Annotated in this window: 52 protein-coding genes and 1 pseudogene (2 of these 53 cut by a window edge); 29 read left to right on the forward strand and 24 right to left on the reverse strand. The window is 71.4% G+C overall.

Features of this window, described 5'->3' with window-relative positions; genetic code table 11:
* A protein-coding gene (locus tag JOC24_RS22345; RefSeq protein ID WP_205022143.1) for an acetyl-CoA C-acetyltransferase crosses the window boundary here: on the reverse strand, nt 1-1206 show its 5' portion. The gene continues 21 nt to the left of window position 1, outside the view; 1206 of the gene's 1227 nt are visible here — the first part of the coding sequence; it begins with the start codon at nt 1204-1206; its stop codon lies beyond the left edge, outside the window.
* 117 nt (nt 1207-1323) lie between these two features.
* Nucleotides 1324-2214 (reverse strand): LysR family transcriptional regulator, encoded by an 891-nt coding sequence (locus JOC24_RS22350; RefSeq protein WP_205022144.1) that lies wholly within the window; start codon nt 2212-2214, stop codon nt 1324-1326.
* Nucleotides 2215-2368: 154 nt separating this feature from the next.
* On the opposite strand from JOC24_RS22350, the gene JOC24_RS22355 reads away from it, so the two are divergent.
* The 4 genes from JOC24_RS22355 to JOC24_RS22370 all read left to right on the forward strand — a co-directional run bounded on the left by JOC24_RS22355 (nt 2369) and on the right by JOC24_RS22370 (nt 6233).
* A complete protein-coding gene (locus JOC24_RS22355; RefSeq protein WP_205022253.1) occupies nt 2369-3286 on the forward strand; it encodes a CoA transferase subunit A in 918 nt (305 codons plus the stop codon).
* A 26-nt stretch (nt 3287-3312) separates the two neighbouring features.
* Entirely contained in the window at nt 3313-4089 is a 777-nt protein-coding gene (locus tag JOC24_RS22360; protein WP_205022145.1) for a CoA-transferase subunit beta, read from the forward strand.
* A gap of 129 nt (nt 4090-4218) precedes the next feature.
* Nucleotides 4219-5766 carry a 3-hydroxyacyl-CoA dehydrogenase gene (locus JOC24_RS22365; protein ID WP_205022146.1) on the forward strand — a complete coding sequence of 516 codons (1548 nt, stop codon included), beginning with the start codon at nt 4219-4221 and terminating at the stop codon, nt 5764-5766.
* Nucleotides 5767-5837: 71 nt separating this feature from the next.
* Nucleotides 5838-6233: a VOC family protein gene (locus JOC24_RS22370; RefSeq protein WP_239580823.1), complete on the forward strand. Its 396-nt coding sequence runs from the start codon at nt 5838-5840 to the stop codon at nt 6231-6233.
* Here the strand turns inward: JOC24_RS22370 and JOC24_RS22375 are convergent.
* Entirely contained in the window at nt 6170-6931 is a 762-nt protein-coding gene (locus tag JOC24_RS22375) for a DUF6597 domain-containing transcriptional factor (protein ID WP_205022148.1), read from the reverse strand. The genes JOC24_RS22370 and JOC24_RS22375 overlap by 64 nt on opposite strands.
* Nucleotides 6932-6953: 22 nt before the next feature.
* A complete protein-coding gene (locus tag JOC24_RS22380) occupies nt 6954-8087 on the reverse strand; it encodes a YihY/virulence factor BrkB family protein (RefSeq protein ID WP_205022149.1) in 1134 nt (377 codons plus the stop codon).
* A 17-nt stretch (nt 8088-8104) separates the two neighbouring features.
* Between JOC24_RS22380 and JOC24_RS22385 the strand changes: the two genes are divergently transcribed.
* The 15 genes from JOC24_RS22385 to JOC24_RS22450 all read left to right on the forward strand — a co-directional run bounded on the left by JOC24_RS22385 (nt 8105) and on the right by JOC24_RS22450 (nt 22568).
* On the forward strand, nt 8105-9742 hold the full coding sequence (locus tag JOC24_RS22385; protein ID WP_205022150.1) for an acyl-CoA dehydrogenase family protein: 1638 nt from the start codon (nt 8105-8107) through the stop codon (nt 9740-9742).
* A gap of 271 nt (nt 9743-10013) precedes the next feature.
* Nucleotides 10014-11306, forward strand: coding sequence for a GAF domain-containing protein (locus JOC24_RS22390; RefSeq protein ID WP_205022151.1), 1293 nt, complete (start codon nt 10014-10016; stop codon nt 11304-11306).
* A gap of 49 nt (nt 11307-11355) precedes the next feature.
* Nucleotides 11356-11958 carry a GNAT family N-acetyltransferase gene (locus tag JOC24_RS22395; RefSeq protein ID WP_205022152.1) on the forward strand — a complete coding sequence of 201 codons (603 nt, stop codon included), beginning with the start codon at nt 11356-11358 and terminating at the stop codon, nt 11956-11958.
* A 133-nt stretch (nt 11959-12091) separates the two neighbouring features.
* Complete coding sequence (locus JOC24_RS34255) at nt 12092-12175, forward strand: putative leader peptide (protein WP_349817346.1); 84 nt, start codon at nt 12092-12094, stop codon at nt 12173-12175.
* A gap of 113 nt (nt 12176-12288) precedes the next feature.
* On the forward strand, nt 12289-13986 hold the full coding sequence (locus tag JOC24_RS22400) for a nitrite/sulfite reductase (protein WP_205022153.1): 1698 nt from the start codon (nt 12289-12291) through the stop codon (nt 13984-13986).
* Nucleotides 13983-14162: a hypothetical protein gene (locus tag JOC24_RS22405; protein WP_205022154.1), complete on the forward strand. Its 180-nt coding sequence runs from the start codon at nt 13983-13985 to the stop codon at nt 14160-14162. The genes JOC24_RS22400 and JOC24_RS22405 overlap by 4 nt, the downstream gene beginning before the upstream one ends.
* On the forward strand, nt 14159-14875 hold the full coding sequence (locus JOC24_RS22410; protein ID WP_205022155.1) for a phosphoadenylyl-sulfate reductase: 717 nt from the start codon (nt 14159-14161) through the stop codon (nt 14873-14875). The genes JOC24_RS22405 and JOC24_RS22410 overlap by 4 nt, the downstream gene beginning before the upstream one ends.
* The gene (gene cysC, locus JOC24_RS22415; RefSeq protein ID WP_078850656.1) at nt 14875-15444 is read left to right on the forward strand and encodes an adenylyl-sulfate kinase; all 570 of its coding nucleotides are present in this window, start codon (nt 14875-14877) and stop codon (nt 15442-15444) included. The genes JOC24_RS22410 and cysC overlap by 1 nt, the downstream gene beginning before the upstream one ends.
* Nucleotides 15441-16376, forward strand: a complete 936-nt coding sequence (gene cysD, locus JOC24_RS22420) for a sulfate adenylyltransferase subunit CysD (RefSeq protein WP_205022156.1) — start codon at nt 15441-15443, stop codon at nt 16374-16376. Before cysC ends, cysD begins: the two co-directional genes overlap by 4 nt.
* A 2-nt stretch (nt 16377-16378) precedes the next feature.
* Nucleotides 16379-17719 (forward strand): sulfate adenylyltransferase subunit 1, encoded by a 1341-nt coding sequence (locus tag JOC24_RS22425; protein ID WP_205022157.1) that lies wholly within the window; start codon nt 16379-16381, stop codon nt 17717-17719.
* A 272-nt stretch (nt 17720-17991) separates the two neighbouring features.
* Nucleotides 17992-19107 carry an aliphatic sulfonate ABC transporter substrate-binding protein gene (locus JOC24_RS22430; RefSeq protein ID WP_205022158.1) on the forward strand — a complete coding sequence of 372 codons (1116 nt, stop codon included), beginning with the start codon at nt 17992-17994 and terminating at the stop codon, nt 19105-19107.
* Between the two features lie 49 nt (nt 19108-19156).
* Nucleotides 19157-19948: an ABC transporter ATP-binding protein gene (locus JOC24_RS22435; RefSeq protein ID WP_205022159.1), complete on the forward strand. Its 792-nt coding sequence runs from the start codon at nt 19157-19159 to the stop codon at nt 19946-19948.
* On the forward strand, nt 19935-20813 hold the full coding sequence (locus tag JOC24_RS22440; RefSeq protein ID WP_205022160.1) for an ABC transporter permease: 879 nt from the start codon (nt 19935-19937) through the stop codon (nt 20811-20813). Before JOC24_RS22435 ends, JOC24_RS22440 begins: the two co-directional genes overlap by 14 nt.
* A gap of 6 nt (nt 20814-20819) precedes the next feature.
* On the forward strand, nt 20820-21584 hold the full coding sequence (locus tag JOC24_RS22445) for a sirohydrochlorin chelatase (protein ID WP_205022161.1): 765 nt from the start codon (nt 20820-20822) through the stop codon (nt 21582-21584).
* 441 nt (nt 21585-22025) lie between these two features.
* Nucleotides 22026-22568, forward strand: a complete 543-nt coding sequence (locus JOC24_RS22450) for a DapH/DapD/GlmU-related protein (protein ID WP_205022162.1) — start codon at nt 22026-22028, stop codon at nt 22566-22568.
* Between the two features lie 120 nt (nt 22569-22688).
* Here JOC24_RS22450 and JOC24_RS22455 read toward each other — a convergent pair whose 3' ends face one another.
* The 9 genes and pseudogenes from JOC24_RS22455 to JOC24_RS22490 form a co-directional block, all read right to left on the reverse strand.
* The gene (locus JOC24_RS22455; protein WP_205022163.1) at nt 22689-23606 is read right to left on the reverse strand and encodes a S1 family peptidase; all 918 of its coding nucleotides are present in this window, start codon (nt 23604-23606) and stop codon (nt 22689-22691) included.
* A gap of 555 nt (nt 23607-24161) precedes the next feature.
* Nucleotides 24162-24545: a nuclear transport factor 2 family protein gene (locus JOC24_RS22460; protein ID WP_205022164.1), complete on the reverse strand. Its 384-nt coding sequence runs from the start codon at nt 24543-24545 to the stop codon at nt 24162-24164.
* Nucleotides 24538-25086 (reverse strand): DUF1697 domain-containing protein, encoded by a 549-nt coding sequence (locus JOC24_RS22465; protein ID WP_205022165.1) that lies wholly within the window; start codon nt 25084-25086, stop codon nt 24538-24540. Before JOC24_RS22465 ends, JOC24_RS22460 begins: the two co-directional genes overlap by 8 nt.
* A gap of 94 nt (nt 25087-25180) precedes the next feature.
* Nucleotides 25181-26383 carry a S8 family peptidase gene (locus tag JOC24_RS22470; RefSeq protein WP_205022166.1) on the reverse strand — a complete coding sequence of 401 codons (1203 nt, stop codon included), beginning with the start codon at nt 26381-26383 and terminating at the stop codon, nt 25181-25183.
* Between the two features lie 658 nt (nt 26384-27041).
* Nucleotides 27042-27161 (reverse strand): annotated as a pseudogene (locus JOC24_RS33460) (GNAT family N-acetyltransferase); the annotation flags it as partial.
* 172 nt (nt 27162-27333) lie between these two features.
* Nucleotides 27334-28527 (reverse strand): macrolide-inactivating glycosyltransferase, encoded by a 1194-nt coding sequence (gene mgt / locus JOC24_RS22475; RefSeq protein ID WP_205022167.1) that lies wholly within the window; start codon nt 28525-28527, stop codon nt 27334-27336.
* A 65-nt stretch (nt 28528-28592) separates the two neighbouring features.
* Complete coding sequence (locus JOC24_RS22480) at nt 28593-29894, reverse strand: ABC transporter substrate-binding protein (RefSeq protein WP_205022168.1); 1302 nt, start codon at nt 29892-29894, stop codon at nt 28593-28595.
* Nucleotides 29894-30733, reverse strand: coding sequence for a carbohydrate ABC transporter permease (locus tag JOC24_RS22485; protein WP_205022169.1), 840 nt, complete (start codon nt 30731-30733; stop codon nt 29894-29896). The genes JOC24_RS22480 and JOC24_RS22485 overlap by 1 nt, the downstream gene beginning before the upstream one ends.
* On the reverse strand, nt 30730-31668 hold the full coding sequence (locus tag JOC24_RS22490) for a carbohydrate ABC transporter permease (protein WP_205022170.1): 939 nt from the start codon (nt 31666-31668) through the stop codon (nt 30730-30732). Before JOC24_RS22490 ends, JOC24_RS22485 begins: the two co-directional genes overlap by 4 nt.
* A gap of 126 nt (nt 31669-31794) precedes the next feature.
* Here JOC24_RS22490 and JOC24_RS22495 point away from each other — a divergent pair, with 126 nt between their 5' ends.
* The 3 genes from JOC24_RS22495 (at nt 31795) to JOC24_RS22505 (ending at nt 33811) form a co-directional block, all read left to right on the forward strand.
* Nucleotides 31795-32661 carry a phosphotransferase gene (locus JOC24_RS22495; RefSeq protein WP_205022171.1) on the forward strand — a complete coding sequence of 289 codons (867 nt, stop codon included), beginning with the start codon at nt 31795-31797 and terminating at the stop codon, nt 32659-32661.
* Between the two features lie 90 nt (nt 32662-32751).
* Nucleotides 32752-33261 carry a hypothetical protein gene (locus JOC24_RS22500; RefSeq protein WP_205022172.1) on the forward strand — a complete coding sequence of 170 codons (510 nt, stop codon included), beginning with the start codon at nt 32752-32754 and terminating at the stop codon, nt 33259-33261.
* Nucleotides 33262-33457: 196 nt separating this feature from the next.
* Entirely contained in the window at nt 33458-33811 is a 354-nt protein-coding gene (locus JOC24_RS22505) for a DUF4333 domain-containing protein (protein ID WP_205022173.1), read from the forward strand.
* Between the two features lie 24 nt (nt 33812-33835).
* Here the strand turns inward: JOC24_RS22505 and JOC24_RS22510 are convergent, their stop codons facing one another.
* Nucleotides 33836-34564, reverse strand: a complete 729-nt coding sequence (locus tag JOC24_RS22510; RefSeq protein WP_205022174.1) for a 3'-5' exonuclease — start codon at nt 34562-34564, stop codon at nt 33836-33838.
* A 79-nt stretch (nt 34565-34643) separates the two neighbouring features.
* Nucleotides 34644-35876: an SAV2148 family HEPN domain-containing protein gene (locus tag JOC24_RS22515; protein WP_205022175.1), complete on the reverse strand. Its 1233-nt coding sequence runs from the start codon at nt 35874-35876 to the stop codon at nt 34644-34646.
* Nucleotides 35877-36257: 381 nt separating this feature from the next.
* On the opposite strand from JOC24_RS22515, the gene glgX reads away from it, so the two are divergent.
* Nucleotides 36258-38414 (forward strand): glycogen debranching protein GlgX, encoded by a 2157-nt coding sequence (glgX, locus tag JOC24_RS22520; protein WP_205022176.1) that lies wholly within the window; start codon nt 36258-36260, stop codon nt 38412-38414.
* A 97-nt stretch (nt 38415-38511) separates the two neighbouring features.
* Nucleotides 38512-40905 (forward strand): malto-oligosyltrehalose synthase, encoded by a 2394-nt coding sequence (treY, locus tag JOC24_RS22525; protein WP_205022177.1) that lies wholly within the window; start codon nt 38512-38514, stop codon nt 40903-40905.
* Between the two features lie 39 nt (nt 40906-40944).
* Here treY and JOC24_RS22530 read toward each other — a convergent pair whose 3' ends face one another.
* On the reverse strand, nt 40945-41511 hold the full coding sequence (locus JOC24_RS22530) for a DUF1707 and FHA domain-containing protein (RefSeq protein ID WP_205022178.1): 567 nt from the start codon (nt 41509-41511) through the stop codon (nt 40945-40947).
* 395 nt (nt 41512-41906) lie between these two features.
* On the opposite strand from JOC24_RS22530, the gene JOC24_RS22535 reads away from it, so the two are divergent.
* Nucleotides 41907-42818 carry a GNAT family N-acetyltransferase gene (locus JOC24_RS22535; protein ID WP_205022179.1) on the forward strand — a complete coding sequence of 304 codons (912 nt, stop codon included), beginning with the start codon at nt 41907-41909 and terminating at the stop codon, nt 42816-42818.
* On the opposite strand, the gene JOC24_RS22540 is transcribed toward JOC24_RS22535, so the two are convergent.
* Complete coding sequence (locus JOC24_RS22540; protein WP_205022180.1) at nt 42790-44184, reverse strand: GH1 family beta-glucosidase; 1395 nt, start codon at nt 44182-44184, stop codon at nt 42790-42792. The genes JOC24_RS22535 and JOC24_RS22540 overlap by 29 nt on opposite strands.
* A 203-nt stretch (nt 44185-44387) precedes the next feature.
* On the opposite strand from JOC24_RS22540, the gene treZ reads away from it, so the two are divergent.
* Together treZ and JOC24_RS22550 are read left to right on the forward strand one after the other, a co-directional pair.
* Nucleotides 44388-46148: a malto-oligosyltrehalose trehalohydrolase gene (gene treZ / locus JOC24_RS22545; protein WP_205022254.1), complete on the forward strand. Its 1761-nt coding sequence runs from the start codon at nt 44388-44390 to the stop codon at nt 46146-46148.
* Nucleotides 46149-46217: 69 nt separating this feature from the next.
* On the forward strand, nt 46218-47234 hold the full coding sequence (locus JOC24_RS22550) for an aldo/keto reductase (protein ID WP_205022181.1): 1017 nt from the start codon (nt 46218-46220) through the stop codon (nt 47232-47234).
* A gap of 9 nt (nt 47235-47243) precedes the next feature.
* Here the strand turns inward: JOC24_RS22550 and JOC24_RS22555 are convergent, their stop codons facing one another.
* Together JOC24_RS22555 and JOC24_RS22560 are read right to left on the reverse strand one after the other, a co-directional pair.
* Nucleotides 47244-48374, reverse strand: a complete 1131-nt coding sequence (locus JOC24_RS22555; RefSeq protein ID WP_205022182.1) for an aminopeptidase P family protein — start codon at nt 48372-48374, stop codon at nt 47244-47246.
* A gap of 72 nt (nt 48375-48446) precedes the next feature.
* Nucleotides 48447-49094: a nucleoside/nucleotide kinase family protein gene (locus JOC24_RS22560; RefSeq protein WP_205022183.1), complete on the reverse strand. Its 648-nt coding sequence runs from the start codon at nt 49092-49094 to the stop codon at nt 48447-48449.
* A 120-nt stretch (nt 49095-49214) separates the two neighbouring features.
* Between JOC24_RS22560 and JOC24_RS22565 the strand changes: the two genes are divergently transcribed.
* The gene (locus tag JOC24_RS22565) at nt 49215-49601 is read left to right on the forward strand and encodes a VOC family protein (RefSeq protein ID WP_205022184.1); all 387 of its coding nucleotides are present in this window, start codon (nt 49215-49217) and stop codon (nt 49599-49601) included.
* 15 nt (nt 49602-49616) lie between these two features.
* On the opposite strand, the gene JOC24_RS22570 is transcribed toward JOC24_RS22565, so the two are convergent.
* The 5 genes from JOC24_RS22570 to JOC24_RS22590 form a co-directional block, all read right to left on the reverse strand.
* Nucleotides 49617-50522 (reverse strand): LysR family transcriptional regulator, encoded by a 906-nt coding sequence (locus tag JOC24_RS22570; protein WP_205022185.1) that lies wholly within the window; start codon nt 50520-50522, stop codon nt 49617-49619.
* Between the two features lie 30 nt (nt 50523-50552).
* Entirely contained in the window at nt 50553-51746 is a 1194-nt protein-coding gene (locus JOC24_RS22575; protein WP_205022186.1) for a glycine C-acetyltransferase, read from the reverse strand.
* A gap of 42 nt (nt 51747-51788) precedes the next feature.
* The gene (tdh, locus tag JOC24_RS22580) at nt 51789-52817 is read right to left on the reverse strand and encodes an L-threonine 3-dehydrogenase (RefSeq protein ID WP_205022187.1); all 1029 of its coding nucleotides are present in this window, start codon (nt 52815-52817) and stop codon (nt 51789-51791) included.
* A 239-nt stretch (nt 52818-53056) separates the two neighbouring features.
* Complete coding sequence (locus JOC24_RS22585; RefSeq protein ID WP_205022188.1) at nt 53057-53524, reverse strand: MarR family winged helix-turn-helix transcriptional regulator; 468 nt, start codon at nt 53522-53524, stop codon at nt 53057-53059.
* Between the two features lie 263 nt (nt 53525-53787).
* Entirely contained in the window at nt 53788-54624 is an 837-nt protein-coding gene (locus tag JOC24_RS22590; protein ID WP_205022189.1) for an alpha/beta fold hydrolase, read from the reverse strand.
* 196 nt (nt 54625-54820) lie between these two features.
* On the opposite strand from JOC24_RS22590, the gene JOC24_RS22595 reads away from it, so the two are divergent.
* On the forward strand, nt 54821-56117 hold the 5' portion of the coding sequence (locus JOC24_RS22595) for a GTPase-associated protein 1-related protein (protein ID WP_205022190.1). It continues 1118 nt past the right edge of the window; 1297 of the gene's 2415 nt are visible here — the first part of the coding sequence; its start codon is at nt 54821-54823; its stop codon lies off the right edge, out of view.

The following is a 56117-nucleotide window of genomic DNA, read 5'->3' on the forward strand; positions in this document are numbered from 1 at the left end:
GACCGCGGCGAGGCCCTGGCCCCCGCCGATGCACATGGTCTCCAGCCCGTAGCGCGCCCGGCTGCGGTGCATCTCCCGGCTGAGCGTGGCGAGGATGCGTGCGCCGGTGGCACCCACGGGGTGGCCCAGCGAGACACCGGACCCGTTGACGTTGATGCGCTGCTCGTGGTCCTTCTCGCCGAGTCCCAGCTCACGGGTGCAGGCCAGGACCTGGGCGGCGAACGCCTCGTTGATCTCGATCAGGTCGAGGTCGGCGAGGGTGAGTCCGGCGCGGCCGAGGGCCGCGTGGGTGGCCGGGACGGGACCGATGCCCATCGTCGCGGCGGGGACACCCGCGCGGGCGAAGGAGACCAGACGGACGAGCGGGGTGAGCCCGAGCCGTTCGGCGGTGGCGGCGCTGGTCACCAGGCAGGCCGCGGCCGCGTCGTTCTGGCCGCTGGCGTTGCCGGCGGTGACGGTGGCCTCCGGGTCGGACTTGGCCAGGATGGGGCGCAGCGCGGCGAGTTGTTCGGCGGTGGTGTCGGGGCGGGGGTGCTCGTCGGCGGTGACGACCGTTTCACCCTTGCGGTGCTTCACGGTGACGGGGACGGTCTCCGCGTCGTAACGCCCTTCCCGCACCGCGCGGGCGGCACGGGCCTGCGAGCGCAGGGCGAGGGCGTCCTGGTCGGCGCGGCTGACGGAGTAGGCGCGGCGCAGGTTCTCCGCGGTCTCGATCATGCCGCCGGGTACGGGATGGTGGACGCCGCCCGCGGTGACCCGGCCGCGGGCCAGCGAGTCGTGGAGCTGGAGGCCGGGGCCCTTGATGCCCCAGCGTCCGTCGTGCGTGTAGTAGGGGGCGGCGCTCATGACGTCGACGCCGCCCGCGATGACGACGTCGCTGAAGCCTGCCCGGACCTGCATGGCCGCGTCGAGGACGGCCTGCAGGCCGGATCCGCAGCGCCGGTCGGTCTGGACACCGGTGACGGTGTCGGGGAGTCCGGCGTCCAGGGCGGCGACCCGGCCGATGGCGGGGGCCTCGGACGAGGGGTAGGCGTGTCCGAGGATCACCTCGTCCACCCGGTCGGGGTCGACCCCCGTACGGGCGACGACCTGTGCGATGACGTGAGCGGCGAGTGCGGCCGGGGTCTGCTGGGCGAACGCGCCTCCGAAACGCCCGATGGGTGTACGCAGCGGCTCGCAGATGACGACATCGGTCTGGTCGGGCACGGCGGAACACCTCTCGGCGGATTCGGATGTGTGGGGCGACCTTCGCACTGGACCACTGAGTCGGTCCAATATCGAGTTACCTCACATTCAAGACGCCACGCGTCTCAATCGGACGGTCTAAGGCGTCGGCAGCGCCTCCTCGGCGACCGCGAGCACCGCGCGGAGCGCCGCCGAGGGGTTGTCCGTGCGCCAGGCCAGTGCCGCCTGCCGCCGGATGGGCGGGCCGGCGAGGGACCGGTAGACCAGGCCGTTCTGCTGGATGTGGCGGACGGAGGAGACCGTGAGCGTGACGCCGACACCTGCGGCGACGAGGGCCAGGATCGTGTACGAGTCGGGGGCCTCCTGCACCACACGCGGGTTGAAGCCGTTGGCCTCGCAGGCCTGGACCATCACGTCGCGCACCGTGGAGCCGGCGTTCGCGGGGAAGGAGACGAAGGGTTCGTCGGCGAGGACCCCGATGGGAATGCTCTCCAGCCGGGCGAGCGGGTGGTCGGAGGGCAGAGCGCACAGCAACTCCTCCTCGTCGATCACCCGGTGGGCCACCCCGGGCTGGGTGACGGGAAGCCGGACGAACCCGAGGTCGAGGGAGCCGTCGGCGACCCGGGACAGCGCGACGTTGGCGTACGTCTGGCCCTTCATGACCAGCTCGATCCCGGGGTGGGCGGCCCGCACGGCCCGGGTCAGCCGCGGCAGCGTCTCGTGGCTGGAGGCTCCCGCGAAGCCGATGGTGACCCGGCCGTACTCCCCGCGCCCCGCGGCCTTCGCGGCCCGTACCGCGATGTCGAGGTCGTCGAGCACGGTCCGCACGGGTTCGAGGAAGGACTCCCCCGCGCTGGTGAGCCGCACCGAGCGGGTGTTGCGCTCGAAGAGCTGGACGCCGAGCTCCTTCTCCAGCTGGCGGATCTGCTGGCTGAGCGGCGGCTGGGCCATCTGCAGCCGCTTCGCGGCGCGGCCGAAGTGCAGCTCCTCGGCGACGGCGGTGAACGCGGTCAGATGACGCAATTCCATCGGAGCTTCCATTCATTAACCAAGGGTCTTGATCCGACCTTAATTTGGTATTGGACAGCAATCAATGGCCGCTGACACGGTGAGGGCGACCAGCACGCACTCGCCGAGGAGCACCGTGGAGCGGACGGATACGGCCGACGGGCCCAGCAAAGTCATGTCGATGAAGGAGGCCGTCGCCGCTTTCGTGCACGACGGAGCCACCGTCAGCATCGAAGGGTTCACCCATCTCGTCCCCACCGCCGCCGGACACGAGATCATCCGCCAGGGCCGCAAGGACCTCACCGTCGTACGGATGACGGCGGACATCGTCGTGGACCAGATGATCGCCGCGGGCTGTGTCTCCCGGCTGGTCTCCTCCTTCGTGGGGAACTCCTCCGCAGGCTCGCTCGGTGAGCTGCGGCGCAGGATCGAGCGCGCCGACCCGGCTCCGCTGGCCTTCGAGGAGTACAGCCACTACGGGATGGTCTGCCGCTACCTCGCGGGGTCCCAACGGCTGCCGTTCTACCCGCTGCGCAGCTACGGCGGCAGTGACCTGCCGGGCGTCAACAGCGATCTGCGCAAGGTGACGTCGCCCTACCCGGGTCCCGACGGGGAGCCGGAGCAGATCTACGTCGTGCCGCCCGTGAACCCGGACGTGACGATCATCCACGCCCAGCGGGCCGACCGCCGGGGCAACATCCAGATCTGGGGGCTGACCGGCATCCAGGCCGAGGCGGTGTACGCGGCCGACAAGGCCGTCGTCGTCGTCGAGGAGATCGTCGAGGACGAGGTGGTCCGCTCGGACCCCAACCGCACGCTCGTCCCGTCGCACGCCGTGGACGCCGTCGTCGTCTGCCCGCGCGGGGCGCACCCGTCCTTCGCGCAGGGCTACTACGACCGCGACAACGACTTCTACCGGGCCTGGTCGCACATCAGCAAGGACCCGGAGCGACTGCGTGCGTGGCTGGCGGAGTGGGTGTACGGGACGGCCGACCACGCCGAGTACGTCGACAAGCTGGGCGAGGACTTCTGGGCGGGACTCGCCGTGGGCGAGGCGCTCAGCGAACCGGTGAACTACGGGCGGCGGCTGTGAACGCGCCGAGGACGAAGGAACAGGACATGACCATCACCGCACCGGGGACCGTCACCTCCTCCGAGTTGCTTTCCGTCGTCGCCTCCCGTGAACTGGCGTCCCGCCGCACGGTGTTCGCGGGGATCGGGCTGCCGACGCTCGCCACCGAGCTCGCCCGTCTGACGGTCGCGCCGCGGATCGAGGTCGTGTACGAGTCAGGGGTCTGCGGGGCGCATCCCTCGCATCTGCCGGAGACCATCGCCGACGCCGTGATCGTCTCCGGCGCGGAGGCCGTGCTGTCGATGCCGGCGCTGTTCGGCTGCGTGCTGCAGGGCGGCCACATCGACGTGGGTTTCCTCGGTGCCGCGCAGATCGACCGGTGGGGCAACCTCAACACCTCCGTCATCGGGGACTGGGAGAACCCCACGGTGCGGCTCCCCGGTTCCGGCGGTGCGATCGAGGTGATGGCCAACTCCCGTGAGGTCTTCGTGGTGATGCGCCGTCACAATCCGCGCTCCTTCACCGGGACCCTCGACTTCTGCACCACACCGGGCCCGGACCGCGCGCTCGCCGAGGGCATCCGGCCGCTGGGCGCGGGAGTCACCCGGGTCATCACCGAACTGGGCATCCTGGCACGCGTCGGCGTCGGGGAGGAGCTGCGGCTCGTCGCCGTACACCCGGGCGTGACGGCGCATCAGGTGCGGGAGGCCACCGGCTGGGACCTCCGGGTCGCCGACACCGTCGAGACCGTGCCGCCGCCGTCCGAGGCGGAGCTGCGGCTGCTGCGCGAGGACGTCGACCCCGACCGCGTCTACCTGCGCTGACGCGGCCGCGTCCGCCTCTCCCGCACGACCCCGTCCGACTTCGCCGGCGCGGCCCCGTCTACCTTCGCCGGCACGACCGCGTCTACCTTCACTGGCACGGACCGCATCTGCCGAGAGGACATCACCGTCATGCGCATCAGGATCGTCGGCGCCGGAGCCATGGGTCGCGGCATCGCCCAGTGGGCCGCGGTGGCCGGGCACACCGTCGAGCTCTGCGACGTCCGGCCCGAGGCGGTGACAGCGGCCGTGGACTTCGTGCGGTCGATGCTGGACCGCGCGGTCCACAAGGGCCGGATGTCCGCCGGGGACTCCGCCGCCGCTCTGGAACGGATCGTCCCGCTGGACGACCCCTGGGCGCCGGGACCGGAGGTCGAGCTGGTCGTCGAGGCCGTGCGGGAGGACCTGGACACCAAGGCCGAGGTCTTCGGGAAGCTGGAGCAGGCCCTGCCGGACTCGGCTGTCTTCGCGACCAACACCTCGTCCCTCCCGGTGACCAGGATCGCCGCCTCGCTCCGGGACCCGGGGCGGCTCGCCGGGCTGCACTTCTTCAACCCCGTACCTCTGATGAAGATCGTCGAGATCGTGCCGGGCGCCGCCACCCGTCCCGGGATCCCGCGGACTCTCACCGCACTGGTCGAGAGCTGCGGCCACCGCGCGGTCACCGTCGCCGACACTCCCGGATTCCTCGTCAACCACGCCGGCCGGGGGCTGGTGACCGAGGCACTGGCGCTGCTCGAGGAGTCGGTCTCGGACCCGGCCGGGATCGACCGGATCGCGCGGGACGTCCTGGGGCTGCGGATGGGTCCGTTCGAGCTGATGGACCTCACGGGGCTCGACGTCACGGCGGCGGTGATCGACTCGATCTGGCAGGGCTTCCGCCACGAGGACCGGCTCCGCCCCTCCTTCCTCACCCCGAACCGGGTGACCGCGGGCCTGCACGGCCGCAAGACCGGGCAGGGCTGGTTCGCGTACGGCCCGGACGCGCCGGCCCCGGCCCCGGAAGCACCGGTCACGGGTGATGCCGCCCGGCCGGTGTTCGTGGCCGGTGGCGCGTCCCCGGAGTACGCGGAAGACGCGGCAGCGCTGCGGGCCGCGCTGACCGCGGCCGGGGCGTCGGTCGAGAGCGGCGCCGGGCCGTCCGACACCGCCCTGGTCCTCGTCCCGGTGTGGGGCACGACGGTGGCGGCCTCCGTCGCCGCACTGGGGCTGCCCCCGGCGCGCACCTTCGGCGTCGACCCGCTGCCCCCGGCCGGCCGCCGCCGGGTGCTGGCGGTGACGCCGGCGGCCGACCCGGCCGCCGCACGGGACGCGCGCGCGGTGCTGGCCCGCGCGGCGGGCGGCGGGGAGCCGTGGGCCGTGTCGGTGGCGCGGGACACCGCGGGTTCGGTGGCCCAGCGGCTGCTCGCCTCGGTGGTGTCGGTCGCCACGTCGATCGCCGAGCGCGCGCTGGCCACCCCGGCGGACATCGACCTCGCCGTGACGACGGGTCTCGGCTACCCGGTGGGGCCGCTGGCCTGGGGCGACCGGATCGGAGCGGCGCGGATGCTGGAGCTCCAGCGGTCCCTGCACGCCACGACGGGCGACCCGCGCAACCGGCCGACCCGCTGGCTCACCGAACGCGCCCAGCTGGGGCTGCCGCTGACGGACCCGGGTACCTCGCCGGCCGACTGCGCGTAACGGAGACCGCGCCGGGGGCCGTGACCGTTTCGTACAAGACCCGGTCGCGGCCCCCGGCATACGGTCGTTGCATGACTCCACGAATCGACGCGATCTCCGTCACCACCGCCGACCTGGCCGCATCACTCGCCTTCTACCGCAGGCTCGGCCTCGACATCCCCGCCGGAGCCGAATCGGCACCCCATGTCGAGGCGGCTCTTCCGGGCGGGCTGCGCCTGCTGTGGGACACCGAGGACGTGGTCCGTTCCTTCGACCCCTCCTGGGCCGGTTCGAAGGGCGGCGAGCGCCTCGGGCTCGCCTTCCTCTGCGACAGCCCGGCGGAGGTCGACTCCGTGTACGCGGATCTGACCGGCGCGGGATACGAGGGACACCTCGAGCCCTGGGACGCGGTCTGGGGCCAGCGTTACGCGGTCGTCCTGGATCCCGACGGCTGCGCGGTCTCGCTGTTCGCCGCCGGCCCGGCGTGACCCGTCGCGGCCAGGTGGCCGCCGAGTGTCGTACCGGCCAGGTCCCTCATCTCACGGGCCAGGTGCGCCTGGTCCGTACAGCCCGCGGTGTGCGCGGCCTCGGCGTAGGGCGTGCCCGCGCGTACGAGGGCCAGGGCGCGCTGCAGTCTCAGGACCCTGGCCAGTGTCTTCGGGCCGTAGCCGAACGCGGCCAGCGAACGGCGGTGCAGCTGCCGGGGTCCGAGACCGACGGCGTGGGCGGTGGCGGCGACGGAACGGCCCCGCGCCAGTTGTGCGGCGACAGCCGCCGTGAGCGGGTCCGGGGGTTCGGTGCCGGCCGCCCTGCGCAGGGCGATGTCCTCCAGCGCGGCGGCCGGGTCGTCGGCCGTGCCCATCCGCCCGGTGAGTCCTCGGACCTCGGGCCCTGGCCAGAGGGCGTCGAGCGGGACCCGGCGGTCACGTAGTTCGTCCGCCGGTACGCCCAGGAGCGCGGGTGCCGTGCCGGGAGCGAAGCGGATGCCCGCGCAGCTGCCGGAGAACGCCTCGGTGGGGGCGAACGCGTGGCTGTCGGGGCCCGCCACCAGCAGCCGCCCGCCGATCCACAGCAGGTCCATGCAGCCGTCGGGCAGTACCGGCCGGGCGGGTTCCCGGGGCCCGCTCCAGGTCCATAGAACCGCGCCGCCGAAGCGCGACACCCGCTCCTCGTACCGTGCGCCCATGGGCACCAGGCTAAGGGCTGCCTCAGGGTGCGTCCTTGTCCCGGTTGCCGTGCAGTCGGGACTTCACGTCGTCCGGGGGCAGGAAGCGCGACCAGCGTTCGGGGAACTCGGAGGGCATGGACACGTCGTCGTCCTCCTCGTCGTCGGCGTACGCGTCCCAGTTCGCGGCCTCGGCGCGTGCCACGAGTTCCGCGGCCTGGGCGGCCTTCAGCCGGTCGCTGGCGGCACGGGCCGCGGCGGTGGCGAGGGAGGGCCAGACACGGTCGATCGCCGCGTTCACCGCGGCGCCGACGAGTACGGCGAAGGCGGAGATCCCTATCCACAGCAGGACGGCGATGGGTGCGGCCAACGAGCCGTAGATGGTGGGACCTTCGACCGTGCTCGTGAGGTAGATCCGCAGCAGGAAGCTCCCCAGCACCCACATCCCGAGCGCCACGAGGGCACCGGGGACGTCCTCTATCCAGGGCGAACGGACGGGGACGGACACGTGGTAGAGCGTCGTCAGGAACGCGATGGACAGCAGTATCACCAGAGGCCAGTACATGACCGCGAGCACCTCGGTGCCCCACGGGACGAACTCCACCACCCGGTCGGGACCGACCACCAGGAGTGGCAGCACCACCGCGCCCAGCAGCAGCGCGACCACGTACAGCAGGAAGGCGAGCAGCCGGGTCTTGACGATGCCGCGGTGGCCGTCCAGCCCGTACATCACGGTGATGGTGTCGATGAAGACGTTCACGGCCCGTGAGCCCGACCAGAGGGCGATCGCGAAACCGAGGGAGATGACGTCGGGGCGCGCACCCGTGGTGACGTCGGCTATGAGGGGTTTGGCGATGTCGTTGACACCCCGCTCGGACAGCACCGTCTGGACCGCCCCGAGGATGTTCCGCTCGATGGAGGCGACGGTGGTGGTGGCCGTCCAGTCGTCGACGTATCCGAGCAGCCCGATCAGACCGAGCAGCAGCGGCGGCAGGGACAGCAGGGTGAAGAACGCCGCCTCGGCCGCGAGCCCGAGGATGCGGTACTCGATGCACGAGTTGACCGTGTCCTTGAGCAACTGCCACGCCATCTGCCGCTTCGAGACGTTGCGGTAGAGGACTCGCGCCCGGTGGAGCCGGCCCGGTGGCCGTTCGGGTGTTTCATTTGCTGCCTGCACCTCCTTACCGTATCGGCATGGCAGCAAGCACCCACACAGTGACCAACCAGGTTCCGCCGCTGGTCGGCTATGACGTCTTCGCCGGCGACCGGGCGCTGACGGAGGCCGTCGAACGGCACCTGGCGCCCGCGATCATCGACGAGGCACGGGAGGAACTCGGCACGCTGGGCCGGTCCGCCGGCTCTCTCCAGGCCCAGGAGTGGGGTGCGCAGGCCAACGAGAACCCGCCGAAGCTGCGTACGCACGACCGCTACGGGCACCGCATCGACGAGGTGGAGTTCCACCCGGCCTGGCACCGGCTGCTGGGGCACGCGGTCACCGCCGGACTGACGGACGCCTGGGGCCGGCAGGGCGGCCACGTCCGGCGCGCGGCCGGTTTCCTCGTCTGGACGCAGGCGGAAGCGGGCCACGGATGCCCGCTGTCGATGACGCACGCGGCGGTCCCGGCGCTGCGGACCGACCCCGTGCTGGCCGCGGAGTGGGAGCCGCTGCTGACCTCCCACGTGTACGAGGAGGGGCTGCGGACCCCGTCGCGCAAGGCCGGTGTGCTCTTCGGGATGGGCATGACGGAGAAGCAGGGCGGCACCGATGTGCGGTCCAACACCACCCGGGCCGAGCCGTTGGCCGGCGACGGGGAGTACCTGCTCACCGGCCACAAGTGGTTCTGTTCGGCGCCCATGTCCGACGGCTTCCTGGTGCTGGCACAGGCACCCGGCGGGCTGAGCTGCTTCCTCGTCCCGCGGGTCCTCCCGGACGGAGCGCGCAACGCGTTCGCGATCCAGCGCCTCAAGGACAAACTGGGCAACAGGTCCAACGCCTCCGGCGAGGTCGAGTTCGACGGGACGTGGGCCCGCCGGGTCGGCGAGGAGGGGCGCGGGGTGCGCACCATCATCGAGATGGTGGCGGCGACCCGGCTGGACTGTGTGGTCGGTTCGGCGGCGCTGATGCGGCAGGCGGTCGCGCAGGCGATCCATCACAGCGCGTACCGCAGCGCGTTCGGCGGACTGCTGATCGACAAGCCGCTGATGCGCAACGTCCTGGCCGACCTGGCCCTGGAGTCGGAGGCGGCGACGACGCTCGCACTGCGGCTGGCCGCCGCGTACGACACGGACACGGAGGAGGAGCGGGCCTTCCTCCGCATCGCGGTGCCGACCGCCAAGTACTGGGTGACGAAGCGGTGCTCCCCGGTGGTGGGCGAGGCCCTGGAGTGCCTTGGCGGCAACGGTTACGTCGAGGAGTCCGGAATGCCGCGGCTGCTGCGCGAGGCGCCGCTCAACTCGATCTGGGAGGGCTCGGGCAACGTGCAGGCGCTCGATGTGCTGCGGGCGCTGCAGCGTGAACCGCAGGCGCTCAACGCGTTCCTCCAGGAGGTCGGGAAGGCGCGCGGCGCGGACCACCGGCTCGACGCCGCGATCAAGGACCTGCTGACGGAGCTGGCGGATCTGGACTCCGTGGAGGCGCGTGCCAGGCGGCTGGTGGAGCGGATGGCGCTGGTGCTGCAGGGTTCACTGCTGCTGCGCTGGGCGCCGCCGGAGGTCGCGGACGCGTTCTGCGCCTCACGGCTGGGCGGGGACTGGGGCTCGGCCTTCGGCACGCTGCCGCACAGCCTGGATCTGGCCGCGGTCGTGGAGCGGGCCCGGGCGCAGGAAGGCTGAAGCCCTCGGCGACGGGGCGGCGAACGACGGAGGGTGGTGCTGCGCCGACACGGCACCACCCTCCACGCCCGTGCACCACCGCACGGCGGGTCGAGGACTCCCCGCACGGTGTTCCTCCACTGTTGTGCGGTCCGCACCCCCTCACCAGAGTTGCAAAGGGTTGCAACCGTTGCGTGGAGTACGAGCCAACGGGCCCCCTGCACGGCAAAATGTGTCCTCCGGGCCTCGTTCCCCTCTCCGGACCGGGCCCACGCTTGATGGGGGGACCGTCATGGAGTCACGCACTGCCGCGTCTGCGCGGCCGGGGAACGAGCCGCGTCCCGCGGTGACCGAACGCCAGGTCCACCGTGCGCGGGAGGCCCGGTTGGCGGGCGAGCCCAGCGCACTGGCCCCGCGCGCGGAGATCGACGCCTCGTGGGACCGCGCGGTGCGCAGCGGGATCGATCCCGAGCAGTCGACGGTAAGCAGGCTGCTGGAGACGGACGAGATCGAACACCGGCGCCGGAGCACGGCGCTCGGTGAGGTCATGCCCCTGCTGCGGGAGGGGCTGGCATCGATCGCGGACGCGGCACAGCAGATCATGGTCGTCACCGACACCGAGGGCCGGGTCCTGTGGCGCCAGGGTCATGCCGCCGTCATGCGCCGGGCCAAGGGCATCTGCCTGGAGGAGGGTGCCGCCTGGGCGGAGTCCACGACGGGTACGAACGCCATCGGCACCGCGCTCGCCGCGCGCACCCCCGTGCAGGTGCACTCCGCCGAGCACTTCGTCCGCGCCCTGCACGGCTGGACCTGCGCGGCGGCGCCGGTGCGCGACCCGCGGGACGGCAAGCTGATGGGCATCGTCGACATCAGCGGGCCCGCCTCCACCTTCCACCCCGCGACACTGGCGCTGGTCGGTTCGGTGGCGGCGCTGGCGGAGGGAGACCTGCGCGGTCGGCATCTGGTGGCGATCGAGCGGCTGCGTTCGGTGTCCGCCCCGATCCTGTGCCGGCTCGGTGGCCGAGCGCTGGTGGTGGACGCCCATGGATGGCTGGCCGCCGTCAGCGGGATGCCGCCCGTGGACCGGCTTCCGCTGCCGAAGTCGCTGGAGCCGGGGACGGTGTGGCTGGCCTCGCTGGGGATGTGCCGGGTGGAGCCGCTGCCCGGCGGCTGGCTGGTGCAGGTCGCGGAGGGCGCGCACGACCGCGCACCGCGCCGGGTGGTGCTCGACCTGAGCCGGGAGAGGGGACTCGCCGTCCATGTGGCGGGTCCTGTGGGCAGCTGGACGCGCCGGCTCTCGCCCCGCCACGCGGAGCTGCTCTACGCGCTGGCCCTGCACCGGGAGGGTCGCACCGCGGCGGAGCTGGCCGAGGACGTCTTCGGTGACGCGACCAGGACGGTGACGGTGCGGGCCGAGGTGTCGCGGATGCGCCGCAGTCTCGCGGAGGTGCTGGCCCACCGGCCGTACCGCTTCCGCGAGGCGGTCGAGGTGGAGGTGGTCCACCCGGAGGTGCCGGCCGATCTGCTGCCCCGCTCGACGGCTCCGGTGGTACTCAGAGCACGGATGCCGGCCGGGACCGGCTGAGCGGCCCCGGGTTTGGGCGCGGTGCGCGGGCCGTGGTTCTCTGACCGCCATGAACGACTCCACGCATTCCACGCACTCCGCACCCGCCGTCTCCGACGTGACCGTCTGGTCCCTGGAACAGACGTCGCCCGCCGACCTGAGCCCCGCCGCCGCACCCGCGGCCGGAGTGACGGTCGTGCGTTCGGAGAGGCCGCTGCCGGAGTTCAGCCGGTTCCTCTACACGGCGGTGGGCGGGGACGTCCGGTGGACCGACCGGCTGGGCCTCACCTACGCGCAGTGGCGCGAGATCCTGGAGCGCCCGGGGGCCGAGACCTGGGTGGCGTACGAGAACGGGACCCCGGCGGGGTTCATCGAGCTCGACGCCCAGGACGACGGGGCGGTGGAGATCGCGTACTTCGGCCTGATCCCGGCCTTCCGGGGCCGCCGGATCGGCGGCCACCTGCTGTCGTACGGTGTGGCGCGCGCCTGGGACCTCGCGGAGCGGCACCCGCGGCGGACCCCGACCGAGCGGGTATGGGTGCACACCTGCTCCAACGACGGCCCGCACGCGATGGACAACTACCTGCGGCGTGGCTTCCGGCTGTTCGACACGAAGACCGAGCAGGAGCCCGATGTCGCGAACCCGGGTCCGTGGCCCGGCGCGCACGCCTGACCGCCGACCCGTCGTATCGCCTTGTCGACAGGCCGACGTGACGGATCCCATAGTGTCCCACATTTCGGGACCATCTCGTCCACATTATGGATAGTGGTGGACTGGCCCGAGATGCGCGTGACACGCTTCCCCCATGTCCGGAACTGGAATTGCCTTGGTGAGTCGGCGGCACGTCGACCTCGGCCGCATGTCCAGCGCCATCTGTCCGGTCCGCTGAGAGTTTCCAGCACCGCGATTTCCTGAAGCCCGCTCCACCCCTGCGCACCGCCGCGCCTCACGCGAGTGTGCAGTTCAGAGCCGCCCTCCTGCAGTCCCGAAGGACGTATAGCCATGGCCGCCATCCCCGAGAAGCCTGCTACCGCCACGCCCCGCCGCAAGGCCGGACGTCACCGTGGTGAAGGTCAGTGGGCCATGGGTCACTTCACCCCGCTGAACGGGAACGAGCAGTTCAAGAAGGATGACGACAGTCTCAATGTGCGGACGCGCATCGAGACGATCTACTCGAAGCGCGGATTCGACTCGATCGACCCCAACGACCTGCGCGGACGCATGCGCTGGTGGGGTCTGTACACCCAGCGCCGGCCGGGCATCGACGGCGGCAAGACCGCCGTGCTGGAGCCGGAGGAACTGGACGACCGCTACTTCATGCTCCGCGTGCGCATCGACGGCGGGCGGCTGACCACCGCGCAGCTGCGCGTCATCGGTGAGATCTCCGAGGAGTACGCGCGCGGCACCGCCGACATCACCGACCGGCAGAACGTCCAGCTGCACTGGATCCGCATCGAGGACGTCCCGGCGATCTGGGAGAAGCTCGAGGCCGTCGGGCTCTCGACCACCGAGGCATGCGGCGACTGCCCCCGTGTGATCATCGGTTCGCCGGTGGCCGGCATCGCCGCCGACGAGATCATCGACGGGACGCCCGCGGTCGACGAGATCCACGAGCGCTACATCGGCAGCAAGGAGTTCTCCAACCTGCCCCGCAAGTTCAAGACCGCGATCTCGGGTTCGCCGGTCCAGGACGTGGTGCACGAGATCAACGACATCGCGTTCGTCGGCGTCGACCACCCCGAGCACGGTCCGGGCTTCGACCTGTGGGTCGGCGGCGGGCTCTCCACCAACCCGCGGTTCGCGGAGCGCCTGGGCGCCTGGGTGCCGCTGGACGAGGTCCCCGACGTCTGGGCCGGTGTCGTGGGGATCTTCCGCGACTACGGCTACCGCCGGCTGCGTACGCGTGCCCGCCTGAAGTTCCTCATGGCCGACTGGGGACCGGAGAAGTTCCGCCGGATCCTCGAGGACGAGTACCTCAAGCGCCCGATGCTGGACGGTCCGCCGCCCGCGCAGCCCTCCTCCCGCTGGCGCGACCACATCGGTGTGCACGCACAGCAGGACGGCCGCTTCTACGTGGGCTTCGCCCCGCGGGTCGGCCGGGTGGACGGCTCCACGCTCGCCAAGATCGCCGATCTCGCCGAGGCGCACGGCTCGGGGCGGGTGCGCACCACCGTCGAGCAGAAGATGCTGATCCTGGACGTCGAGCAGGACCAGGTCGAGTCCCTGTCCGCGGGGCTGGAGGCCCTGGACTTCCAGGTGAAGGCCTCCCCCTTCCGGCGCGGCACGATGGCCTGCACCGGCATCGAGTTCTGCAAGCTGGCCATCGTCGAGACGAAGGCGCGCGGCGCCGCCCTCATCGACGAACTCGAGCACCGGATGCCGGACTTCGACGAACCGCTCTCCATCAACATCAACGGCTGCCCCAACGCCTGCGCCCGCATCCAGACCGCGGACATCGGCCTCAAGGGCCAGCTCATGCTCGACGGCGAGGGCAACCAGGTCGAGGGCTACCAGGTGCACCTCGGCGGCGCACTCGGCCTGGAGGCCGGCTTCGGCCGCAAGGTCCGCGGCCTGAAGGTCACTTCGGCCGAACTCCCGGACTACGTCGAGCGCGTGCTCGGCAACTTCCAGGAGCAGCGCGAGGACGGCGAGCGTTTCGCGACGTGGGCGGCGCGCGCCGACGCGGAGTCGCTGTCATGAGCGAGCGAGCCGCGCCGTTCTACTGCCCGTACTGCGGCGACGAGGACCTGCGACCGCACGAGGCCGGTCACGGCGCCTGGGAATGCGCTTCCTGCAACCGTGCGTTCCAGCTGAAGTTCCTGGGTCTGCTGGCCCAGGGGCTCCAGCGCGACGACGTGGAAGGGGACGGGGCATGACGGACACTCTGCAAGCGGCCGGGCTCACGGACGAGGCCCTGAAGGATCTGGCGGTGCGGGCCGGGCGCGAGCTGGAGGACGCCTCCGCGAGCGACATCCTGCGGTGGGCGGCCGACACCTTCGGCAAGCGCTTCTGCGTCACCTCCTCCATGGAGGACGCGGTCGTCGCACACCTGGCCTCCCGGGTCCTCCCCGGTGTGGACGTCGTCTTCCTCGACACCGGCTACCACTTCGAGGAGACCATCGGCACCCGGGACGCGGTGGACGCCGTGATGGACGTCAACCTCATCACGCTGACGCCGCGTCAGTCGGTGGCCGAGCAGGACGCCGAGTACGGGCCGAAGCTGCACGACCGCGACCCCGACCTGTGCTGTGCTCTGCGCAAGGTGAAGCCCCTGGAAGAGGGACTGACGGCGTACGCGGCCTGGGCGACCGGACTGCGCCGCGACGAGTCCCCCACCCGGGCGAACACCCCGGTCGTGGGCTGGGACGAGAAGCGCCGCAAGGTGAAGGTCTCGCCCATCGCCCGCTGGACCCAGGACGACGTGGACGCCTACGTCGCCGAACACGGCGTACTGACCAACCCGCTGCTGACGGACGGCTATGCCTCCGTCGGCTGCGCGCCCTGCACCCGGCGGGTGCTGGAGGGCGAGGACGCACGGGCCGGCCGCTGGGCCGGACGCGGGAAGACCGAATGCGGGCTGCACGGCTGATGACGACTGATCAGGAGATATCGATGAGCGTGACGGAGACGGGAGCCACCGTCTGGCTCACCGGTCTGCCGAGCGCCGGCAAGACCACCATCGCCTACGAACTGGCGGGCCGGCTGCGCGGCGACGGGCACCGGGTCGAGGTGCTCGACGGTGACGAGATCCGGGAGTTCCTCTCCGCGGGCCTCGGCTTCTCCCGCGAGGACCGGCACACCAACGTGGGCCGCATCGGCTTCGTCGCCGAACTGCTGGCCGCCAACGGCGTGAAGGTCCTCGTCCCGGTCATCGCGCCGTACGCCGACAGCCGTGACGCGGTGCGCAAGCGTCATCAGCAGGAGGGCACCGCGTATCTGGAGGTGCACGTCGCCACCCCGGTCGAGGTGTGCTCGGAGCGCGACGTCAAGGGGTTGTACGCCAAGCAGGCGGCGGGCGAGATCAGCGGTCTCACCGGGGTCGACGACCCCTACGAGGCGCCCGAGTCGCCGGACCTGCGGATCGAGTCGCACCAGCAGACCGTGCAGGAGTCCGCAGCGGCGCTCCGTGCGCTGCTCACCGAGAGGGGCCTGGCGTGAGCACTGTCGCCACCGTGCCGGAAGGCACCGTCAATCCGTACGCGCTGAGCCATCTGGACTCCCTGGAGTCCGAGGCGGTGCACATCTTCCGTGAGGTGGCAGGTGAGTTCGAGCGGCCGGTGATCCTCTTCTCCGGCGGCAAGGACTCGATCCTGATGCTGCACCTCGCGTTGAAGGCGTTCGCACCGGCGCCCATCCCCTTCACGCTGCTGCACGTGGACACCGGGCACAACTTCCCCGAGGTCCTCGAGTACCGCGACCGCACCGTCGAGAAGCACGGACTGCGCCTGCACGTCGCCTCCGTCCAGGAGTACATCGACGCGGGCAAGCTCCGCGAGCGCCCCGACGGCACCCGCAACCCGCTGCAGACGGTCCCGCTCACCGAGGCCATCCAGCGGCACCGCTTCGACGCCGTGTTCGGCGGCGGACGGCGCGACGAGGAGAAGGCCCGCGCCAAGGAGCGCGTCTTCTCACTCCGCGACGAGTTCTCCCAGTGGGACCCGCGCCGCCAGCGCCCCGAGCTCTGGCAGCTCTACAACGGCCGCCACGCCCCCGGCGAGCACGTCCGGGTCTTCCCGATCTCCAACTGGACCGAGCTCGACGTCTGGCAGTACATCGAGCGCGAGGGCATCGAGCTCCCGGAGATCTACTTCGCCCACGAGCGTGAGGTGTTCAGCCGCTCCGGTATGTGGCTCACGGCCGGCGAATGGGGCGGCCCCAAGGACCACGAGAGGACCGAGACCCGCCAGGTGCGCTACCGCACCGTGGGCGACATGTCCTGCACCGGTGCCGTCGACTCCGACGCCACCACCCTGGACGCCGTGATCACCGAGATCGCCGCCTCCCGGCTCACCGAGCGGGGCGCGACCCGCGCCGACGACAAGATGTCCGAGGCCGCGATGGAAGACCGCAAGCGCGAGGGGTACTTCTAGACATGAGCATCACAACGACCGAGCAGCTCTCGGCCACCACCCTGCTGCGGTTCGCCACCGCGGGGTCCGTGGACGACGGCAAGTCGACCCTCGTGGGACGCCTCCTGCACGACTCCAAGTCGGTCCTCACCGACCAGCTGGAGGCCGTCGCGCTGGCCTCGACCAACCGCGGTCAGGAGGCGCCCGACCTGGCGCTGCTGACCGACGGCCTGCGCGCGGAGCGCGAGCAGGGCATCACCATCGACGTCGCGTACCGCTACTTCGCCACGCCCCGGCGCCGGTTCATCCTCGCCGACACCCCCGGCCACGTGCAGTACACCCGCAACATGGTCACGGGCGCCTCCACCGCCGAACTCGCCGTCGTCCTCGTCGACGCCCGCAACGGCGTCGTCGAGCAGACCCGGCGGCACGCCGCCGTAGCCGCCCTTCTGCGGGTCCCCCACGTCGTCCTCGCCGTCAACAAGATGGACCTGGTGGAGTACGCGGAGCCGGTGTTCGCCGCGATAGCGAAGGAGTTCACCGCGTACGCCGCCTCGCTGGGTGTCCCGGAGATCACCGCCATCCCGATCTCCGCGCTGGCCGGCGACAACGTCGTTGAGCCGTCCGCCCACATGGACTGGTACGGCGGCCCGACGGTCCTGGAGCACCTCGAGACGGTCCCGGTCAGCCACGACCTGACGGAGTGCCACGCGCGTTTCCCCGTGCAGTACGTGATCCGCCCGCAGAGCGCGGAACACCCGGACTACCGGGGGTACGCGGGGCAGATCGCCGCCGGGGTCTTCCGGGTCGGCGAGAGCGTCTCCGTGCTCCCGTCCGGACGCACCACGACGATCGAGGGGATCGACGCGCTCGGCGAGAGTGTCGACATCGCCTGGGCACCCCAGTCGGTGACGATCCGGCTCGCCGACGACATCGACGTCTCGCGCGGCGACCTGATCGCCCCCGCGGACGATGCCCCCGCCGTCACCCAGGACGTCGAGGCGACCGTCTGCCACGTGGCCGACCAGCCGCTCACCGTGGGCCAGCGGGTGCTGCTCAAGCACACCACCCGCACGGTCAAGGCGATCGTCAAGGACATCCCGTCGCGCCTCACGCTGGACGACCTCTCCCAGCACCCGGCTCCCGGCAAGCTGGTGGCCAACGACATCGGCCGGGTCGTGGTCCGTACCGCCGAGCCGCTCGCGCTCGACGCCTACGCGGACTCGCGGCGCACCGGATCGTTCCTGCTGATCGACCCCGCCGACGGCACGACGCTGACGGCCGGGATGGCCGGCGCCTCGTTCGCCGCCGAGGCCGACGCCGACGTGGACACCTCCGCCGAGGACGCGGAGTGGGACTTCTGATGATCACCGACTTCTTCTCCACCTTCGCGAAGGAGGGCGGCCGGGTCGGCAGCGGCGCCCTCGGGTGGGGGTGCCCCCTGGTCGAGCGAAGCCGAGAGCTCGGGGGAGGACTGGGCGGGGTCGGGCGATGTGCGTGATGACGTACGCGCACTGCCTGCGCGCCCGCTCGTACCACCCGCACCGCCAGTTCAGACGAAGACCCGCCGACCGCCCGGCCGCGCCACCCCGCTCCAGGGGGACGTGAGCACGGGCCGACGAGAGGAACGCCTCCCGTGCGTGCCACCCGTACCACTCTCCGCCGCGGCCTCGCCGCTGCCGCCGCTCTGCCGCTGCTCGCCGTGGCGGCCACCGCCTGCGGCTACGGTTCCGAGTCGAAGGACGACGACGCCGCGAAGTCGGACGTCTCCGCCGGCGGGAAGAAGCTCTCCGCGGACTCCGTGAAGATCGGTTACTTCCCGAACCTCACGCACGCCACCGCCCTGGTCGGCATCCAGGAAGGCCTCATCGCCAAGGAGCTGGGCGGCACCACGGTCAAGCCCTCGACGTTCAACGCCGGGCCCTCCGAGATCGAGGCGCTCAACGCCGGTTCGATCGACATCGGCTTCATCGGCCCCTCCCCCTCGATCAACGGCTACGCCAAGTCCCAGGGGCAGAGCCTGCGGATCCTCGGCGGCTCGGCCTCCGGCGGGGTGAAGCTCGTCGTGGACCCGAAGAAGATCAAGACCCTTGACGACCTCAAGGGCAAGAAGATCGCCACCCCGCAGCTCGGCAACACCCAGGACGTGGCGTTCCTGAACTGGATCTCCGAGAAGGGCTGGAAGGTCGACGCCCAGAGCGGCAAGGGCGACGTCTCCGTGGTCCGCTCGGACAACAAGGTGACCCCGGACGCCTTCAAGTCCGGTTCCCTGGACGGTGCCTGGGTCCCGGAACCGACCGCCTCCAAGCTGGTCGCCGAGGGCGGCAAGGTCCTGCTCGACGAGTCGACGCTGTGGCCGGACGACAAGTTCGTCATCACGAACATCATCGTGTCGCAGAAGTTCCTCTCCGAGCACCCCGACGTCGTGGACGCGGTGCTGCGGGGCACGGTGAAGACCAACAAGTGGATCAACGCCAACCCGGACGAGGCGAAGGCCTCGGCCAACTCGGCGCTGGAGAAGCTCAGCGGCAAGGCGTTGCCCGCCGAGGTCCTCGACCCGGCGTGGGAGTCCATCCAGATCACCGACGACCCACTGGCCGCCACGCTCCAGGAGCAGGCCGACCACGCGGTCGAGGCGGGCCTGCTGGAGAAGCCCGATCTCAAGGGCATCTACGACCTGAAGCCCCTGAACAAGATCCTCGAGGCCGAGGGACAGCCCAAGGTCGCCGACGCCGGTCTCGGCGCCAAGTAGCCCACCCGACCGCACCAGGATCCCTGAAGATTCCCAGGAGGTGACGACCATGGCGACCACCACCCTCACCAAGGCCGAGGACCGTGCGACGGTCGAGCACGCCGCTCGTCTCGCGAACGTCTCGAAGTCCTTCACCGGACCCACGGGGCAGCAGCTCGTCCTGGACGACATCACGCTCGATGTCGCTCCGGGCGAGTTCGTCACCCTCCTGGGAGCCTCCGGGTGCGGCAAGTCGACCCTGCTCAACCTGGTGGCCGGACTCGACCGTCCGACCGCGGGTTCCATCGAGACCCCCGGCGGGCGTCCGGCCCTGATGTTCCAGGAGCACGCCCTCTTCCCGTGGCTGACCGCGGGCAAGAACATCGAACTGGCCCTGCGGCTGCGCGGGGTGCCCAGGCCGGAGCGCCGGCCCGAGGCGGAACGGCTGCTCGAGCTCGTGCGCCTCGGTGGGGCCTACGGGAAGCGGGTGCACGAACTCTCGGGCGGGATGCGCCAGCGGGTGGCGATGGCCCGGGCACTCGCCCAGGACAGCCAACTGCTGCTGATGGACGAGCCGTTCGCCGCACTCGACGCCATCACCCGCGACGTGCTGCACGACGAACTGACCCGGATCTGGCGCGAGACGAACGCCTCCGTCCTCTTCGTCACCCACAACGTGCGCGAGGCGGTGCGGCTCGCCCAGCGCGTCATCCTGCTGTCGTCGCGTCCCGGCAGGATCGCCCGGGAGTGGACCGTGGACATCGAGCAGCCTCGCCGCATCGAGGACACCGCCGTGGCGGAACTGTCCGTCGAGATCACCGAACAACTGCGTGGGGAGATCCGCCGACATGGCCAGCACTGATACGAAGGCCGACGACCTGGCGGGTCTCGAAGCGGGCCTGGACGCGCTCGACGCGGTACAGGTACGCAGGACACCGGCCCGCGAGGTCCTGCTCAACAAGGTCCTGCCGCCGGCCGTGGCGGTCGTCCTGGTGGTCCTGGTCTGGCAGTTGCTGGTCTGGGCGAAGGTCACCGACGACTACAAGCTGCCGCCACCGGCCGCGGTCTGGAACAGCCTGACCGACATGTGGCTGCAGGGCACGCTGCTGGAGGTCATCTGGACCAGTGTGTCGCGCGGTCTGCTCGGCTTCGTCATGGCCGTCGCGATCGGTACGCCGCTGGGTCTGCTGGTGGCACGGGTGAAGGTGGTCCGTGCGGCGATCGGCCCGATCCTGTCCGGGCTGCAGTCCCTGCCGTCGGTGGCGTGGGTGGCACCGGCCGTGATCTGGCTCGGGCTCAACGACTCGATGATGTACGCGGTGATCCTGCTGGGCGCCGTCCCGTCCGTCGCCAACGGGCTGGTCTCCGGTGTCGACCAGGTGCCGCCGCTGTTCCTCCGGGCGGGCCGCACCATCGGTGCCACCGGACTGCGCGGGACGATCCACATCGTCCTGCCGGCCGCGCTGCCCGGCTATCTGGCGGGGCTCAAGCAGGGCTGGGCGTTCTCCTGGCGCTCCCTGATGGCCGCCGAGATCATCGCGTCCTCGCCCGACCTGGGCCTGGGGCTCGGCCAGTTGCTGGAGAACGGCCGCAACAACTTCGACATGCCGGGGATCTTCCTCGCGATCCTGCTCATCCTGTTCGTCGGTATCGCGATCGACCTGCTTATCTTCAGTCCGCTGGAGCGGCGGGTGCTGCGCGGCCGCGGCCTCCTCGTGAAGAGCTGAGTCCCCGTGTCCGCTCCGGTCCTCCTCGTCATCGCCCACGGCAGCCGCGATCCACGGCACGCGGCGACCGTCCACGCGCTCACCGCGCGGGTGCGGTCGCTGCGGCCGGGGCTGCGCGTGGAGACGGCGTTCCTGGACTTCAACGCCCCTTCCGTGCCCAGGGTGCTGGAACGCCTGGCCGCGGAGGGGGCGGACGAGGTCGTCGCGCTTCCCCTGCTGCTGACGCGTGCCTTCCACGCCAAGTCGGACATCCCCTCGGTGCTGCGCGAGGCCCGCACGCGGCTGCCGCGGCTGCGGATCAGCCAGGCCGGCGTACTCGGCCCGTCCCCGCTGCTGAACGCCGCGCTGGAACAGCGGCTGTACGAGGCCGGGCTGGGACCCGGCGACAGGAGTTCGACGGGGCTGGTGCTGGCCTCGGCGGGCTCGACGGACCCGGAGGCGGGCGCGGTGATCGCTGAAATCGCGCGGGAGCTGCGGCACACCGGTTGGTGCGCCGTGCGGCCTGCGTTCGCCTCCGCTGTCGGTGCCGGGAGCTTCTCCCGCACCGCGGACGTGGTACGGGGCCTGCGGGCGGACGGCGTACAGCGGGTCGCGGTGGCCCCGTACGTCATCGCCCCGGGCCGGCTCCCCGACCGTATCGCCACGGGCGCCGAGGAGGCCGGGGCCGATGTGCTGGCCGGCGTCCTGGGCCCGTCCCCGGCGCTCGCCCGGCTGCTGCTGACCCGGTACGACGAGGCGCGCGTCCCCGCGACCGGGGCGATGAGCGCCTGAGGCTCGTGCCGTAGCCCGCCGGGCGGGCGCGGACGGCGCCGCGCCGGCGCCTGGTCGGCTCCCTCTCGTCGATCGTGCTCGTCGTCGCCCTGCCGCCCCTCGCCTCACAGCTCATCGGACCGGTCCCCCGGTGGAGCCCGTGGCCCAGGCGCATCGGGACTCCCGCCCCCGCCCGTCGAGGTGCCGGGGTGGCCCGGCATCACGATCGGAGTCGGTGCCGCCCCGGCCGGTTCGGGGCGGGCGCTGCGCATGCGCTACAACTCGTTGCTCGACGGCGGGGCCGTCCGGGTGGACGGGCATCGGCCTTGTCCTTGCCCCGGCGGAGCCCCGCCCAGGACTTCGTGGAATCATCGCCGACCGGTGACCCGACCGACTGCCGCTCTGCCTCCACCCGCGCCCGGCGGGTCACATCCTCACCGGTACGACAGGAAGGATCGCGGCATGTCCAGCGACCACCTCATGCGCATCCGTAGCCCCGAGTTCCAGGCCATGGCCGAGAGGGTCCTGCGGGCGACCGAACTCACCTCGCGCCTGAACGTCCTGCCCTTCGAGGACGAGGTGGGCAAGGCGGAACTGTTCGAAAAGATCCTCGGCAGGCCGCTGCCGACGGGCGTCACGGTCTACCCGCCCTTCTACACGGACCACGGTCTTCACCTGGACCTGGCGGAGCGGGTGTTCATCAACCAGAACTGCACCTTCCTGGACTACGCCGGCATCAGGCTCGGCGAGCGCGTGATGGTCGGCCCGAAGGTCACGTTCATCACCATCGGCCATCCGGTCGATCCCGAGGAGCGACGTGGGTGGCTCAGCGGCGGGCCCATCGACGTGGCGGAGAACGTGTGGATCGGCGCCGGCGCCACGATCCTGCCCGGCGTCAGCATCGGCCGTGACGCCGTGGTCGCCGCGGGCGCGGTCGTGGCCGAAGACGTCCCGGCCGCAAGCCTGGTGACCGGCGGCAAGGCGACCGTGCACCGGCGATGGTGACCGGTCCGCGGCGGTGACCGACCGGGGCGGGGGCCGGGACCGTCCGGGTCCCGGCCGCACGTACGGCTGCGGGCCGCGCTCGGGGAGAGCGCGGCCCGCAGGACGTACGAGAGGTGGGTCCTAGAAGACGCTGACGCCGTAGGCGCTCAGGGCCTCGGTGACCGGCTGGAAGAACGTGGTGCCACCCGAGCTGCAGTTACCGCTGCCGCCCGAGGTGAGGCCCAGCGCGGTGGAGCCGGAGAAGAGCGAGCCGCCGCTGTCGCCGGGCTCGGCGCAGACGTTGGTCTGGATCATGCCGTAGACGACGTCGCCGCCACCGTAGTTCACCGTCGCGTTGAGGCCGGTGACGGTGCCGCTGTGGACGCCGGTGGTGGAGCCGCTGCGCTTGACGGACTGGCCGACGCTGGGGTTCGCGGCGGAGGTGATGTCCTGGTAGCTGCCGTTGTAGAGGTAGACCCGGCCGTCCGCGTTGGCGGAGTTGGAGTGCCGGATCAGGCCGTAGTCGTTGGTCGGGAAGCTGCTGCCGGCCCGCGAGCCGAGGACCGCGGTCTGGCCGGAGTTGGTGTACCAGGTGCTGCCTATCTCGGTGCAGTGCCCGGCGGTCAGCGCGTAGTAGGTGCTGCCGCTGCGGACGTTGAAGCCGAGGGAGCAGCGTCCGCCGCCGGCGTAGATGGCCTGTCCGCCCGCGATGAGCTTGTTGAACTTGCCCTCGGTACGGTTGATGTCGGCCTTGGCGCCCGAGTCGGTGACCGACTTCTTGATCGTGGCGATCTCGGCGGCGGAGACCGTGCTGTCGACGGTCACGACGACCTTGCCGGTCTTCGCTTCCGTGTACCACGCGGTACCCGCGATGTCGGCGCCGCGCACGGCCGAACTCGCGTCGGCCAGCTCGGCCTTCGTCACGGTGGTGTCCGGTGCCGCCTGAGCGACCGCGGTCGGTGCCGCAAGCGCCACGGCGGTGACCAGACCTGAGGTCGCGGCGATGAGGCGAGCACGTCTGGAGATCGAGCCGAGGGGAGCGAAGCGCTTGAAGGTCACAGGATCCTCCGTCTTTGGGGGTGTCCGGCCCGCTGGGTGGGCGGGCCGAGGACGTACGGCTGTCCGCGACCAGATGGATTCTGGTCGTGGACCTGCCAACCGCACGACTCGAATCCTTGACTCCGCTTGGGCCCGTGGCAAGGTCCCCTTCCGGACCGTGGCGGAGAACGGACCGTGAACTCCGGTATGCGTGCGGGTGCCCTCCGAACGCCGACGTCCGCTCACCGAACGGATGGTGCCTGCGAATTGCAGCAAAGTGCGAAGCGGGCGGAGGACGTCGGAACCTGTCTACGCGCATCGCGTTCACACACGCCCCAGCCGCCCGGGAACGGGGCGCACAGGAGTGCCGGCGACCCGGACCGGGCTCCTCGGGACCCCGCCCGTTCAGCCGCTTTACCAGTGTTTTGCCTGGGCGCTCCAGTTGGCTGGAATTGACCCTTCAGGCGGGAACCGGCCGCACTTCGGGCACAGATCAGACCGGGGCGGCACTCTTGTGGCGCCGCCCCGGAGTGTGCTGAGGAAGGGGTGTGTCGGGAAGCCGGCGGAATCCGGGGCTCAGACCTCGGCGAAGGGGTCGTCGATGAAGGGGGTGGCCTGGTGGAAATAGAGCAGCCAACCGCTCCCGGTCAGCCGCCAGAGGGAACTGCGGTGGGAACGCAGCCCTCTGGACTCCGTGTCGAAGGTGAGGTGCACCAGGTCCGGCGCGAGCTGGTCACCCTGCATCCGTGACGCGGTGAGCGGCCCTGGATGCGGCGCGTCCGGGTCCGTGAGCATGGCGATGATGGTGTCCCGCTCCCAGAGACGGCCGCTGGTGCCGATCTCCCGGAAGTCGGGGTGCAGCAGCGTCGTCAGCACATCCGCGGAGGCCCGTACCCCGGGATCGAGGAGTCGGAGCTCGCCCTCGACGGCTTCGGCAACGGCAGGCGTGGACTCAGTCACGCGTCATCTCCACAAGCTTGACCACGGTGTTCCAGTTACGGCTGGTGGCGATGAGGCCACGGGTGAAGACGGGCCGCCCGAGCGCCACCGCGAGCTTGGAGCGGCCGAGCCCTTCGGGCGCGTACAGGTAGAGGGCGCGGTCCCCGAGCCGGAACTCTTCGGGGCGGAAGGCCTCGGCGTCGAGCGCGGCGAAGCGTGCGGCGTCGACGGGCTCGTCGAAATAGGTGACGTGCAGTTGCCTGGCCTCGAGTTCGGCGGCCGGGAAGGGGCAGGCGGCGGCCACGTCGGCGAGATAGGCGCCCGTTCGGACCAGGCAGTCGACGGGAAAGCCGAACCGCTCCTCGATAGCCCGCTCCAGCCCGGCGGCCAGGGCGTCCTCGTCGCCGGACGCGCTGCGGAACACGGCGTTGCCGCTCTGCAGGTACGTGGCGATGTCCTCGTGCCCCAGTTCCCCGAGCAGCGTGCGGAGTTCCGCCATCGGGATCCGACGGTGGCCACTCACGTTGATCCCGCGCAGCAGTGCCGCGTACATCGTGCTCATGACCTCACCCTAGAGCTTCCGACGGCGTGAGGCCGCCGCGCCCCGTGGGGGAGGGCGCGGCGGCCTCGTGCCTGTTCTATCCGGCCTGGTTGTCCTACTCCACTACCTTGAGGAGCTTGTTCGCCGTGCCCTCGGTGGCGTTGGAGATGGCGTCCGGGGTGGCTCCGTCCGTGAGCGCCGTGGCGACCTCCTCCGGGGTGGCGTCCGGGTGCCCACCGAGGTAGACGGCCGCAGCACCGACCACGTGCGGGGTCGCCATGGACGTGCCCGAGATCGTGTTCGTGGCGTCGTCGCTGTCGTTCCAGGCCGACGTGATGTCCGAGCCGGGAGCGTAGATGTCCACGACCGAGCCGAAGTTGGAGAACGACGACTGCTCGTCGTCCACCGTGGACGAGGCAACCGTGATGGCCTCGGGGACGCGGGAGGGGGAGCCCTCGCCGGCGTCGCTCGACTCGTTGCCCGCCGCGACGGCGAAGGTGACGCCGGAGGCGATGGCCTTCTGCACCGCGGCGTCGAGGGCCGGGTCCGCGGATCCGCCGAGGCTCATGTTGGCGACGGACGGGCCCTCGTGGTTCGTGGTGACCCAGTCGATGCCCGCGACGACCTGCTCGGTGGTGCCCGAGCCGGCGTCGTCCAGGACGCGGACGGCCACGATCTTCGCCTTCTTGGCCACCCCGTGGGCCGCGCCCGCTATGGTCCCGGCCACGTGGGTGCCGTGCCCGTTGCCGTCGTCGGCGTCGTCGTCGTTGTCCACGGCGTCGAAGCCCGAAGTGGCGCGGCCCTCGAAGTCCTTGTGGGTGACGCGGACACCGGTGTCGATGACATAAGCCGTGACGTCCCCACCCGCGGCATCCGGGTAGTTGTACGCGCCGTCACCGGTGGTCTCGGCCTGGTCGATCCGGTCCAGCCCCCATGACGGCGGGTTGTCCTGGGTGGCGTCGATGTGGAACTTCTTGTTCTGGACGACCTTGGAGACGGCCGGGTCGGCGGCGAGCCGCTTGGCCTCGGTCTCCGAAAGTCCGCTGGCGGAGAAGCCGTTGATGGCCGACTTGTAGTTCCGCTGGAGCTTGCCGCCGTACTCCTTCGCCAGCCCGGCCTTGTCGGCCTTCTGGTCCAGCATCACGATGTAACTGCCGGAGACGGCGGTCGCCGCGTCCGCGCCGTAGACCGTACCCATCGCAGGCGCCGGGGCGGCTCCGGCGAACGAGGTGGAGAGCAGGGTGACACCGGCGGCCGCAGCGACTGCGGTGATCGCGGCGGTGAGCTTGACCGAACGAGCGCGCTTGTGAATTGCCATGAAGAGGGGTCTCCTCGTCATTCTTTGTGGGGGGATTGGCCCTCGGCCGGAAATTCTCCGGGGGCTGGTTCGAAACACTGCTCGATTGACGCGCGCAGATCAAGACCTTCATGCAGCCGTCACGGACTCGGCAAGCTTTCGACACAGATAAAATGCGCGCTTCTCTGCGCATCAGGACAAACCGCAGCGCGGTTGCACAGCCTGAGAGCGCATCAGAATTCACGGACGAGTGAACTTGGACAGATCAGGCACGAATACCCTCGCCTCACCAGCAGGAACACCGGAACGCGAGAGTGGAATGGCATGTTTCGGTTGTGTGTATCGATGGCAGCACCCGCATTCCTCGGACAGGGACGCATGGCCCGCCGCTTGAACGACACACGGGGATGCCGAGATGTCAGCCGGTCAGGTCCCGTACGCGGCCGCCGCCCTGCCGGAGCCCCGATCGGCCTGCGGCCTCGTCTCGCGGTCCCCGCACGTACACCACGCGGCGGGTCTCCGCCGCCGGACCGAGGGCAGGCGGACACTCGGAGCCGAGGAGGGCGCGGCGGACCGGAGGCTCAGTACCGGCCGAAGCGCCCGGTCCGCGACCGGCTGGGTGGAAGCCGACGGCAACGACGAGGACTGCCGGTCGGCACGCCGCACCTTTAGCGCCGGCTCAAGCGGATGACGTGACCGGGGGCCGCAGGCCGAGCCACTGCTCGGCGTCCCAGGCCCGGAAACGCGCCACCTCGGTGGATCCCGGGTCTGCCGCGAGGCGCATCGAGCCGACGTCGGCGATCCGGCTGACAGTTCGGGACCGTGAAAAAATGGCGCACCGGCTGGAGGAGTGTTGCCGTTCCCCTCGATCGCGGTCGTGGCGGTGGTGACGTGGACAACGAAACGGTGCGGATCGACCCCGCAGTACGGTGCTCGACCGCCCTGACCGCGACGTGCCCGCCGGTCTTCGCTCAGGCGGGCAGTTCGGCCTCGATGAGGTCCGCTGCCCGTCCGGTCCCGCCCTCTTCGGCCATCCGCTCCCGGATCAGGGCCAGCCGCGCGGCCACGTCCGGGTCGTCGACCAGGGCGAGGACGGCGGCGCGCAGGGACGCGGCGTCCGCCTCCTCCTTCGGCAGGTGCCGGGCGACCCCGAGGGACTGGAGCATGTCCGCGTTGCCGAACTGGTCGACGGCCTGCGGTACCGCCACCATCGGGGTACCGGTCGCGAGCCCCTCCTGGCTGCCGCCGGCTCCCGCATGGGTGATGAAGGCGTCCGCCTGCTTGAGCACGGACAGCTGGGGGACCCATGGGTGCACCTCGATGTTCGGCGGTACGTGACCCAGGTCCGCCGGATCGACGTGGGCGCCGATCTGCAGCACCACGTGCCAGCCCTGAAGCCCGCCGAAGGCCTCCACGCATTCCCGGTAGAACGCGGGCTCGCCGGTGAACGACGACCCGAGGGAGACCAGCAGGACCTTCTCGGCGTCGGCCGGACGCTTCCATTCGCCCTGGTCCGCGCGTTCGCCCTGACAGGCGCCGACGAAGGTGAACCGCGTGTGGTCCACCCGGTCGGCGCTCGGCTGGAGCGCCTCCGGGATCAGCACCAGGCCACGGCGGGGCCGGGCCACGAAGTCGTCGGACGAGAGGTCACCCAGGCCGTTCCCGGCAAGCCAGTCCGCGAAGCGCGCGCGATAGGAACGGCCCCGCTCGGTCTGCTCGAGTCCGGCGGCCGCGGGCTCCCCCACCTCCTCCGCGTACCCCTCCCAGGGGACCAGGTTGGGCCAGAGCTGGACGGCGGGCACGCCCCACCGGTGGGCGAGTACACGGGCGGGGTACGCGGTGATGTCGTGCAGGACGAGGTCCGGCTCGTCGCCGTCGAACGCCCCGGCCAGTTGCGGGAGCGCCTGCACGGCGTCCTCCAGGAACGGCTCGAGGTGGTCGATGAGTTCGGTGCCCCAGTCCTCGGGCGCGGTGGGCAGCACCGAGGTGTAGATCACCGGCTCGGCGCCGGTGGCCGCGACCTTCTCGGCGAAGGATGCCGGGACGGCGTAACTGACGCGGTGTCCACGGACGACGAGCTCCCGGATCACTTCGAGGCTCGGGTTCACGTGCCCGTGGGCGGCGATGGAGAACATGGCGATGTGGGCGCGCGGGGGCGTTGTCATGCCGCCAAGGTAAGCGAGACGAGACGTCTCGTCCAGTTGTATTCGGGACCCCTGCTCCGGCCCGGTCAGCGCTGGTAGCGGGCCAGTACCCGGTTACCGTCGTCGACCAGGCGTTTCTTCAGCTCCTCGGTGTCGATGGCCCCGCTGTAGTACTCCTGGAGCGCGGGCGTGGCGACCTTGTCCTTCCACTCGGGATAGCCGCGCACGGACTGCGCGGGCGCGGGACGCAGCGCCCGGGCGAGAGCGGTACCCGCCGCCCAGCCGTTCTCCTCGGTGTGCAGCGCGGGGTCGGCCAGCGCCTCGGTTCCGGTCGGCAGCATCCAGTCCCCCTTGGCGAGCCGCACCATGTTGGCGGGACGCAGCAGGAAGTCGATGAACTGCACGGCCTCCTCCTTGTGCGGGCTGTCCTCGGCGACCGAGAGGGTCTGCGGGCTGACCCCCTGGGCGGTCCCTCCGCTGCCCGCCGGGGTCGGCAGCACCGTCCACTCGAAGCCCTCGGGGGCCTGTTCGACGACCTGCTGGCGGTAGGAGAACCCCAGCGGGACCATGGCGTACTTGCCGCCGAAGAAGCCGGGCAGGGTGTCCGAACCGCCCATTCCGAGCGCTGAACGTGCGGCGCTGCGATCGGAGTTGACCTGCTCCTGGACCGTGCCGGGCATGACCCGGTCGCCTTCGTCGAAGCGGATGTCCACCTTGCCGTCCGCGCCCCGGTGGAAGAGCTGCCCACCGGAGGAGAGACCCAGGTTGAGGGTGACGGACACCGGCTCCTTGAGCGGCCAGGCGACGCCGTACGTCCCCTTCCCCGTCAGCTCCTCGGTGACCTGACGGAACTCCGCCCAGCTCCAGGGCCTCTCCGGGGTCGGGATCCGGACGCCCGAGGACTCGAGGATCTTCTTGTTGGCGATCAGGACCTTGGGCTCCTGGAGGAACGGCACTCCGTAGACACCGTCGCCGAAGGTGGTGGTCGCCCAGGACTGCTGCGGGATGTCCCCGGTCAGCCGGTCCGGCAGCAGGGTCCGCAGGTCGGCGAGGTAGCCGCCGTACGCGAAGTCCGCGAGGTCGTCGGAGGCGTCGTGGATGATGTCGGGCGCCTCACCACCCTCGAAGGAGGTCAGCAGCTGGTCGTGGACGTTGTCCCAGCTGCCCTGGACGTAGTCCACCTGGATGTCCGGGTGGGCCGCGTTCCATTCACGTACGAGCTGCTTGTTGGCGTCGACGGATTCCTTCTGCCAGGCCAGCGACTGGAAGCTGAGCCGGATCGGACCGTCGGGGTCCGTGCCGCGGCCGCCGTCTCCCGAACAGCCGGTCAGCAGGAGGGCGAGCGCGGTGGTCACCGCGGCGCCGATCAAGGGCAGTCGACGGCCCATCAGTGCTTCACCGCCCCGGCCGTCAGACCGCCGGTGATGCGCTTCTGGATGATCGCGAAGAGCACGAGCGAAGGGAGGGTGGCGAGGAACGCGGCGGCGGCGAGCGGCCCGAGGTCGGCCACGCCCTCCGCGCCCAGGAAGTGGGTGAGTACGACCGGCAAGGTCTGCTTCTCCGGTGTCTTGAGCAGGACGAGCGCGAAGAAGAACTCGTTCCATGCGGTGATGAACGCGAAGAGTGCGGTAGCCACGATCCCCGGGGCCAGCAGCGGCGCGGTGACCGAGACGAGGATCCGCACCTTCCCGGCCCCGTCGACGGCGGCGGCCTCCTCCAGTTCGGGCGGCACGGCCCGTACGTAGCCGGCCAGCATCCAGAGGGCGAAGGGCAGTGACCAGACGACGTACACCAGGATCAGCCCCCACAGCGAGTTGATCAGGTGCAGGTACTTGAGGACCAGGAACAGCGGAATGATCACCAGGACGAAGGGGAACGCCTGGCTGACCACGACCCATCCGGTGGCGGCGGTGGCCAGCCGCCCCCGGTGGCGGGCCATCACGTAGGCCATGGGCGTGGCGATGACGACCGCGATCAGGGCCGCACACAGCGCGGCGGTGAGCGAGTTGGCCGCGGCCCGGAGCAGCGGCTGTTCGTCGAAGGCCTGCCGGAAATTGTCCAGTGTCGGATCCTGTGGAATCCACGTGGGGTGCAGCGAGCCGAGTTCACGGGCCGGCTTGAAGGCGGTCGATATCAGCCAGAAGAACGGGAAGGCCAGGAAGGCGAGGTAGCACAGGAGCGCGGCGTACTGTCCGGCGCGCGCGGTTCTGCCCGTACGGAGGCTCATGCGTCCTCGCCTCCCCTGAGCCGGCCGACGAGGTAGACGGCGAGGATCACCGAGATGACGGCGACCATCACGCATCCCATCGCGGCTGCGTAGCCGAACTGTCCGTAGCGGAAGGCCTCTTCGTAGGCGAAGAGCATGGGCAGCCGGGTGCGGCCGCCCGGTCCGCCGCTGGTCAGGACGTAGACCAGGGCGAAGGAGTTGAAGTTCCAGATGAAGTTGAGCGCACTGATGGCCAGGGCCACCGGCCTGATGGCGGGCCAGGTGACCGTGCGGAAGCGGCGCCAGGCCCCGGCTCCGTCGAGCGCGGCCGCCTCGTGCAGTTCGTGCGGAGTGTTCTGCAGACCGGCCAGCAGTGCCACGGTGGTCTGCGGCATTCCGGCCCAGATGCCGACGATTATCACGGCGGGCAGCGCGGTCGCGAGACCGGTCAGCCAGTCCCTGCCGTCACCGAGGCCGAGATCGCGGACGGTCTCGTTGAGGATGCCGGCGTCGGGGTTGTAGACCAGGCGCCACATGATGCCGACGACGACCTCGGGCATGGCCCAGGGGATGATCGCCAGCGCTCTGGCGAGCCAGCGCATCCGAAGGTTCGCGTTGAGCAGCAGGGCGAGGCCGAGCGCCAGCACGAACTGCGGCACCGTGACCCCGACCGCCCACAGCAGGCCGATCCGGAAGGAGTCCCAGAACAGCGTGTCGTGCAGCAGGTCCTGGAAGTTGAGGAGACCGACCCACTGCGTGGAGCGGGTGCGGCCCGACTGCGCGTCGGTGAAGGCCAGCGCGATGCCGTAGAGCAGGGGGCCGACGCTCAGGATCAGGATCGGGATCAGAGCGGGCAGCACCAGGAACCAGGTGCCACCGTCCCGTCGGCGGCCGTCACTCCGTCCGCCCTGGGGGGTCTTACGCCCGGACCGCGTCATTGCGGTCGCCAGTGTCATGAATTCGACCCCTTCATTACCCTTGGATCGGTTTCATCCCCGTATTGCCGCCCGGGCGGCCCCCGTCATCGTGCTGACGGGCCGCCCGTTCGTCAAGGTGGCCTGCGAGGATGAGAAAATCCGGCCATGGACGAGATGCGCGCACGCGAGGTACTGACCGCCGCCGGACTGCCCGGCGGCGCGGAACTCCTCGCGCTGGGCGAGAACGCGGTGTTCGCCGTCGGCGGCCTGGTGGCCAAGATCGGCCGGGACGCCACGCACCACCCCGAGCTGCGGGAGCGCGCCGAGCGTGAGGTGGCCGTCGCGCGGTGGCTCGCCGCCTCGGGCGTACCCGCCGTACGCGCCGCTGAGTCCAGGGCCCGCCTGATGGAGGGCCACCCGGTCACCCTGTGGCACCGGCTGCCCGATGCCGTGCGCCCGTCCGAACCGCGTGATCTTGCCCCGCTGCTCACCCAGGTGCACGCACTGACCGCCCCGGAGGACTTCACGCTGCCCCGCCGTGAGCTGCTCGGCGGCGTCGAACGCTGGCTGCGGCTCGCGGGCGACGCGATCGACCCGGCCGACGCCGACTATCTGCGCGGCCGGCGCGACGGCTTCGCGAAGGCCGCGGCGGCCCTCGCCCCGCACCTGGCCCCCGGCCCCGTCCACGGCGACGCGCTCCCCCGCAACGTGCACGTCACCCCGGACGGACCGGTGCTGGTGGACCTGGAGACCTTCTCCGCCGATCTGCGCGAGCACGACCTGGTGGTCCTCGCGCTCTCCCGCGACCGCTACGGTCTCCCGGCCCCCGCCTACGACGCGTTCACGGAGGCGTACGGCTGGGACGTACGCACCTGGGAAGGGTGCGCGGTGCTGCGCGGCGCCCGCGAGACGGCGAGCTGCGCCTGGGTCTCGCAGCACGCCCCGGCGAACCCCAGGGCGCTGGAGGAGTTCCGGCGCAGGGTGGCGTCGCTGCGGGAGGACGACCCCGAGGTGCGCTGGTACCCCTTCTGAAACGCCCGCCGCCACGCACGGGCCGGGTACCGTGCGGCGGGCCGGCTCCCCATCCAGCACCGGCGATCCGACCCCTCCTGGGTTGACTTCATGCGACTTCTCGACAGGATCACCGGAACGAGGCACCCCGATTCCGGAGTGGGGCCACGCGCGGCAGGGGAGTTGCGGACAGCCCTGCTCAGCCTCAACGGGCCGGACGTCCCCTACGTCATCCGCGACGGCGCGGCGCATGACGCCGATCTCGTGGCGGAGTGGCGGATCGCCGAACCGGCCTGGCAGACCTTCTTCATCGGGTCCCAGCTGACGCACGCCATCCGGATCCGGATGCGTCTGGCCGAGCCGCACGAGGTGCGTGCCGTCGAGGAGCGGTGGGAGGTCGAGCGCGTCGGGAATCCGCCGCGGCTCCGGGCTTCGGCGGAGTACTTGCGCGGCTCGGGCCGGACCGTCTCCCGCCGCTGGTCGCTTCGGCGCGGAGAGAACGGCCGCCTCGAAGCGACGGAGACCTTCGGCTTCGACAGTGCGCAGCTGACCGGCCCCCTGCGGAACACCGTCCTCACATCGGGCTGGACGTGGCGCGGGGTGATCTTCGGAAAGCTGTGAGCCATTCAGGGGCCGACTCACCTCGTCCGCCCGGCGCTTCCCGGTCGCTCTCGGCGACCGCCCGCACAAGACCGGCCCGGCGTGTTCCCCGCCCGGTGCGAGGACCGGCCCGTCGACGCCCTCCGGAAGGATCCCGCGGACACCGCCGCCCCGTATGCTTCCCACGACTGACTTGATCATCCGGAATGGAGTCCCCATGACCACGGCCCGCCTGTCCGCAGCCATACGGAGCCTCTCGGTCATAGCCGCCGGCACGCTGCTCGTCGGCTGCTCGGCATCGGTCGATGTGGGGAGCTCCGGACCGAAACTGTCCGCGGACAAGCTGGCCACCACGGTCTCCGAGAAGCTCGCCCGCACGACGGGACGGCCGAAGCCGGACATCGTCTGCCCCGAGGACCTCGTCGGGAAGGCAGGAACCACCACCCGCTGCGAACTCACGGCGGACGACGGCAGCACCCTGGGCGTGTCGGTCGACGTCACCTCGGTCGACGGAGAACAGATCAACTTCGACATCAAGGCCGACGAGACGGCTACACCCGCACCGAACTGACGGCCCCCCGTGGTCTGATCCTCCTCAGCCGCCCGCGGGCTCCCGCCTCCGGGGGATGAGCGGCCAGGCCGGTTCGACGACCGCCGCCGGATCCGCGGTGCGCCGCAGATACGCCTGCAGGGAGAGCGACTGCTCGGCCGCCGCGTGCACCTGAAGGCCGTGCAGGTCCGGCAACGGCATCACTCCGACGGGCCGGTGCATCTCCCCCATGCGTCGCACCACCCGGGCAGCGGCCACGGCGTCCGCCCTCGCGTCGTGCGCGTCGTCGAGCGGCACCCCGTAGTGGGCGCACAGCGCGTGCAGGGCCCGCTTCCCCTTCCGGTACTTGTCCACGTGCTTGTCGATCACCAGCGGATCGATCACGGGCGAAGGCGCGCCACCCAGTCGCTCGCTGACCGATTCGACCGCGTACCGGCGGCACTCACGGTCGAGCAGGGACAGGTCGTAGCGTGCGTTCATCACCACCAGCGGCGTCCCCGAGCGCAGCCCGTCGGCGACGGCCCGCGCGATCTCATCGACCGCCGAGACGGCCGGAGCCCCGTGCGCACGGGCGCGTTCCGTCGAGATGCCGTGGATCGCCGACGCCTGCTCGGGTATGGCCACACCGGGGTCCAGCAGCCACGTCCGCTCCCCGGACACCGATCCGTCGGCCTCCAGCCGGATGACCGCCGCCGTCACGATGCGGTCGGTCTCGACGTCCGTCCCCGTGGTCTCCAGGTCGAACGCCAGCAACGGCCCGCTCATCCAGCTCATCCCGTGTCTTCCCTCCGTGGTGCGTTCCCCCAAGTGACGACCACCTTCGCACGCACCACTGACAACGCCGGAAGGGACGTCAGGAGACGGGCCTCGAGTCCGTCCAGACCGACTCGAACTCCTCGCGGTACGTCTCGAAGAGTCCGTGCTCGCTGTCCTGCCCCGCCCTGACCACCGCCCGCCCGCCGCCCCGCAGCACCAGTACGGGCGCCTCCATGCCGCGTGCGCGGCGCAGATACGGCTGGACGACCCCGACCGCGTCGGGCCCGTCACCGTCCACCAGGTAGGCCGTGAAGCGCGGCGTCTCGTCGAAGACGTGGATCTGGAAGGCGCCCGGGTCACGGAGCTTGGAGCGGACCCGCCGCATGTGGAGGATGTTCATCTCCACCGAGCGGCTCAGCTCGCCCTTCTTGAGCCCCAGTTCGCGCTCCCGGCGTTTCACGGCGCTGCTCGCCGGGTTGATGAACAGCAGCCGGACCCGGCATCCCGACTCGGCGAGCCGCACCAGTCGGCGCCCGGAGAAGTTCTGGGTGAGGAGATTGAGCCCTATACCGATCGCGTCCAACCGGCGCGCGCCGCCGAACAGGTCCTCCGCGGGCAGCTGGCGCTGCAGCCGCACCCGGTCCGGGTGGACGGAGACCACGTCGGCGTAGCGGTCGCCGACCAGCTCCTCCACCGCGTCCACCGGCAGCCGGTCGGCCGACGGGACGGAGGCCCCGCTGCCGAGAATCTCCAGGAGCCGCGCGGAGGCCCTCTCCGCCTGTGCGAGGACCGCTTCGTTCAGCGCGCGGTTGCGGGAGACGACGTTGCGCGCCACCTCCAGCTCGTCCAGCGCGAGCTCCACCTCGCGGCGGTCGTCGAAGTACGGTTCGAAGCAGGGCCAGTGCTGGACCATCAGCTCGCGCAGCTGCGGCAGCGTGAGGAAGCTCAGGACGTTGTCGTCGGCCGGGTCGAGCAGATAGCCCTTGCGGCGCGAGACCTCCCGGACCGCGACGGCGCGCTGCACCCACTCCTGCCCCGCGGGTCCCGCGGCGGCCACCACCCAGTCCTCGCCGTGCACCGGCTCGTAGATCGGCCGGATCACGGAGGAGACCACGGCGCGCAGCCGCTGTTCCACCAGATTCAGCCAGATGTACGCACGCCCCGCCCGCTGGGCCCGTGTGCGCACCTCGTTCCAGGAGTCCGCTCCCCAGTCCAGCTCAGCACCGATCTCCACGGGCTGTGCGAGGGAGACCGCCCCCGGTGGGGCATCGATCGATTCCCCCTCGTGACCTGCGTCACCTGGGGGCAGCTCGAATCCTCCCGAGCTCACCCGTGTACCGCCTTCCACTCCCCCACCAACGATCAAGGAAGGGTACTCCGGTAGCGGGAGCCGTTGCAGCAGGATGCACAGGGTCCTTACTCAACTCCCCTGATCGGCAGATCCGTTCCTTGCGGTGAGATCGGGTGGAGTGAGATGGTTCATAGCGATTGCGCACCCCTTCGCATGCCGCGAACCGGACGGAGGAACCGCCCGGCGGCCCGGGCCCCCTGTCCGGGCGACACCCAGGTGTCCCAGGTTGACCGAGCCGACGAGATCGTGTCGACGGGACCCGGCCGCACCGGCCGACGTACTAGGTACAGGACCGTCTTTCGGGGAGTATCGGGGCGAAAACCCCCCAGCACCCGGATCCGAAGTGGAAGAGTCCTATCTATGCAGGTCTGGCCGGGACACGCGTATCCGCTCGGCGCCACCTACGACGGCGCCGGAACCAACTTCGCGGTCTTCTCGGAGGCTGCCGACCGAATCGAGTTGTGCCTGCTGCACGACGACGGTGCAGAAACGGCGGTGGAGCTCCGCGAGACCGACGCCTTCGTCCGCCACGCGTATCTGCCCGGGGTGATGCCCGGTCAGCGTTACGGCTTCCGCGTGCACGGGCCCTACGAGCCGCAGCACGGGCAGCGCTGCAATTCGGCGAAGCTGCTCCTCGATCCGTACGCCCGTGCGATCTCGGGGCAGATCCGGTGGGGCGAGGCGGTGTACGGCTATCCGTTCGGCAAGCCGGACGAGCGCAACGACCTCGACTCGGCACCGCACATGATGAGCTCGGTCGTGGTCAATCCCTACTTCGACTGGGGCGACGACCGCCGCCCGCGTACGGACTACCACCGCACGGTCATCTACGAGGCCCATGTGAAGGGCCTGACGATGCTCCACCCCGGTCTGCCCGAGGAACTGCGCGGCACCTACGCGGGGCTCGCCCATCCGGAGATCATCGCCCATCTGACGGAGCTCGGTGTCACCGCGATCGAGCTGATGCCGGTGCACCAGTTCGTCCAGGACCACCGCCTCGCGGACGCCGGCCTGGCCAACTACTGGGGCTACAACACCATCGGCTTCTTCGCCCCGCACAACGCCTACGCGTCCTGGGGCGACCGGGGCGAGCAGGTCCTGGAGTTCAAGCAGGCGGTGAAGGCGCTGCACCAGGCGGGCATCGAGGTGATCCTCGACGTGGTCTACAACCACACGGCGGAGGGCAACCACCTCGGTCCGACGCTCTCCTTCCGGGGTCTGGACAACGCCTCTTACTACCGCCTGGCGGACGACCCGAAGTACTACATGGACACCACGGGCACCGGGAACTCGCTGCTCATGCGGTCGCCGCACGTCCTGCAGCTGATCATGGACTCGCTGCGGTACTGGGTGACCGAGATGCACGTGGACGGCTTCCGCTTCGATCTCGCCGCGACCCTGGCACGCCAGTTCCACGAGGTGGACCGGCTGTCCTCCTTCTTCGACCTCGTGCAGCAGGACCCGGTGGTCAGCCAGGTGAAGCTGATCGCGGAGCCCTGGGACGTGGGCGAAGGCGGCTACCAGGTCGGGAACTTCCCACCTCTGTGGACCGAGTGGAACGGAAAGTACCGGGACACGGTGCGGGACCTGTGGCGGGGCGAGCCCCGGACCCTCGCGGAGTTCGCCGGCCGCCTCACGGGCTCCTCCGACCTCTACCAGGACGACGGCAGACGCCCGCTGGCCTCGATCAACTTCACCACCTGCCACGACGGTTTCACGCTGCACGACCTGGTCTCGTACAACGACAAGCGCAACGACGCCAACGGTGAGGGCAACCGGGACGGCGAGAGCCACAACCGCTCGTGGAACTGCGGCGCGGAGGGCGAGACCGAGGACAAGGAGGTCCTGGAGCTGCGCAGCCGTCAGATGCGTAACTTCATCGCCACCCTGATGCTCTCCCAGGGTGTGCCCATGCTGAGTCACGGCGACGAGTTCGCGCGGACGCAGCGGGGGAACAACAACGGCTACTGCCAGGACAACGAGCTCTCCTGGGTCCACTGGCCCGACCCGTCCGCCGCCTCGCGCGCCGAGGACGGCGACGAGGACGCTGGTGGCACGGACACCAGCCTGCTGGAGTTCACCCGCTCCATGGTCTGGCTGCGCCGGGACCACCCGGTCTTCCGGCGCAGGCGCTTCTTCCACGGCCGTCCGGTCGAGGGCACGCACGACGAGCTGTCCGACATCGCGTGGTTCACCCCCCGGGGCGAGGAGATGACCCAGCGGGACTGGCAGGCGGCGCACGCCAAGGCCATGACGGTCTTCCTCAACGGCCACGCGATCTCCGAGCCGGGTCCGCGCGGTGAGCGGATCGCCGACGACTCGTTCCTACTCATGTTCAACGCGGGGGCCGAGACCCTGGAGTTCGCCGTGCCCATGAACCACGGCAAGCAGTGGCAGGTCGTCGTGGACACCGCCGTCCCGGACGGGGTGCCGCCGGGCGCGGGGCCCAAGGTGTCGGCGGGCGAGCGGGTGACGCTCGTCGGGCGGAGCCTGACCGTGCTCAAGCGTCCGGCATAGGCCGAAGGGGTGACGGGCACCTGGCGGGTACCGCCCTGCCGGTGCCCGGTGGCCCGGAAGGTGGGAGAGCGGCGCCGGGCTGGGTACGTACGAGTCCATGACGCCCACCGCCACGTACCGGCTCCAGCTCCAACCGGACTTCCCGTTCGCCGCCGCCGCCGACGCCGTGCCGTATCTCGCCGACCTCGGCGTCTCCCATCTGCACCTGTCCCCCGTCCTGGAGGCCGTGCCGGGTTCGGGTCACGGCTACGACGTCGTCGACCACACCGCGGTGCGGGCCGAGTTCGGGGGCGAGGAGGGTCTGCGGGAGCTGGCCGGCACGGCCCGCGCCCACGGCCTCGGCATCGTCCTGGACATCGTGCCGAACCACATGGCCGCCGCCCCTCGGCACAACCTGCCGCTGTGGGAGGTGCTGCGTGAGGGCCCGGAGTCCCCTTACGCCCGCTGGTTCGACATCGACTGGGCGGCGGGCGGCGGTAAGGTGCTGCTGCCCGTGCTGGCGGGGCGCGTCGGTGAGGAGAGCGACAGCTTCGAGCCGGCTACCCGCGGCGACGGCGCCGCCGTGCTCCGCTACGGCGATCTGGAGTTCCCGGTCCGCGAGGGCACGGCGCACCTGCCGCTGCCGGAACTCCTGGCCGCCCAGCACTACCGGCTCGCGTGGTGGCGGCTGGCCAGAACGGAGCTGAACTACCGGCGCTTCTTCACCATCTCCGATCTGATCGGGGTCCGGGTGGAGCATCCGGAGGTCTTCGCCGCCACGCACGGCAAGATCCTGGAACTGGTCCGCGACGGAGTCGTCGACGGGCTGCGCATCGACCATCCGGACGGCCTCGCCGACCCGGCCGCCTATCTCGGACAGCTCGGCGACGAGAGTGGCGGGCGGTGGACGGTGGTGGAGAAGATCCTCACCGGCTCCGAGGCCCTTCCCGCCGGCTGGGCCGTGGCGGGGACGACCGGGTACGACGCGCTGCACCGGATCGACGGTCTGTTCACCGACCCGATGGGCGCGGCCGACCTGCTCGGCCGGTACCGGGACTTCGCGGGCCCTCCCGGGGACCGGGGCGGCTACTGGACCGCGACGGTGCGCCGAGCGGCGTACCGCGTGGTCACCCACGAGCTGGCCGCCGAGACGGAGTGGCTGACCCGCCTCGCCGTCGAGGTGTGTGCCGGGGACCCCGCACTGCACGACCACGCACCGTGGGCGCTCCGCACCGCGGTGCGCGAGCTGCTGGTGCGGGTGCCCGTCTACCGGCCGTACGTGACGGCGGGCGGCCCGCTCACCGAGATCGCCGAGTCGACGCTGCCGGCCGAGGCGGTGCGGGACGCCGAGGCGGTGTTCTCGGTCGCCCAGGAGTCGGAGGCCGTCGAGGTGGTGCGGGATCTGGCGCTGGGCCGCCTCGGCGACGGGCCGGCACACGCGGCGTTCTGCGCCCGGTTCGCGCAGACGGCGTCCGCGCTGCACGCCAAGTCGGTGGAGGACATGGCGTTCTACCGCTACGTTCCGCTGATCTCGGCGACGGAGGTGGGTGGCGATCCCGGCCGGCCGGCGGTGAGCCCCGAGGAGTTCCACGCGTTCTGTGCCCGTATCGCGCGGGACTGGCCGGCGACCGGCACGGTGCTGACCACCCACGACACCAAGCGCAGCGGGGACGTTCGGGCCCGGATCGCGGTCCTCTCGGAGTGCCCCGAGCGGTGGTCCTCGCTGGTGGCGCAGCTGTCCAGGTCCGCTTCGGTACCGGCCCCGGATCCCCAGCTGGCCTGGCAGGCCTGGCAGTCGGCGTACGGCTGCGCGGGCCTGCCCGCCGGTGAGATGGCGGGCAGGCTGGAGCCCGCCCTGCTGAAGTCCGTGCGAGAGGCGGGCCTGTTCACCAGCTGGACCGAGCGGGATCCGGTCTACGAACGGGCGGTCACCGACTTCGTGGCGGCCGGCCCGGGAAGTGACGCGGGTGAGGCACGGTCGATGATGACGAGGTTCGCGGACGCCCTCGCCCCCTTCGCACGGGCCAATGTGCTGGGTGCCGCGCTGGTGCATCTGACGATGCCCGGCGTGCCCGATCTGTACCAGGGCACGGAGCGGGAGTACATCGCGCTGGTCGACCCCGACAACCGGCGTCCGTTCACCAGGCCCGCCGGGGAGGACGACGAGAAGGCGGCCCTGACCACGACCGCGCTGCGTCTGCGCCGGGAGCGGCCGGAGATCTTCGGCGAGGCGGGGATCTACACACCGCTGACGGCGCAGGGCCCCGCAGCGGCGCACTGCCTGGCCTTCTGCCGGTCCGGTGAGGTGGTGACGGCGGTGACCCGGCTGTCGCTGCGGCTCGAGGAGGGGGGCGGCTGGCGCGACACGGAGCTGATGCTGCCGGACGAGGGTCCGTGGATCGATCTCCTGTCGACCGGCGGGGAGTTCACGGGGCCTGCGGTCACCGTGGCACGGCTCTTCACGGACCGGCCGGTGGCGCTTCTCGTCAGGGCTGCGCCGGGACGGCGCTGAGGAATCCCGGGCGTCGCCGCGGGGCGTCCTGACTGTGGGTCAGGACGGGGGCACGGCGAGGGACGCGCTGAGCCGGAACGTCATCCGGCCGAAGCTGACCTGGTCGCCGTCGCTCACCACGACCGATCCGACGACCCGCTGTCCGTTGACGCACGTGCCGTTCGTCGAACCCAGGTCGCGCAGGATCCACCGGCTGCCGTGCGCGGTCAGTTCGGCGTGCGTCCGGGACACCGTCTCGTGGCTGAGCCGGAGTCCGTTGCCCGGGTCGCGGCCGATGCGCAACGGGTGCGGGCCGGGCACCGGCAGCAGGAGTTTCGGCAGCCGCTCGGACTGCCACGCCCTGCGCACCCTGGCCGGAAAGGCGGAGACCCCGCCGACGGCGCGGAACAGGCCGCGCGACCAGCGCCCGCCGGAATCAAGATCGGAGGTGAGCGCCGCCAGCTCTTCGGGACGCCGTGCCGTCAGGGCCAGTTCCATGCGTCGCAGGAAGGTGTCGTGGGAGAGCTTTCCCTGCGCGGCGCCGTCTCTGAGCACGCCGAGAACACGGTCGCGCTGGGCGTCGGACAGCCGAGCGGGATACGTGTAGGGCTCGAAGGAGGACGTCACGGTACCGATTGTCGGGCCGACAGGACCGAGGTGTCCAGACGATGCCCGTTTCCGGCCTCCCTGACCTGCGTGGCAGCCGGAGCGACGACACCCGCCGATCGCCCTGCGTCCGGCCGAACGCGTCGGAGCGGCGATCAGCCGAGGCGACGTCCCGACGGCGGCGTCCTGCGCGCGTCCGGGCGGGCCGTAAAGCGGTGGACCCGGCGTGCCGGGGCCCGTATCGTCCGCATCCGGCACCCGGCCGACCCCGGCCCGGACGACTGACGAGGAAGGAGGCGAGACACGTGCGTCACCTCAGCACCACCCCTGACACCACGTTCACGCGCTCCCGTTCCGTCCGCAGGACGGTGTCGGACCCGGTCTGACCGGGGGCGCCGAGTCCCGGAGGACACCACATGACCGTTCCGGTCATCCGCTCGCTCACCCGGAGCGACGCACATCTCTTTGATTCCCTGCAGGGCGGCTCCCTCGTCGGCCGTGCCGCGTTCGGCCACCGCTACGCCATCGTGCACGAGGGTGGTGAGTACCGCCCCGAATGGACCTGGGTCGCTCTGCGCGACGGCGTGGTCGTCGCCAGGGCGGCGTGGTGGGGCGGGCCAGAGGACACCGAGCCCGTGCTGCTCAACCACTTCGACTTCGCCGAGGGCGAGGACGCCGCGGGCACCGAACTGCTGCGCCGCGCCCCGTGGTCCGTCGAGTACGAGCTGATCGTGCCGCCGAACTGGCGGGACACCCCCGAGGTGCGGGCGGCCGCTTCGGCGCGGATCGCGGCGGCCGAGGCTGCGGGGATGAAACCGCTGGTCGAGCGTTACCGCTACGAGTGGACGCCCGCGGACGGCCTGCCCGAGCGGCCCGGCAGGCTGGAGTTCCGCCAGGAACCCGACGACGCGGTCATCCTGGACGTGCTGCGGCGGGTCCAGTCACAGACGCTGGATGCCCACGCCCGGCGCGCCGTCGAGGGGCCGGGCGGTCTCGAGCAGGCCGCGCAGGAGGAGCTGGACTTCTTCAACTGGTGTCCCTCGCCCCGCTCCTGGTGGCAGCTCGCCCACACACCGGACGGCGGGCTCGTGGGCATCCATGTGCCCGCCCGCAATCCGGGTGGCCCGTGCATCGGCTTCATCGGGGTCGTTCCCGAGGCGCGCGGGCACGGCTACGGCTACGACCTGCTCGTCGAAAGCACCCACTTCCTCGCCGGTGAGGGTGCCACCGCCGTCGCGGGCGCGACGGACCGGGGCAACGTGCCGATGGCCGCCGCGTTCGCCCGGGCCGGCCACCGCGTCACCCAGGAGCGCATTCACCTGGTGTGAGCGCCGAGCCGTGCGTGCCGCCCGTGCGCTGCGCGCGGATCACGTCGCGGTACCAGGCGTAGGACTCCTTGGGGGTCCTACGCAGGGTCTCGTAGTCGATGTGGACCAGGCCGAACCGCTTGCTGGCGCCCTCGGTCCATTCGACGTTGTCGGTCAGTGACCAGGTGAAGTAGCCGCGCACGTCGACGCCCGCGTCGATGGCCGTACGCAACGCCTCCAGGTGTCCCTCCAGGAAGGCGATGCGGCGGCCGTCGGCGACGGGCTCGTCGACCGCGCAGCCGTTCTCCGTGATGTACACGGGGGGCAGCCGGTCACCGAAGCGGTCACGCAGCTGCCCGAGTGTCTCGGCCAGCCCCTGCGGGACGACGGGCCAGCCGAAGTCGGTGGTGTCGTATCCCTCGATCTCCCTGATGCCGAAGGGGAGCCCGGCCGGCATCGGGTAGCCCGAGAAGGAGTCGAGGGCTTCGGGTTTGGGCGCGCCGACGAGAGTGGGGTTGTAGTAGTTGACGCCGTACCAGTCGAGTGGTGCGGAGATGACTTTGAGGTCGTCCTCGACGGGCCCGGGCATCAGTGCGGCGAAGCCCTCGTCGGGGTAGCGGCCGGTGAGGACCGGGTCGGCGAACAGCCAGTTGGTCAGGGTGTCGTAGAGCTCCGCTCCCGTGCGGTCCTCTTCGGAGTCGCCCGCCGTCCAGACGGGGGTGTGCGAGAGCGCGATGCCGATGTTGCCGGCCCCTGCGGCGCGCAGCGCCCGTACGGCCAGCCCGTGCGCGAGCAGCTGGTGGTGGGCGGCCGGCAGGGCGTCGAAGAGGAGCGTGCGGCCGGGGGCGTGCTCGCCGAGGGCGTAGCCGAGCAGCGTCACCTCGGCCGGTTCGTTGATGGTGATCCACATGGGGACCCGGTCGGCGAGACGCTCGGCGACGATTCCCGCGTACTCGGCGAAGCGGTAGGCGGTGTCGCGGTTGAGCCAGCCGCCCGCCTCGTCCAGGGGCAGCGGCGTGTCCCAGTGGTAGAGGGTGGGGGCCGGGGTGATGCCGTGGGCGCAGAGCTCGTCGACGAGCCGGTCGTAGAAGTCGAGTCCGGCGGGGTTGAGCGAGCCGCTGCCGCCGGGCACGACCCGGGGCCAGCTGATGGAGAAGCGGAAGGCGTCCGCGCCGAGTCCGGCGAGCAGGGCGACGTCCTCGCGGTAGTGCTCGTGGAAGCCGGTGCCGCGGGTGGTGTCGGTGCCGTCCTTGATCCGGCCGGGCTGTGCGGCGAAGGCGTCCCAGCCGGAGGGCCCCTTGCCGTCGGTGTCGAAGGCCCCCTCCGTCTGGAAAGCGGAAGCGGAGGCGCCCCACAGGAAGCCGGGTGGGAAGCTCGGCACGGTCATCTCGGCCTCCAGCAGCCGTAGGGGGGACCTCGTATTACTGCCCGGGCTCACCGCGAATGAGCAGAACCCGGTAGGGCAATGATCAGGACCAGACCCTAACGGCCGGTTGCGGGCTCGCTCCAGTCTCCAGGGGCCGTGCGTGCGAATTCCGTCGATCATGGGGCCTCCTGCGAGGCGCCGGATGCATGGACGAGGAGTGGTGGATGCGGTTCGAGGTGTGGGCCCCCGAGGCCGGGTCGGCAGAGCTGTGCACGGCGGGCGGCCGCCGGCCGATGGAGCACGACCCGCTGCGCGCGGGCTGGTGGACGGCGGAGGCCGAGGCGGCGGACGGTGACCGTTACGGCTTCTCGCTGGACGCGGGCCCCGTGCTGCCCGATCCGCGCTCCCGCCGACAGCCGGACGGGCCCGACGGGGAGAGCGCGGTCGTCGACCAGGACGCGTACGCCTGGGGCACGGTCTGGGCCGGGCGCGGGCTGCCGGGCGCGGTCCTGTACGAGCTGCACGTCGGTACGTTCACCCGGGCGGGCACCTTCGACGCCGCGGCCGAGCGGCTCGGCCATCTCGTGGACCTCGGCATCACCCATGTGGAGCTGATGCCCGTCTGTCCTTTCCCGGGCACCAACGGGTGGGGGTACGAGGGGGTGTCGCTCTGGGCGGTGCACGAGCCCTACGGCGGCCCGGAAGGGCTGAAGCGCTTTGTCGACACGGCGCACGGCCTGGGTCTCGCGGTCGTCCTGGACGTGGTCCACAACCACCTGGGCCCCTCGGGCAACCACCTGCCGGCCTTCGGGCCTTACTTCACCGACACCCACCACACCCCCTGGGGCTCGGCCGTCAACCTCGACGCCCCGGGGTCGGACGAGGTGCGCGCCTACCTCCTGGGCAGCGCGTTGGCCTGGCTGCGGGACTACCGCCTGGACGGCCTGCGCCTGGACGCCGTCCACGCGCTGGCCGACGGCCGGGCGCTCACCTTCCTGGAGGAGCTCTCCACCGCCGTCGACGCGCTCGCCTCGGAGCTCGGACGGCCGCTCGGGCTGATCGCGGAGTCCGACCTCTGCGACCCCCGTACGACCACTCCGCGCACGGAGGGCGGCATCGGGCTGCACGCCCAGTGGAACGACGACTTCCACCATGCTCTGCACACCGCGCTCACCGGCGAGTCCCAGGGCTACTACGCCGACTTCGCGGCCGCCCCGCTGGCCGCACTCGCGAAGACCGTGACCAAGGCCTTCTTCCACGACGGGACGTACTCCAGCTTCCGGGGCCGCGTGCACGGCCGCCCCCTCGACGTCACCCGGTCGCCCGCCCACCGATACGTCGGCTACGCCCAGACGCACGACCAGATCGGCAACCGCGCCCTCGGCGACCGGCTCGCCGCCGGGCTCTCCCCGGGGCTCCAGGCGTGCGCGGCCGCCCTCGTGCTCACCGGCCCCTTCACCCCGATGCTCTTCATGGGCGAGGAATGGGGCGCCCGCACCCCGTGGCAGTTCTTCACCGACCACACCGACCCGGAGCTCGCCCGCGCGGTGCGCGACGGCAGGCGGCGCGAGTTCGCGGCCCACGGCTGGGCCGAGGAGGACGTCCCGGATCCGCAGGACCCCGCCACCCGGGCCCGCTCGTGCCTCGACTGGAGCGAACCCGAGCGCGAGCCGCACACCCGGCTGTACGCCTGGTACCGCGAGCTGATCGCGCTGCGTCACGCCTTGCCGGACCTCTCCGATCCGGATCTGGCGGCGGTGCGGACGGCGTACGACGAGGAGGCCCGCTGGATCGCCTACCGCAGGGGCGATCTGCGGATCGCGGTCAACCTCTCGGGGAAGCCCGCGGCCATCCCGCTGGGAGCCGGCCGCCACCGGGCCGGCGGGGGCAGGGTGCTGGCCGCCTGGGGGCCGGCCGTCGCTCCGGGCGCGGACGGACTGCTGCACCTTCCCCCGGAGTCGTGTGTGGTGCTGGCCGATGACTGAACAACTCCCTTGCCTTCGGGTGCACTTCAACTCGTAGGGTCCGGACCGGGAATCCAACGGAAGGACACCATGAAGCAGCGATTTCTGGGCCGTTCGGGACTTCGCGTGAGCGAACTCTGCCTCGGCACCATGACGTTCGGCCAGGACACCGACGAGAGCGCCGCGCACCGCGTCCTCGACACCTTCACCGAGGCGGGCGGGACGTTCGTCGACACCGCGGACGTCTACCAGCACGGCGTCTCGGAGGAGATCGTCGGCCGCTGGCTGAAAGGCCGCGACCGGGACGCACTCGTCATCGCCACCAAGGTGTTCGGCACCATGGGCGAGGCGCCGAACGCCGGCGGACTGAGCCGTAAGCACATCGTGCGGGCCGTCGAGGCGAGCCTGCGGCGCCTCGGCACGGACCACATCGACCTCTACCAGACACATGTGTGGGACGCGACGACGCCCGCCGAGGAGACGCTGGCCACGCTGGACACCCTGGTGAAGTCCGGAAAGGTCCGCTACCTCGGCGCGAGCAACCTCTCCGCCTCACAACTCCAGCGCTGCCAGGACCTGGCGCGCCGTAACGGCTGGGAGCCCTACGTCAGCCTCCAGCCGCTCTACAACCTGCTGGCGCGCGAGGTGGAGTGGGAACTCGTCCCCGTGAGTCTGGCGGAGGGCGTCGGCGTCATTCCCTGGAGCCCGCTCCAGGGGGGCTGGCTGACGGGCAAGTACCGGCGGGGCATGACCGCGGCGGAGCCCGGCACCCGTGAGGCGCGCTACGAGCAGGAGTCGGGCCGCGAGGCCTGGCGGGAACGTGACAACGAGGAGACCTGGCGGGTCGTCGAGGCTGTCGTCGCCGTCGCCGAGGAGGCCGGGCGCACGCCGGCGCAGGTGGCCCTGCGCTGGCTGCTCGGGCGCCCCGGCGTCACGGCACCGATCGTCGGGGCGCGCACGGCCGAGCAGCTGGCCGACAGCCTCGGCGCCGCGGGCTGGGAGCTGACACCGGAGCAGACGGCGCGGCTGGACGGGGCGAGCGAGCGCCCGCTGCCCTATCCGTACGACGTGCTGCACCGGTTCCGGCACCGCGAGCCGCTGGACTGAGCGGGGGTCCTATTCGACGATCGCCAGTTCGCGGGCCGTGGTGTTCAGCCGCCTGCCCCCGGTCTCCGTGACCGTGACGATGTCCTCGATGCGGACGCCGAAGCGGCCGGGGAGATAGATGCCCGGCTCCACGGAGAAGCACATCCCGGGCACGAGCGGCTGTTCCTCGCCCTCGATCATGTACGGCGGTTCGTGGGTGGTGACGCCGATGCCGTGGCCCGTGCGGTGGATGAACCGTTCGCCGTAGCCGAATTCGGTGATGACGGCGCGGGCGGCCCGGTCGACGTCCTGGCAGGCGGCTCCGGGCCGCACGGCGGCGCAGCCGGCCTCCTGCGCCTCCCGGACGACGTCGTGGACCCGCCGCTCCTCGGCGGTGGGTTCGCCGACGTGGACCGTACGGGAGGTGTCGGATCCGTAGCCGTGCTTCAGTCCGCCGAAGTCCAGGACCACCATGTCGCCCTGCTCGATGGTGCGGTCGCCCGCCTCGTGGTGCGGGTTGGCGCCGTTGGGACCGGATCCCACCACGGTGAAGTCGACCTGGGAGTGCCCGTGCTCGATGAGGAGCGCGGCCAGATCGGCGGCGACGTCGCTCTCCCGGCGGCCGGAGAAGCGGACCTTCAGGATCTGCTCGTACGTCGCGTCGGCCGCGGCTCCCGCTGCGGCGAGCCTCTCCAGCTCGGCCGCGTCCTTGACCGCGCGCAGCATCGGCAGGGCATCGGTGAGCGAGACGTACGAGGTGTCGGGCAGAAGCTTGCGCAGAGCCAGGAGGTGCAGCGCCCAGGCGTTGTCGCTGATCCCGAACCGGCCCTCGGCGTGGAGCAGTCCGGCGGTCAGGGTGTACGGGTTCGCGGCGTCGGTCCAGTCCCGCAGCGTGAGGGCGGGCGCGCCCGCCGCTCGCTCGGCGTCCGCCGCCTCCAGGGCGGGGACGACGAGGACGGGGTCGTGGCCCGCCCTGAGGACGAGCAGGGTGAGGCGTTCGGTGTCCGCGGTCGGCCGGTAGCCGGTGAGGTGGACCATGTCGGGCCCCGGCGCCACGAGGACGCCGGCCAGACCCGCGGCGCCGGCGGATTCGACGGCCCGGGCCATCCTGGCCCGGTAGTCGTCGGCGGTGAAGGGCTGCGGCTGGTCGTTGCTGGGCATGAGGTCCTCCTGGCGGGGCGCGGCGCGGCACTCAGCATCCTGCCTCTCCGGCCGGGCGGACGCGAGCGGGGTTCAGGGCGTGCCGGACCCGGCCGAACCGAGCCGCACCACGAGGTCGGCGCGGTCGCGGTGACGCTCGACCAGCCGGGCGTTGCGCTCGTCGGACCCGGCCACCCAGCGCTCGGCGTACGGGCGGGACTTGCCGAACCGCACGTGCCGGTCCACCAGTCTGTTCACCCGCGATCCGGGATCGGCGTCCAGGAACCACGCTTCGTCCAGCAGTCCGCGGACCGGTGCCCAGGGTCCTTCGTCCAGCAGCAGGTAGTTGCCCTCGGTCACGACGAGCGGGATGTCCGCGGGGACGCACACCGAACCGGCGACCGGCTCCTCCAGCGCCCGGTCGAAGGCGGGCGCGTACACCGGGTCAGGACCTCCGGGGTCGCGCAGCCGCCGGAGCAGAGCGGCGTATCCGGCGGCGTCGAAGGTGTCCGGCGCGCCCTTGCGGTCGGCCCGGCCGAGGCGTTCCAGTTCCGCCCCGGCGAGGTGGAAGCCGTCCATCGGGACGAGGACCGCGCACCCTTGGAGCCCTTCGACGAGCTGGGCGGCCAGCGTGGACTTCCCGGCGCCGGGTGCCCCCGCGATGCCGAGGATGCGGCGCCGGCCACCTGCCGCCAGGCGGAGGGCGCGGTCGGTCAGCGCGGTGAGATCGCTGTCGTCCATGACGCGCATTGTCCACCGGGCAGGCCGGAGCGCGTTAGTGTTACGTATGACTAGGCCATGGTCCGCGTAACCACCCCATGGGCCGTGCTGTCGGGAAAACTGCCGAGGACGAGGATCCCCATGTCCCACATCGCTCTGGTCACGCTGGTCGTCCGCGACTACGACGAGGCTCTCTCCTACTACACCGACGCCCTCGGATTCGAGCTGGTGGAGGACACGGACCGGGGCGACGGCTCCCGTTGGATCGTCGTACGGCCGCGGGGCACGGCCGGGACCGGCCTGCTGCTGGCGCGCGCCAAGGACGAGGCCCAGCGCGCGAGCGTCGGGGCGCAGACGGGGGGCCGGGTCGGGTTCTTCCTGCACACGGAGGACTTCGCGGGTGACCACGAGCGGATGCGGGCCGCCGGCGTCCGCTTCCTGGAGGAACCCCGGCACGAGACGTACGGCTCCGTCGCCGTCTTCGAGGACCTGTACGGCAACCGGTGGGACCTGCTGCAGGCGGCGTGAGGGCCGGCCCGGACGTCACACGGGCCCGGCCGCCGCGCGCAGCGCTTCCAGGACCGGCTTGATCAGCGGGTGCCCCTCGGCACCCTGCCGCACCGCGGCGAAGACCCGCCGGGTCGGGGCGGCTCCCTCGACCGGCCGTACGACGACGCCGCCGAGCCCGGTGTCGCGCAGCGCCGAGCGGGGCACCAGTGCCACCCCCGCACCCGCCCCGGCCAGGGCGACCACGGCGTGGAAGTCGTCCGAGGAGTGCTCGAGCAGGGGCTCGAAGCCGGCGTACTCGCAGGCCAGGACCACCACGTCGTGGCAGGGGTTGCCGGGGTACGGGCCGATCCACGCGTCCTTGGCGAGATCGGCGACGGCGACGTGGTCCTGGCCCGCCAGACGGTGGCCGACCGGCAGCACCGCGTCGAAGGGCTCGCTGTACAGGGGCACCCGGGTCAGCCGCCGGTCGTCGTCACCGGGCGCGCCACGGTATTCGACGGCGACGGCGACATCGACCTGCCGGTCCAGCACCATCGGCACGCTGGCGTCACCCTCGGCGTCCTGCACCCTGACCCGGATCCCCGGTGCGGTGCGGGTGAGCTCGGCGATGGCGGGGGCGAGGACGAGCCCGATGCCCGTGGCGAACGCGGCGACGGTGACCGTCCCCGCGACGCCCGCGCCGTAGTCGGCGAGTTCCGCCTCGGCCCGCTCCAGCTGGGCGAGGACCGCGTTGGCGTGCGTCAGCAGGATCTCCCCGGCGGCGGTCAGCCGCGCGCCGCGCGCCCCGCGCTCGACCAGCCGGTGCCCGGTCTCCTGCTCCAGCGCGGCGAGCTGCTGGGAGACCGCGGAGGGGGTCAGATACAGCGCGGCGGCCGCGGCGGTCACCGTGCGGTGGTCGGCCACCGCACGGAGGATGCGCAGCCGCCGTGCATCGATCATGCGCTCATTGTCCCAGCTCGCGGGACGGTTCTACGCCTCCAGCGCGGCTCGCGCGTCGATGAACGCGTCCACCGCGCGGTCGACGTCGTCGGTGGAGTGCGCGGCGGAGAGCTGGACGCGGATGCGTGCGGCGCCCTGCGGGACGACGGGGTACGAGAACCCGATCACGTACACACCGCGCTCCAGCAGGAGCTCCGCCATCCGGCCCGCCTTCGCCGCGTCCCCGATCATCACGGGTGCGATGGCGTGGTCTCCGGGCAGGATGTCGAAGCCCTCCGCGGTCATCCGGGACCGGAAGAGCGCGGTGTTGGCGTTCAGCCGCTCGCGCAGGTCGCCCGCGGACTCCAGCAGGTCGATGACCTTGAGTGAGGCGGCGGCGATGACCGGGGCGAGCGAGTTGGAGAAGAGGTACGGGCGCGAACGCTGGCGCAGCAGCGCGACGATCTCGGCGCGCGCCGCGACGTAGCCGCCGGACGCACCGCCAAGCGCCTTGCCGAGCGTCCCGGTGATGATGTCGACGCGGTCCATGACCCCGTGCAGCTCGGGGGTGCCCCGCCCGCCGGGTCCGACGAATCCGACGGCGTGCGAGTCGTCGACCATGACCATCGCGTCGTAGCGGTCGGCGAGGTCGCAGATCTCGGCCAGCGGGGCGACGTAGCCGTCCATCGAGAAGACACCGTCGGTGACGACGAGCCGGCGCCGGGCGCCGGACGCCTCCTTGAGTTGCTGCTCCAGGTCGGCCATGTCGCGGTTGGCGTAACGGAAGCGCTTCGCCTTGGAGAGGCGGATGCCGTCGATGATGGAGGCGTGGTTGAGGGCGTCGGAGATCACCGCGTCCTCGGGTCCCAGCAGCGTCTCGAAGACTCCGCCGTTGGCGTCGAAGCAGGACGAGTAGAGGATCGTGTCCTCCTGCCCGAGGAAGGACGACAGGCGGTGCTCCAGCTCCTTGTGGACCTCCTGGGTGCCGCAGATGAAGCGGACGGACGCGAGCCCGTAGCCCCAGCGGTCCAGCGCCTCGTGGGCGGCGGCGACGACCTCGGGGTGGTCGGCCAGACCCAGGTAGTTGTTGGCGCAGAAGTTGAGCACCTCACCGGCCCGGCCGCCGGCGGTGACGGCGACGGTGGCGGACTGCGGGGTGCCGATGACCCGCTCGGGCTTCTGGAGTCCGGCGTCGCGGATCTCGTCGAGTGCGGTGCGCAGGTCGTCGCGTACGGAATCGAACATGAAGGGTGTCTCCCAGGTGGATACGGGGGCGTACGAGGAGCGTCAGGCGGTCCAGTCGAGCAGTACCTTGCCGCCGAGACCGCTCGCGGCGTCGTCGAAGGCGGCTTCGAAGTCGCGGAAGCCGTACCGGCCGGTGATCACGGGGGCGAGGTCGAGACCGCCCTCGAGGAGTACGGACATCGCGTACCAGGTCTCGTACATCTCGCGGCCGTAGATGCCCTTGATCGTGAGCATCGAGGTGACGACCCGGGACCAGTCGACGGGGAACTCGGCCGCGGGCAGTCCGAGCATCGCGATCCGGCCGCCGTGCGTCATGTTGGCGATCATGTCGCGCATGGCCTCCGGGCGTCCCGACATCTCGAGACCGATGTCGAAGCCCTCGCGCAGGCCGAGGTGGCGCTGGCCGTCGGCGATGGTCTCGGCGCCGACGTTCAGGGCGAGGTCCACACCGACCTTGCGGGCGAGGTCCAGCCGCGCCTCGCTGACGTCGGTGATGACGACGTTGCGGGCGCCCGCGTGGCGGGCGACGGCGGCGGCCATGATGCCGATCGGGCCGGCTCCGGTGATCAGTACGTCCTCGCCGACCAGCGGGAAGGACAGCGCGGTGTGCACCGCGTTGCCGAACGGGTCGAAGATCGCGGCGATGTCCAGGTCGACCTTGTCCCGGTGCACCCAGACGTTCGACGCGGGCAGCGCCAGGTACTCGGCGAAGGCCCCGTCACGGCCGACGCCCAGCCCGAGCGTGGAACGGCAGAGGTGGCGGCGTCCCGCGAGACAGTTGCGGCACTTGCCGCAGACCAGGTGGCCCTCGCCGCTGACCAGGTCGCCGATCTTGATGTCGACGACGTCCGCGCCGATCCCGGCGACCTCGCCGACGAACTCGTGGCCCAGGACGAGCGGTGTGCGCACGGCCTGCTGCGCCCAGCCGTCGTAGTCACGGATGTGCAGGTCGGTGCCGCAGATCCCGGTGCGCAGGACCTTGATCAGCACGTCCCCGGGGCCGGTCTCCGGCTCCGGTACGTCCATCAGCCACAGTCCCGGCTCGGCCTTGTGCTTCACGAGTGCCTTCACGGCTGCGGCTCCCTGTACGTGGTACGTGGCGGACGCCCCGGTCCCGGGCATGCCGAGGACGACCTGCGGCCCGGGGTTCTGGGGAAGACGGCGGACGGGACCAGGCGAACCGCCTGTCACCGCTCTCTGCCGTCACCGAGAAATGTGCCGCACCCTGGGCGCCAGGTCCATCGAGGATTTCTTAAGCACAGCCGTAGATCAGCTTCAGGCCACGGCCCGCCCCGGGCCTTTGCCTCGCGTCACGCCTCGTGCGCCGGCCGGGGCCAGGGCCTTCCGTCGAGGTTCTCGATGTCGCTGTTGAGGCGCTTGAGGTACGCGGCGAAAGCGGTGACCTCGTCGGGTGACCAGTCGGCCATGACCCGGTCCAGACCGCTGATGTTCTGTTCGCGTTCCGTGTCGAGGCCACTCTCGCCCGCACCGGTGATGCGGAACTTGCGGGCGATGCCGCCGCCGGGATCCGGGATGCGTTCGACCAGACCGGACCGCAGCATGGCGGCGGTCTGCCGGTTCAGGGTGGAGGCGTCGAGACCGAAGGCGTCGCTGAGCTGTCCGATGGACATGGGGCCCTCCATCCGGATCCGGCTCAGCAGGGTGTACGCGCTGCGGTCGAGCTGTCCGCCGGCCCGTCTCGAGCGGGGTGCGCTCGGCTGGAGGTGCCGCCCGAGGAGCATCGTCTCGAACTCGATCAGGTGCGTCGGCTTGTCCATGGTCCTTCTCTCGACCGTCTGCGCGGTGCCTCGGGGCTGTCCACCGCACATATACCACCCGGTTCGCCCGCCGGTACGACGCCGGATTCACTCGGGCGGTCGCCCCCACCAGCGCATCGGCCGCGGCTGACCACCCGTCGGAACGATCCTCCAGGCTGCGGCGCCCCTCCGGATGCCGGCCCCGTACGCCGGTTCCTCGTACGCCCGTTCCTCGTACGCCGTGACGTGGCCGCCGTTCCTCGCCACCGGTCGGCCGGGCTTCGTCACGGCAGCGGGACGAAGCCCCGGATGGCCTCGGTCAGCCGTTGCGGCTGGTCCTCGGGGATGAGGGTGTAGCTGTCGGCGACCTCCACGAGTTCGCCCTCGGGCAGCAGGTCCGCGAGCCGTCGGCCGTGCGCGGGCGGCATGACCTTGTCCTCGGCTGCCCAGACGACGAGCGCGGGCCGGTCGAAGGTGCGCAGCGCCTGTGCCCATGCCAGGAGTTCGTCCCGGGGCGGCACCCCGAGCACGTACGCCCGCAGGTCCCTCCGGATGGCGGCGGACGTCCACAGGGGACGGAACCAGTCGTCCATCACGTCGTGCGGGACGGGCCGCCTGCTCATCCACCCCCAGGTCATGGGAAGTCGGCGCGCGGGCTTCAGCTTGAGCAGGGCGAAGGCGAGCCGCAGTCCACCGGGCGCCTTCGCCGCGGCGTACAGATTGCGGCCGGGCAGGCCGGGCGGGAAGTTGTCGAACGCCTCGCAGGACGTGATCACCAGCCTGCCGATCCGCCGGTCCCTGCCCTCCGCGACGAGTGCCTGAGCCCCACCCCAGTCGCTCATCACCAGGGTGACGTCCTCCAGATCCAGCTCGTCCAGGAACTCCGCCACCAGGTGGGCAACTCCGAGGACCGTCAGATCGGCGTCGGGGCGCATCGGTCTGCGGTGGCCCCCCAGCGGGAGCGTGGGTACGACGCAGCGGAAATCGGGGCGCAGACCGGCGACGACGTGGCGCCAGAGCGAACCGTTCATCGCCACCCCGTGGAGAAGGACCACCACGGGCCCGTCGCCGCCCGTGTCCTCGTACTCGACCACTCCTGCGGAAAGCGTCACTTCGGCCATGGGGCCAACCTAGAACGTCCCCGAACGGCTTGCGGCCCAACAGTGCGTCAGGGCTTGATAGCGTCGCCCGCACGACTACGGAAAGCTCCCCGCCGGGGTCGTCGCTCCGCCGGGCCGGGCCGCACCGACAGGGCGGCGAGCGGCGGCCGGTGCGTGTGACGGGGACGCACGTGGCAGGGACGATGAGGGCCTACGCATGAGCCTCCCGCAGTTGCACTACACCGCCGTGACGTCCGGGGACGGGGTGCCCGCCGGCCGGTTCACCGCCGTGGACCCCGCGATAGCCGGGCCGGTGCGCGCGGAGGCCGCACCTCTTCTGGCCTACGAGGCTCCGGAGGGGACGGCCGAGGGGCTCACCGATGCCCGGATCCGCTCGCTGCCCGTGGCGTTCGGCTTCGCCGCGCTCTCCGACGGAAGCCACCTGCTGAGCCGTACGGTGGCCACGGGCGCGGGCGGATTCCACGCGCACGCCGTGCACCTCCTGCCCGGTACGCCGATACCCGGCCGGGTCCTCCCGGTCGCCGCGTGGGGCGCCGCGGGGTGGCTCTCCACGACGCCGGACCGCACGCCGCCCGATCCCCTGACCTCGATGTGCACCGCGCACGGCCCCTCACGCGGGCTCACCCGTGAAGGGCTGGGCGACTTCGCTGTGTCCCGCAGTCCGTGGCTCGCCGCCGTCCTCAGCGATCTGCGCCGCGTGAGCGAGGACCCGGCCGCGCCAACCGTGGTGCTCGTCGAGCGGCAGAGCGCGGACGTGGCCCGATGGGTCGCGCTGGCCGTCGCCGTACTGCCCCGGGAGCACGCCGAGCGTCTGACGTTCACCACGTACACCCGGCATCCGGGACGCACCACGCACCAGGTCGTCGGCGTCCTTCCCGAGGACGCTCCGGACGCCCGTGACCCGCGGTTCCGCGTGCACGCCGCCGCCGGCCCGCGCCCCTCCGGGACCACGGACGACGCGTGGGCGGGGACCGCCGCCCGGATCTGGCGCAACCGGTCCCCCGAACTCTTCCGGGACGCGGCGGAACTGCCGGGCGAGCCGTTCGCCGCGGGGCCGCTCGCCGTCACCGCGCTCGGCGCCGGCATCGTCCTCGGGTCCGACGGGCGGGCCGCGGCGGCCGACTGGGCGGCCGAGCGGCCCTACGCGCTGGACGAGAAGCGCACCAGGCAGCTGACCGACGCGCTGACGTCGCCCGCCGACGACCGTACGGCCGCGGAGTGCGCCGCGGCGCTCCGGCTGCTGACGGCGCTCGACGGCCGCTGCCCCGCCTCGGTCACCGCACCGCTGGCCGCACTGCTGGTGACGGAGGCCGTGCGGGGTGGCGATGTGGCCCTGGAACCGCCGGCGCGTTCGGCGTTCGAGGAGGCCGACGGGGAGCGCGCGCGGGCCGGGCTGGTCGAGGAACTCGGCGACGAACTGCTGGCCGAGCTCGCCTCCGGGGCGCCCCGGGGCGTCGCGCGGACCGTGCAGCTGCTGCGGATCGTCCGGCTCC

Origin of the sequence: Streptomyces sp. HB132 (assembly GCF_016909575.1) — a bacterium.
Taxonomy (GTDB): Bacteria; Actinomycetota; Actinomycetes; order Streptomycetales; family Streptomycetaceae; genus Streptomyces.

Bases quoted from the DNA above. Each gene is read 5' to 3' on its own strand.
- mgt (WP_205022167.1), bottom strand. From the start codon at position 28,527: ATGACAACGCCCCCGCGCGCCCACATCGCCATGTTCTCCATCGCCGCC.
- JOC24_RS22375 (WP_205022148.1), bottom strand. From the start codon at position 6,931: ATGGGCGCACGGTACGAGGAGCGGGTGTCGCGCTTCGGCGGCGCGGTT.
- JOC24_RS22400 (WP_205022153.1), top strand. From the start codon at position 12,289: ATGGCCGCCATCCCCGAGAAGCCTGCTACCGCCACGCCCCGCCGCAAG.
- JOC24_RS22485 (WP_205022169.1), bottom strand. From the start codon at position 30,733: ATGAGCCTCCGTACGGGCAGAACCGCGCGCGCCGGACAGTACGCCGCG.
- JOC24_RS22540 (WP_205022180.1), bottom strand. From the start codon at position 44,184: ATGACCGTGCCGAGCTTCCCACCCGGCTTCCTGTGGGGCGCCTCCGCT.
- JOC24_RS22575 (WP_205022186.1), bottom strand. From the start codon at position 51,746: ATGTTCGATTCCGTACGCGACGACCTGCGCACCGCACTCGACGAGATC.
- JOC24_RS22495 (WP_205022171.1), top strand. From the start codon at position 31,795: ATGGACGAGATGCGCGCACGCGAGGTACTGACCGCCGCCGGACTGCCC.
- JOC24_RS22585 (WP_205022188.1), bottom strand. From the start codon at position 53,524: ATGGACAAGCCGACGCACCTGATCGAGTTCGAGACGATGCTCCTCGGG.
- JOC24_RS22450 (WP_205022162.1), top strand. From the start codon at position 22,026: ATGTCCAGCGACCACCTCATGCGCATCCGTAGCCCCGAGTTCCAGGCC.
- glgX (WP_205022176.1), top strand. From the start codon at position 36,258: ATGCAGGTCTGGCCGGGACACGCGTATCCGCTCGGCGCCACCTACGAC.
- JOC24_RS22395 (WP_205022152.1), top strand. From the start codon at position 11,356: ATGAACGACTCCACGCATTCCACGCACTCCGCACCCGCCGTCTCCGAC.
- JOC24_RS22565 (WP_205022184.1), top strand. From the start codon at position 49,215: ATGTCCCACATCGCTCTGGTCACGCTGGTCGTCCGCGACTACGACGAG.
- JOC24_RS22505 (WP_205022173.1), top strand. From the start codon at position 33,458: ATGACCACGGCCCGCCTGTCCGCAGCCATACGGAGCCTCTCGGTCATA.
- JOC24_RS22510 (WP_205022174.1), bottom strand. From the start codon at position 34,564: ATGAGCTGGATGAGCGGGCCGTTGCTGGCGTTCGACCTGGAGACCACG.
- JOC24_RS22560 (WP_205022183.1), bottom strand. From the start codon at position 49,094: ATGGACGACAGCGATCTCACCGCGCTGACCGACCGCGCCCTCCGCCTG.
- JOC24_RS22500 (WP_205022172.1), top strand. From the start codon at position 32,752: ATGCGACTTCTCGACAGGATCACCGGAACGAGGCACCCCGATTCCGGA.
- JOC24_RS22440 (WP_205022160.1), top strand. From the start codon at position 19,935: ATGGCCAGCACTGATACGAAGGCCGACGACCTGGCGGGTCTCGAAGCG.
- JOC24_RS22405 (WP_205022154.1), top strand. From the start codon at position 13,983: ATGAGCGAGCGAGCCGCGCCGTTCTACTGCCCGTACTGCGGCGACGAG.
- JOC24_RS22470 (WP_205022166.1), bottom strand. From the start codon at position 26,383: ATGGCAATTCACAAGCGCGCTCGTTCGGTCAAGCTCACCGCCGCGATC.
- JOC24_RS22590 (WP_205022189.1), bottom strand. From the start codon at position 54,624: ATGGCCGAAGTGACGCTTTCCGCAGGAGTGGTCGAGTACGAGGACACG.
- JOC24_RS22555 (WP_205022182.1), bottom strand. From the start codon at position 48,374: ATGCCCAGCAACGACCAGCCGCAGCCCTTCACCGCCGACGACTACCGG.
- JOC24_RS22435 (WP_205022159.1), top strand. From the start codon at position 19,157: ATGGCGACCACCACCCTCACCAAGGCCGAGGACCGTGCGACGGTCGAG.
- JOC24_RS22385 (WP_205022150.1), top strand. From the start codon at position 8,105: ATGGCAGCAAGCACCCACACAGTGACCAACCAGGTTCCGCCGCTGGTC.
- treY (WP_205022177.1), top strand. From the start codon at position 38,512: ATGACGCCCACCGCCACGTACCGGCTCCAGCTCCAACCGGACTTCCCG.
- JOC24_RS22360 (WP_205022145.1), top strand. From the start codon at position 3,313: ATGACCATCACCGCACCGGGGACCGTCACCTCCTCCGAGTTGCTTTCC.
- JOC24_RS22490 (WP_205022170.1), bottom strand. From the start codon at position 31,668: ATGACACTGGCGACCGCAATGACGCGGTCCGGGCGTAAGACCCCCCAG.
- JOC24_RS22370 (WP_239580823.1), top strand. From the start codon at position 5,838: ATGACTCCACGAATCGACGCGATCTCCGTCACCACCGCCGACCTGGCC.
- treZ (WP_205022254.1), top strand. From the start codon at position 44,388: ATGCGGTTCGAGGTGTGGGCCCCCGAGGCCGGGTCGGCAGAGCTGTGC.
- JOC24_RS22410 (WP_205022155.1), top strand. From the start codon at position 14,159: ATGACGGACACTCTGCAAGCGGCCGGGCTCACGGACGAGGCCCTGAAG.
- JOC24_RS22535 (WP_205022179.1), top strand. From the start codon at position 41,907: ATGACCGTTCCGGTCATCCGCTCGCTCACCCGGAGCGACGCACATCTC.
- JOC24_RS22425 (WP_205022157.1), top strand. From the start codon at position 16,379: ATGAGCATCACAACGACCGAGCAGCTCTCGGCCACCACCCTGCTGCGG.
- JOC24_RS22355 (WP_205022253.1), top strand. From the start codon at position 2,369: ATGTCGATGAAGGAGGCCGTCGCCGCTTTCGTGCACGACGGAGCCACC.
- JOC24_RS22480 (WP_205022168.1), bottom strand. From the start codon at position 29,894: ATGGGCCGTCGACTGCCCTTGATCGGCGCCGCGGTGACCACCGCGCTC.
- JOC24_RS22365 (WP_205022146.1), top strand. From the start codon at position 4,219: ATGCGCATCAGGATCGTCGGCGCCGGAGCCATGGGTCGCGGCATCGCC.
- JOC24_RS22465 (WP_205022165.1), bottom strand. From the start codon at position 25,086: ATGAGCACGATGTACGCGGCACTGCTGCGCGGGATCAACGTGAGTGGC.
- JOC24_RS22350 (WP_205022144.1), bottom strand. From the start codon at position 2,214: ATGGAATTGCGTCATCTGACCGCGTTCACCGCCGTCGCCGAGGAGCTG.
- cysC (WP_078850656.1), top strand. From the start codon at position 14,875: ATGACGACTGATCAGGAGATATCGATGAGCGTGACGGAGACGGGAGCC.
- JOC24_RS34255 (WP_349817346.1), top strand. From the start codon at position 12,092: ATGTCCGGAACTGGAATTGCCTTGGTGAGTCGGCGGCACGTCGACCTC.
- JOC24_RS22390 (WP_205022151.1), top strand. From the start codon at position 10,014: ATGGAGTCACGCACTGCCGCGTCTGCGCGGCCGGGGAACGAGCCGCGT.
- JOC24_RS22550 (WP_205022181.1), top strand. From the start codon at position 46,218: ATGAAGCAGCGATTTCTGGGCCGTTCGGGACTTCGCGTGAGCGAACTC.
- JOC24_RS22570 (WP_205022185.1), bottom strand. From the start codon at position 50,522: ATGATCGATGCACGGCGGCTGCGCATCCTCCGTGCGGTGGCCGACCAC.